At 70.2% G+C, this 57,259-nt stretch carries 48 protein-coding genes and 6 pseudogenes (2 of these 54 running past the window's edge); 30 read left to right on the top strand and 24 right to left on the bottom strand.

What is annotated here, in order from left to right; all coding sequences use genetic code 11:
- Both CES90_RS28295 and CES90_RS28290 read right to left on the bottom strand, forming a co-directional pair.
- A protein-coding gene (locus CES90_RS28295; protein WP_189786582.1) for a sulfite exporter TauE/SafE family protein crosses the window boundary here: on the bottom strand, positions 1 to 605 show its 5' portion. It extends 166 nt beyond the left edge of the window; only the first 605 of its 771 coding nucleotides appear in the window; it begins with the start codon at positions 603 to 605; the stop codon falls past the left edge of the window.
- 142 nt (positions 606 to 747) lie between these two features.
- Positions 748 to 1,785 (bottom strand): ABC transporter substrate-binding protein, encoded by a 1,038-nt coding sequence (locus CES90_RS28290; protein WP_408646661.1) that lies wholly within the window; start codon positions 1,783 to 1,785, stop codon positions 748 to 750.
- A gap of 205 nt (positions 1,786 to 1,990) precedes the next feature.
- On the opposite strand from CES90_RS28290, the gene CES90_RS28285 reads away from it, so the two are divergent.
- The 7 genes from CES90_RS28285 (at position 1,991) to CES90_RS28260 (ending at position 7,587) form a co-directional block, all read left to right on the top strand.
- Positions 1,991 to 2,947, top strand: coding sequence for a LysR family transcriptional regulator (locus tag CES90_RS28285; RefSeq protein WP_189786584.1), 957 nt, complete (start codon positions 1,991 to 1,993; stop codon positions 2,945 to 2,947).
- A 70-nt stretch (positions 2,948 to 3,017) separates the two neighbouring features.
- Complete coding sequence (locus CES90_RS28280) at positions 3,018 to 3,959, top strand: LLM class F420-dependent oxidoreductase (protein WP_189786585.1); 942 nt, start codon at positions 3,018 to 3,020, stop codon at positions 3,957 to 3,959.
- Positions 3,960 to 4,040: 81 nt separating this feature from the next.
- A complete protein-coding gene (locus tag CES90_RS28275) occupies positions 4,041 to 5,222 on the top strand; it encodes a YihY/virulence factor BrkB family protein (RefSeq protein ID WP_189786586.1) in 1,182 nt (393 codons plus the stop codon).
- Between the two features lie 411 nt (positions 5,223 to 5,633).
- Positions 5,634 to 5,756, top strand: a complete 123-nt coding sequence (locus tag CES90_RS51345) for a hypothetical protein (protein ID WP_268257048.1) — start codon at positions 5,634 to 5,636, stop codon at positions 5,754 to 5,756.
- 280 nt (positions 5,757 to 6,036) lie between these two features.
- Positions 6,037 to 6,498 (top strand): DUF3618 domain-containing protein, encoded by a 462-nt coding sequence (locus tag CES90_RS28270; protein WP_189786587.1) that lies wholly within the window; start codon positions 6,037 to 6,039, stop codon positions 6,496 to 6,498.
- Positions 6,495 to 6,761, top strand: coding sequence for a DUF4235 domain-containing protein (locus tag CES90_RS28265; RefSeq protein WP_189786588.1), 267 nt, complete (start codon positions 6,495 to 6,497; stop codon positions 6,759 to 6,761). Before CES90_RS28270 ends, CES90_RS28265 begins: the two co-directional genes overlap by 4 nt.
- Positions 6,762 to 6,858: 97 nt before the next feature.
- Positions 6,859 to 7,587, top strand: coding sequence for a response regulator transcription factor (locus CES90_RS28260; RefSeq protein ID WP_189786589.1), 729 nt, complete (start codon positions 6,859 to 6,861; stop codon positions 7,585 to 7,587).
- Positions 7,588 to 7,736: 149 nt separating this feature from the next.
- Here the strand turns inward: CES90_RS28260 and CES90_RS28255 are convergent, their stop codons facing one another.
- Together CES90_RS28255 and CES90_RS28250 are read right to left on the bottom strand one after the other, a co-directional pair.
- Positions 7,737 to 8,528, bottom strand: a complete 792-nt coding sequence (locus CES90_RS28255) for a hypothetical protein (RefSeq protein ID WP_189786590.1) — start codon at positions 8,526 to 8,528, stop codon at positions 7,737 to 7,739.
- Positions 8,529 to 8,621: 93 nt separating this feature from the next.
- Positions 8,622 to 9,359: a hypothetical protein gene (locus CES90_RS28250; protein ID WP_189786591.1), complete on the bottom strand. Its 738-nt coding sequence runs from the start codon at positions 9,357 to 9,359 to the stop codon at positions 8,622 to 8,624.
- Between the two features lie 209 nt (positions 9,360 to 9,568).
- On the opposite strand from CES90_RS28250, the gene CES90_RS28245 reads away from it, so the two are divergent.
- The 7 genes and pseudogenes from CES90_RS28245 to CES90_RS28220 form a co-directional block, all read left to right on the top strand.
- Positions 9,569 to 10,324 (top strand): SDR family NAD(P)-dependent oxidoreductase, encoded by a 756-nt coding sequence (locus CES90_RS28245; protein WP_189786592.1) that lies wholly within the window; start codon positions 9,569 to 9,571, stop codon positions 10,322 to 10,324.
- A 176-nt stretch (positions 10,325 to 10,500) separates the two neighbouring features.
- Positions 10,501 to 11,589 (top strand): LLM class flavin-dependent oxidoreductase, encoded by a 1,089-nt coding sequence (locus CES90_RS28240; protein WP_189786593.1) that lies wholly within the window; start codon positions 10,501 to 10,503, stop codon positions 11,587 to 11,589.
- Positions 11,590 to 11,727: 138 nt separating this feature from the next.
- Entirely contained in the window at positions 11,728 to 13,461 is a 1,734-nt protein-coding gene (locus CES90_RS28235) for an N-acyl-D-amino-acid deacylase family protein (RefSeq protein ID WP_189786594.1), read from the top strand.
- On the top strand, positions 13,458 to 14,918 hold the full coding sequence (locus CES90_RS28230; RefSeq protein WP_189786595.1) for an aldehyde dehydrogenase family protein: 1,461 nt from the start codon (positions 13,458 to 13,460) through the stop codon (positions 14,916 to 14,918). Before CES90_RS28235 ends, CES90_RS28230 begins: the two co-directional genes overlap by 4 nt.
- Before the next feature lie 39 nt (positions 14,919 to 14,957).
- Positions 14,958 to 15,163 (top strand): annotated as a pseudogene (locus CES90_RS49955) (hypothetical protein); the annotation flags it as partial.
- Positions 15,161 to 15,359: pseudogene (locus CES90_RS28225) on the top strand (integrase core domain-containing protein); the annotation flags it as partial. The pseudogenes CES90_RS49955 and CES90_RS28225, both read left to right, overlap by 3 nt.
- A gap of 13 nt (positions 15,360 to 15,372) precedes the next feature.
- Positions 15,373 to 15,618, top strand: a pseudogene (locus CES90_RS28220) (SAM-dependent methyltransferase); the annotation flags it as partial.
- A gap of 35 nt (positions 15,619 to 15,653) precedes the next feature.
- Here CES90_RS28220 and CES90_RS28215 read toward each other — a convergent pair.
- The 3 genes from CES90_RS28215 to CES90_RS28205 form a co-directional block, all read right to left on the bottom strand.
- On the bottom strand, positions 15,654 to 16,070 hold the full coding sequence (locus CES90_RS28215; protein WP_189786596.1) for a nitroreductase/quinone reductase family protein: 417 nt from the start codon (positions 16,068 to 16,070) through the stop codon (positions 15,654 to 15,656).
- A 90-nt stretch (positions 16,071 to 16,160) separates the two neighbouring features.
- Positions 16,161 to 16,979, bottom strand: coding sequence for an SAM-dependent methyltransferase (locus CES90_RS28210; RefSeq protein WP_189786597.1), 819 nt, complete (start codon positions 16,977 to 16,979; stop codon positions 16,161 to 16,163).
- Between the two features lie 155 nt (positions 16,980 to 17,134).
- Positions 17,135 to 18,682 carry a CehA/McbA family metallohydrolase gene (locus tag CES90_RS28205; RefSeq protein WP_189786598.1) on the bottom strand — a complete coding sequence of 516 codons (1,548 nt, stop codon included), beginning with the start codon at positions 18,680 to 18,682 and terminating at the stop codon, positions 17,135 to 17,137.
- Between the two features lie 238 nt (positions 18,683 to 18,920).
- Here CES90_RS28205 and CES90_RS28200 point away from each other — a divergent pair, with 238 nt between their 5' ends.
- Positions 18,921 to 19,130 carry a hypothetical protein gene (locus tag CES90_RS28200; protein ID WP_189786599.1) on the top strand — a complete coding sequence of 70 codons (210 nt, stop codon included), beginning with the start codon at positions 18,921 to 18,923 and terminating at the stop codon, positions 19,128 to 19,130.
- A gap of 53 nt (positions 19,131 to 19,183) precedes the next feature.
- Entirely contained in the window at positions 19,184 to 20,032 is an 849-nt protein-coding gene (locus CES90_RS28195) for an LLM class F420-dependent oxidoreductase (protein ID WP_189786600.1), read from the top strand.
- Between the two features lie 101 nt (positions 20,033 to 20,133).
- Here CES90_RS28195 and CES90_RS28190 read toward each other — a convergent pair whose 3' ends face one another.
- On the bottom strand, positions 20,134 to 22,488 hold the full coding sequence (locus tag CES90_RS28190) for an immune inhibitor A domain-containing protein (RefSeq protein WP_189786601.1): 2,355 nt from the start codon (positions 22,486 to 22,488) through the stop codon (positions 20,134 to 20,136).
- A gap of 567 nt (positions 22,489 to 23,055) precedes the next feature.
- On the opposite strand from CES90_RS28190, the gene CES90_RS28185 reads away from it, so the two are divergent.
- The 3 genes and pseudogenes from CES90_RS28185 (at position 23,056) to CES90_RS28175 (ending at position 28,065) form a co-directional block, all read left to right on the top strand.
- Entirely contained in the window at positions 23,056 to 25,668 is a 2,613-nt protein-coding gene (locus tag CES90_RS28185; protein ID WP_189786602.1) for a bifunctional FO biosynthesis protein CofGH, read from the top strand.
- Between the two features lie 102 nt (positions 25,669 to 25,770).
- Positions 25,771 to 26,127, top strand: a pseudogene (locus CES90_RS28180) (ATP-binding protein); the annotation flags it as partial.
- 711 nt (positions 26,128 to 26,838) lie between these two features.
- Entirely contained in the window at positions 26,839 to 28,065 is a 1,227-nt protein-coding gene (locus CES90_RS28175; RefSeq protein WP_189786603.1) for a PQQ-binding-like beta-propeller repeat protein, read from the top strand.
- A 100-nt stretch (positions 28,066 to 28,165) separates the two neighbouring features.
- Here CES90_RS28175 and CES90_RS28170 read toward each other — a convergent pair whose 3' ends face one another.
- Both CES90_RS28170 and CES90_RS28165 read right to left on the bottom strand, forming a co-directional pair.
- Entirely contained in the window at positions 28,166 to 28,684 is a 519-nt protein-coding gene (locus CES90_RS28170; protein ID WP_189786604.1) for a DUF2165 domain-containing protein, read from the bottom strand.
- A 188-nt stretch (positions 28,685 to 28,872) separates the two neighbouring features.
- The gene (locus CES90_RS28165) at positions 28,873 to 30,318 is read right to left on the bottom strand and encodes an FG-GAP-like repeat-containing protein (protein WP_189786605.1); all 1,446 of its coding nucleotides are present in this window, start codon (positions 30,316 to 30,318) and stop codon (positions 28,873 to 28,875) included.
- Positions 30,319 to 30,664: 346 nt separating this feature from the next.
- On the opposite strand from CES90_RS28165, the gene CES90_RS28160 reads away from it, so the two are divergent.
- Entirely contained in the window at positions 30,665 to 31,780 is a 1,116-nt protein-coding gene (locus tag CES90_RS28160; protein ID WP_189786606.1) for an ADP-ribosylglycohydrolase family protein, read from the top strand.
- Between the two features lie 76 nt (positions 31,781 to 31,856).
- Positions 31,857 to 32,315, top strand: a complete 459-nt coding sequence (locus CES90_RS28155; protein ID WP_189786607.1) for a GNAT family N-acetyltransferase — start codon at positions 31,857 to 31,859, stop codon at positions 32,313 to 32,315.
- 144 nt (positions 32,316 to 32,459) lie between these two features.
- Here the strand turns inward: CES90_RS28155 and CES90_RS28150 are convergent, their stop codons facing one another.
- Positions 32,460 to 34,040 carry a sodium:solute symporter family protein gene (locus CES90_RS28150; RefSeq protein WP_189786608.1) on the bottom strand — a complete coding sequence of 527 codons (1,581 nt, stop codon included), beginning with the start codon at positions 34,038 to 34,040 and terminating at the stop codon, positions 32,460 to 32,462.
- Positions 34,041 to 34,205: 165 nt separating this feature from the next.
- Between CES90_RS28150 and CES90_RS28145 the strand changes: the two genes are divergently transcribed.
- Together CES90_RS28145 and CES90_RS28140 are read left to right on the top strand one after the other, a co-directional pair.
- Positions 34,206 to 35,396 (top strand): AAA family ATPase, encoded by a 1,191-nt coding sequence (locus tag CES90_RS28145; RefSeq protein ID WP_189786609.1) that lies wholly within the window; start codon positions 34,206 to 34,208, stop codon positions 35,394 to 35,396.
- Positions 35,397 to 35,596: 200 nt separating this feature from the next.
- Positions 35,597 to 37,204 (top strand): vWA domain-containing protein, encoded by a 1,608-nt coding sequence (locus tag CES90_RS28140; RefSeq protein ID WP_229914247.1) that lies wholly within the window; start codon positions 35,597 to 35,599, stop codon positions 37,202 to 37,204.
- Positions 37,205 to 37,240: 36 nt separating this feature from the next.
- On the opposite strand, the gene CES90_RS28135 is transcribed toward CES90_RS28140, so the two are convergent.
- Positions 37,241 to 38,029 carry an SDR family oxidoreductase gene (locus CES90_RS28135; protein WP_189786647.1) on the bottom strand — a complete coding sequence of 263 codons (789 nt, stop codon included), beginning with the start codon at positions 38,027 to 38,029 and terminating at the stop codon, positions 37,241 to 37,243.
- A 90-nt stretch (positions 38,030 to 38,119) separates the two neighbouring features.
- On the opposite strand from CES90_RS28135, the gene CES90_RS28130 reads away from it, so the two are divergent.
- Entirely contained in the window at positions 38,120 to 38,983 is an 864-nt protein-coding gene (locus CES90_RS28130; protein ID WP_189786610.1) for a hypothetical protein, read from the top strand.
- A gap of 140 nt (positions 38,984 to 39,123) precedes the next feature.
- On the opposite strand, the gene CES90_RS28125 is transcribed toward CES90_RS28130, so the two are convergent.
- The 3 genes from CES90_RS28125 to CES90_RS28115 all read right to left on the bottom strand — a co-directional run bounded on the left by CES90_RS28125 (position 39,124) and on the right by CES90_RS28115 (position 41,644).
- Entirely contained in the window at positions 39,124 to 39,333 is a 210-nt protein-coding gene (locus CES90_RS28125; protein ID WP_189786649.1) for a DUF397 domain-containing protein, read from the bottom strand.
- 229 nt (positions 39,334 to 39,562) lie between these two features.
- Entirely contained in the window at positions 39,563 to 40,420 is an 858-nt protein-coding gene (locus CES90_RS28120) for a helix-turn-helix domain-containing protein (protein ID WP_208921459.1), read from the bottom strand.
- Positions 40,421 to 40,885: 465 nt separating this feature from the next.
- Entirely contained in the window at positions 40,886 to 41,644 is a 759-nt protein-coding gene (locus CES90_RS28115; protein WP_189786611.1) for a GOLPH3/VPS74 family protein, read from the bottom strand.
- Between the two features lie 262 nt (positions 41,645 to 41,906).
- Between CES90_RS28115 and CES90_RS28110 the strand changes: the two genes are divergently transcribed.
- Entirely contained in the window at positions 41,907 to 45,038 is a 3,132-nt protein-coding gene (locus tag CES90_RS28110; protein ID WP_189786612.1) for a D-alanyl-D-alanine carboxypeptidase, read from the top strand.
- A 66-nt stretch (positions 45,039 to 45,104) separates the two neighbouring features.
- Here the strand turns inward: CES90_RS28110 and CES90_RS28105 are convergent, their stop codons facing one another.
- The 4 genes and pseudogenes from CES90_RS28105 to CES90_RS28090 form a co-directional block, all read right to left on the bottom strand.
- Positions 45,105 to 46,769: a hypothetical protein gene (locus tag CES90_RS28105; RefSeq protein WP_189786650.1), complete on the bottom strand. Its 1,665-nt coding sequence runs from the start codon at positions 46,767 to 46,769 to the stop codon at positions 45,105 to 45,107.
- Positions 46,770 to 47,028: 259 nt separating this feature from the next.
- The gene (locus CES90_RS28100; protein ID WP_189786613.1) at positions 47,029 to 47,928 is read right to left on the bottom strand and encodes a MerR family transcriptional regulator; all 900 of its coding nucleotides are present in this window, start codon (positions 47,926 to 47,928) and stop codon (positions 47,029 to 47,031) included.
- A 76-nt stretch (positions 47,929 to 48,004) separates the two neighbouring features.
- The gene (locus CES90_RS28095; RefSeq protein WP_229914249.1) at positions 48,005 to 48,511 is read right to left on the bottom strand and encodes a glutathione peroxidase; all 507 of its coding nucleotides are present in this window, start codon (positions 48,509 to 48,511) and stop codon (positions 48,005 to 48,007) included.
- 254 nt (positions 48,512 to 48,765) lie between these two features.
- Positions 48,766 to 49,726 (bottom strand): annotated as a pseudogene (locus CES90_RS28090) (helix-turn-helix domain-containing protein).
- Positions 49,727 to 49,796: 70 nt separating this feature from the next.
- Here CES90_RS28090 and CES90_RS28085 point away from each other — a divergent pair.
- Positions 49,797 to 51,011, top strand: coding sequence for an MFS transporter (locus tag CES90_RS28085; protein WP_189786614.1), 1,215 nt, complete (start codon positions 49,797 to 49,799; stop codon positions 51,009 to 51,011).
- Here CES90_RS28085 and CES90_RS28080 read toward each other — a convergent pair.
- The gene (locus CES90_RS28080) at positions 50,989 to 52,515 is read right to left on the bottom strand and encodes a serine/threonine-protein kinase (protein ID WP_229914250.1); all 1,527 of its coding nucleotides are present in this window, start codon (positions 52,513 to 52,515) and stop codon (positions 50,989 to 50,991) included. The genes CES90_RS28085 and CES90_RS28080 overlap by 23 nt on opposite strands.
- A gap of 439 nt (positions 52,516 to 52,954) precedes the next feature.
- Here CES90_RS28080 and CES90_RS28075 point away from each other — a divergent pair, with 439 nt between their 5' ends.
- From CES90_RS28075 to CES90_RS28065, 3 genes are read left to right on the top strand one after another with little or no spacing between them, the layout of a single operon-like run.
- A complete protein-coding gene (locus CES90_RS28075; RefSeq protein ID WP_189786616.1) occupies positions 52,955 to 53,200 on the top strand; it encodes a hypothetical protein in 246 nt (81 codons plus the stop codon).
- A complete protein-coding gene (locus CES90_RS28070; protein WP_189786617.1) occupies positions 53,197 to 54,123 on the top strand; it encodes a sigma factor-like helix-turn-helix DNA-binding protein in 927 nt (308 codons plus the stop codon). The genes CES90_RS28075 and CES90_RS28070 overlap by 4 nt, the downstream gene beginning before the upstream one ends.
- 38 nt (positions 54,124 to 54,161) lie before the next feature.
- Complete coding sequence (locus tag CES90_RS28065; protein WP_189786618.1) at positions 54,162 to 54,923, top strand: hypothetical protein; 762 nt, start codon at positions 54,162 to 54,164, stop codon at positions 54,921 to 54,923.
- Between the two features lie 349 nt (positions 54,924 to 55,272).
- Here CES90_RS28065 and CES90_RS28060 read toward each other — a convergent pair whose 3' ends face one another.
- From CES90_RS28060 to CES90_RS51340, 3 genes are read right to left on the bottom strand one after another with little or no spacing between them, the layout of a single operon-like run.
- On the bottom strand, positions 55,273 to 55,560 hold the full coding sequence (locus CES90_RS28060; protein WP_189786619.1) for a zinc-ribbon domain-containing protein: 288 nt from the start codon (positions 55,558 to 55,560) through the stop codon (positions 55,273 to 55,275).
- A gap of 60 nt (positions 55,561 to 55,620) precedes the next feature.
- Entirely contained in the window at positions 55,621 to 56,841 is a 1,221-nt protein-coding gene (locus CES90_RS28055; RefSeq protein ID WP_189786620.1) for a tetratricopeptide repeat protein, read from the bottom strand.
- A complete protein-coding gene (locus CES90_RS51340) occupies positions 56,838 to 56,972 on the bottom strand; it encodes a hypothetical protein (protein ID WP_268257049.1) in 135 nt (44 codons plus the stop codon). The genes CES90_RS28055 and CES90_RS51340 overlap by 4 nt, the downstream gene beginning before the upstream one ends.
- On the opposite strand from CES90_RS51340, the pseudogene CES90_RS52455 reads away from it, so the two are divergent.
- Positions 56,957 to 57,106, top strand: a pseudogene (locus tag CES90_RS52455) (IS630 family transposase); the annotation flags it as partial. The gene CES90_RS51340 and the pseudogene CES90_RS52455 overlap by 16 nt on opposite strands.
- 37 nt (positions 57,107 to 57,143) lie before the next feature.
- Here CES90_RS52455 and CES90_RS28050 read toward each other — a convergent pair.
- Positions 57,144 to 57,259: the final stretch of a hypothetical protein gene (locus tag CES90_RS28050; RefSeq protein WP_189786621.1), read on the bottom strand. It continues 703 nt past the right edge of the window; the window shows 116 of its 819 coding nt (coding positions 704-819); the start codon falls outside the window, past its right edge; the stop codon is at positions 57,144 to 57,146.

Raw genomic sequence — 57,259 nt, 5'->3', positions numbered from 1 at the left:
AGGGCGTCCGAGGCGAGGAGTAAGAGGGCGCTCGCGCTGAGGTAGGCCGCCGCGACCTGGACGATGCGCATCGGGTTGGCGGTCGCGGGGTCGAGGCCGAGGGTGAGGCCCCACAGGGCGAGCATCAGGATGCCTACGGCTCCGCCGAAGTATCCGCCGTAGACGGAGAGCAGGAATTGGCTGAGCAGGAGGGCTTTCGGACCGAGGGCGTGCTGTCGGTTCGCTTGCCGGGCGAGCGTGGCCGAGGCCCGGCGCCCGAAGGCGAGGACGAGCGTGGCGAAGGCCAGGAGCCAGGGTACGGCGGCGTCGAAGGTGGTCGAGGGAAGGGCGAGCAGGAGGCCGGCGCCCAGTGCGCCGCCGAGCGCGCTGGTGGTGCTCAACGCCGTCGCGGAGACCGTTCCGACCTGCGGGATCTCGCGTCGGCAGACCCAGGCGCCGACCACCGAGCTGGGTACGAGGGCGATGGTCGAGGCCGCGTTCGCCGTCACCGGGGGCAGGCCCACCGCGACGAGGGCGGGCAGTGCCACGAACGTGCCGCCACCGCCGGCGGCGTTCAACACCCCGGCACCGACCCCGGCCAGCAGAACGAGCAGCAACTCGGACACCGGTCGAGCATCGCCTCGCGGGTGCGGGCTCCACAATGCGCGATTCACGTACCGAGCCTGAGGCTGTGCCTAAGGCTGTGCCTAAGGCTGGGGCTGGGGCTGGGGCCGGGGGTGCCGCAGGTGGTCGGGTCTCCGTGCTCTCTCAGCCGGCGTGAAGGATCCGGAAGCGGTCGGGTTCCGCCGGATCTCGATCAACGACCTGGATGGGTGGCCAGACCCATTGCCAGACGCTGATGCCCGGCGTGCGGGAGAAGTGGATCCGGCCGCGGGTGCCTTCGACTGCGACGCGCGGCCAGGATTCGGCGATGCGTGCCCGGTCCGTGCCGTGAGAACGCAGCACATCGGCGAGGACGGCGACCGTGTCGTAGCCCTCGAAGGCGACGAAGGAGGGCGCTTCGGCCAGCCGCTCGCGCAGGGCCGTCTCGACTCGTGCACCGAGGGGGCTGAGGCGCTCGGGCAGGTAGCGCAGGAACGGGATCGCGGTGCCGTCGTCGCCCAGCAGCGTCCCCCATTCGGCGAACTCCGGTTGCCCGGCCGGAGCACCGATCATGATCGCGGCGAGGCGCCGATCGCGGCGGACGGCCTTGACGATCGACACCGCCGGCTCCGGGTGGCCGACCAGGAGAAGGAGGGCTGTCGCACGGTTGTCGACGAGTTCGTCGCAGACGGCGGTGGGGGTGAGCGCGCGCGTGTCGAGTTCGATGACGGTGCCGCCGCGTGGAGCGAGGTGGTCCCGAAGGACGCGGACCCCTGACGCCCAGTAGACACTCGGCTGGGCTGCTATGGCGATTCGGCTGTGGCCCGCGCCGAGGAGGAAGTCCGCGTAGAGCTGCCAGCCGCGGGACTGCGGCGGGGAGAGGCGCGCGACCCATTCCGTCGGCTCCTCGGTGAGCGTGTCGAGAACCGCCGACGAGCAGAGGAACGGCAGGCCGAGGGCGTCGGCCCGGACAGCGGCGGCGCGAGCGACGACGCTGTGATACTCCCCCGTCAAGGCGGCCACGCCCAGGCGAGCCAGTTCATCCACGGCCGCCGCGGCCCGCTGCGGATCAGCCGCGGTGTCCCGGACCACCAGCTCGAGCGGTCTTCCGCCGATCCCGCCGGCCTCATTGACTTCCCTGACGGCCAGTTCGAGTCCAGCGAGCAGGTGGTGGCCCGCCTCGGCCCAGCCGGGCCGAGTCAGCGGAACGAGGACGCCGATCCGGACGGATGATCCGTCAGTCCGCTCCGCTCCAGGTGGCGATGAGGACGGTGAGGACAGTGAGGGCGATGAGGGCGATGAGGGCGTATTCATGCGTGCAGTCACCTCGGCAAGCCAAGATCATCCGGATGTGCAGCCTACCCAACGGCACTGGGCCGGGCCCGGGCCCGGTTCTAGAGTGGCGCGGGTGCGCTACGACCTCGACGATCTGCGGCTCTTCCTCGGCATCGTGACCGAGGGGTCGATCACGGCGGGCGCCCGCCGGATGCATCTGAGCCTGCCCTCGGCCAGCGCCAGGGTGCGCGCGCTCGAACATCACGCCGGAGTGGCTCTGTTGATCCGGGGCCGGCGGGGAGTGCGCCCCACACCGGCGGGGACCGCGCTGGCCCGGCACGCGCGCGAGGTGCTCGACCGGACGGCCCGCCTCGAAAGCGCCGTCGCGAGCTACGCCCGGCCCCGGACCGCCCCCCTCACCCTGCTGGGCGGCGGCTCCGCCATGCACCGGCTGGTGCCGAGAGCTCTGCTCTCGTTCCTGCGGGCCCACCCGGACGTCGATGTCACCGTCGCCGAGAGCCGCACCCCGCGGACGGTGCGGATGCTCGTGGCGGGCGAGGCGGATCTCGGGGTCGTCGTCGACAACGAGGCCCGCGACCGGGGCCTCGTCATGGAACCCCTCGGCGACGACTCCCTCGTCGTCATCGGCCAGGTCGGCGGGATTCTCGCCGGGCGCACGGCGCTGACGTACGGCGAGGCCGCCGAGCATCCCCTCGTCGGACTCGACGCCGCGTCGTCGCTGCGCCGCTGGATCGAGAAGCACATCGAGAAGCACATCGGGCCGCACGCCCCGGCGCCGCGCTACCGCACCACCGTCGCCGACCTCGGCACCCTCGTCGCCCTCGCGGCCGCCGGCGTCGGGCTCGCCGTCGTTCCGCGCCGCGCCCTCGACCCCGGCCCCGACCGGCAGACCCTCGACATATGCGCCCTGCAGGACTCCTGGGCCCGCCGGCACCACCTGCTGGCCTGGGGCACGAACGCCCGCACCTCCCCCTCGGCACCGGCCGTCGAGGCACTCGCCGAACATCTGCGGAGGGCGGCCCGTTCGCTGCCGGAGTCCGGGCCGGAGCCTCACCAACCCCTTGTCTGACGGACCGTCAGCTACGACCATGGGGGCGGTCGGTGGTCGGCCTGCTGAGCCGTCAGTCAAGGGGTGCCTCATGCGAGTTCCGTCCGGCGGTCGACTGGTCTACGGGATGCAGCTGCCCGTCCAGTCCCAGAGCACCCTGTACGCCGAGCCCTGGGAGGCGGACGCCGGGGTCGGGGATCTGGTCGAGATCGCGCGGGCCGCCGACCGGGCCGGCTTCGCGTACCTCGCGAGCTGCGACCACGTCGCCATCCCTCGCCGTCTCGCCCCCGCGATGGGGACGGTCTGGTACGACCCGGTCGCCACCCTCGCCTTTCTTGCGGGGGTCACCGAGCGGGTGCGGCTGCTGAGCCATGTCGCGGTGGTGGGGCTGCGGCATCCGCTGCTGACGGCCAAGCAGTACGCGACCCTCGACCACCTCTCGGGCGGGCGGCTGATCCTCGGGGCCGGGGCCGGGCATGTGCGGGAGGAGTTCGAGGCGCTGGGGGTGGACTTCGAACGGCGGGGAGCGGTGCTGGACGAGTCACTCGACGCGCTGCGGGCGGCGCTGGGGCCGGAGGAGTTCCCCTCGTACCAGGGGAAGCTGTACGACTTCGAAGGTCTGGGACAGCGGCCCCGGCCCGCGCAGGAGCGGGTACCGATGTGGGTGGGCGGCTCGTCGCCGGCCGCCGTCCGCCGGGCGGCCGTACGCGGGGACGGCTGGCTGCCGCAGGGAGACCCGCGCGACCGCCTCCCGGCGCAGATCGCCCGGCTGCGGCGCCTGCGGGAGGAAGCGGGGACGGCCGGCCGGCCCTTCGTGGTGGGTGCCATCACCGAGCCCCTGTACGTCGGTGAGCCGAGCTGGGACGTCGGCCGCCGCACGCTCACCGGTCCACCTCAAGCCCTCGCCGACTCGCTGCGCGCGTACGCGGAGATGGGCGTGGACCAGATCCAGGTGCGCTTCCGCAGCCGTGGCCGGGGCGAGCTCGTCGATCAGATGGCGGCGTTCGGGGCCGAGGTCGGGCCGCTGTTGTAGTCCCATGCCCTCTGCTCCCCGCCAGGGCTCGTCACCTGGGTTCGCAGGCGTGGAACCCCGGACAGGGGTACTGGTCAATCCATGACGCGAATCATAAAACTGGGGCATAAAGGGCAAGCGTCCGGTGACGGTGGTACTCACCGGCGAGGACACGCGAAAGTCGGGCGGCGGCCGCCTGCCACCCCACGTGAGAGCCGGGAGCCGGATGCGAAGTACGGCTCCGAGCCGGAACCGGACACGAAGCCGAAGTACGGCCCGGAGCCGGAAGTGGAGCAACGGGCTCCGGACGCTCCGACGGAGCTGGGCAAGAAGTCGTGGTGGGCGGTGCTGCGCCGGACGAGGAGCGAGTTCAAGAAGGACGAGCTCACCGACCGGGCGGCGGCCCTGACCTACTACGGAATCCTGTCGCTCTTCCCGGCACTGCTCGTGCTGGTCTCGCTGCTCGGCATCACCGGCGCGTCGACCACGGACAGGGTACTGAGCAACCTCACCGAGTTCACCCCGGGCGCCGCACGCGAGGTGATCACCAACGCGGTGCGGCAACTGCAGGGCAACGCCGGGCTCGGCTCGGTGATGGCGATCGTCGGCCTGGTGCTGGCGGTGTGGTCGGCCTCCGGTTATGTCGCGGCGTTCATCCGTACGGCCAACGCCGTCTACGACGTCCCCGAGGGCCGGCCGGTGTGGAAGGTGCTGCCGGTCCGTGTGGCTGTCACCGTGGTACTCATGGTCCTGGCGGTCATCAGCGCGCTGATCGTGGTCTTCACCGGCCCTCTGGCCCGTCAGGCCGGCACCACGCTGGGTATGGGGGACACCGCGCTGACGGTGTGGTCGATCGCCAAGTGGCCGGTGCTGGTGCTGCTGGTCACCATCATGATCGCGATCCTGTACTGGGCGACGCCGAACGCGCGGGTGAGGGGCTTTCGCTGGGTCACGCCGGGCAGCTTCCTGGCGCTGCTGATCTGGATGATCGCCTCGGCCGGGTTCGCGTTCTACGTGGCGAATTTCGCCTCCTACAACAAGACCTACGGGACGTTCGCCGGGATCATCGTCTTCCTGGTGTGGCTGTGGATCACCAATCTGGCGATCCTCCTCGGCCTGGAATTCGACGCCGAAACCTCCCGCCAGCGGGCCATCGCCGGCGGCCATCCCGAGCGGGAGGAGCCGTACGTCGAACCGCGCGACACCCGTAAGTGGGACGAGGAGGACGAGCAGCGCCTCATGGACCAGGGCGGAAATGACCAGGGCGGAAAGGACCAGGGCTGACCGCTGCGGCCGTCGGCTTCACCGCCGCGATCATGCCCATCTGGCCCGCCGTGGGCGGGTACCGTCTGCGCCATGCCCGCGGTGACGGTCGCCGCCGAGCGGGTGCACAGCGGTGCCCCCTGCCGTTCCTCTTGACTGAGCAGGAGCGAGTCCGCTCGTCCGATCCCAGGAGGCCCCCGCGGCCGGAGGCCGCTATGGACACTGCCCTGTACGACCTGCCTGTACGACCTGGCCAAATGGGTACGGCCAGAGGCGACGGGGAGGCCCTGAACCATCACTCCGGCGGATCGGGGGCCCCGCCTGCTGGCGCCGTACCCGGCGTCCCAGATCGCACGATCACGTTGACCCGGACGGCCCAGGACGCCGCAAACCCGGATGCCGACCATCACACGGTCGAGTTAAGCCGCCCTCGTGCACGCTCCCCCGCAAGCAGCTGACAACCCCGCGGATGTCGTCACCGGGGTCGTGATCGGGCTCGCCGCGGCAGGGCTCGTCCGGGCCGCGCCCCGGTTGCTGCTGCGCCACCTGGGGTGAAGAGGGCGGCGCCGGGCGGGATGGACCGGCTGAGGCCGGGTACCCGGGCGACATTGACGGATGACCGCAAAGCAAGGGCGAGCGATACGGGCGCGGCGGCGGGCTCCTCGGCGGCGCCGGCCCCTTCGGGGCGCTGACCCCGCAGGCCCTGGTGGCCACCACGATCACCATCCCCATCGACCGGCAAGAAGGAGATCGACAAGGCCGGCTCTCCCGCACCACAGGAAACCGTGGACAGAGTGAAGGCCGACATGAAGGAGATCAAGGAGAGGACGCAGCAATGACCCGGCACCAGGACAAGCCACAGGACACCAACGCCCAGACCCCCGAGGAACTGCGCGAACAGGTGGAACAGACCCGCCAGGAGCTCGGAGAGACCGTCGAGGCGCTGGCCACGAAGAGCGATTTCAAGGCCAGGGCGCAACACAGGGCCGCCGCCGTGAAAGGGCAGGCGGGCCATGTGGCGACCCAGGTACGGGACAGGGCCGCCCACACCGCCCACACGGTGCGGGAGCGGACCCCCGAGCCCGTACGGCAGAAGGCCGGCCAGACGGTCGTCCAGGTCCGCGACAAGGCCGCCCACGCCGCGCGGACCGTGCAGGACAAGGCCCCCGAACCCCTGAGGCAGCGGGCCGACCAAGGCGCCCGCATGGCGCGCGAGAACCGCACCGCGCTGCTCGCCGTCACGGCCGGGCTGCTGGCCCTGGCGCTGATGCGCCGTCGCAGGAAGGCACGTCGATGAAAGTCTCCAAACTCGCCTACAAGCCGGTCGGCCTGGGCCTCGGCGCGGTCAGCGGCATGCTCTCCGGCGCCTTGTTCAAGCAGGCGTGGAAGAAGCTCGGCCACGAAGAGGACGCACCCGACGCCACCGACGAGGAACGCACCTGGCGCGAGGTCCTGCTCGCCGCCACCCTGCAGGGCGCCATCTTTGCGGCCGTCAAAGCCGCCGTCGACCGCTCCGGGGCCACCGCCACCCGCCGCCTGACCGGAACCTGGCCCGGCTGACCCGATCCGGCCACCTCAGACCTCATTGAACTTTTGAACATGTCCACGCCGGGATGCGTATCCATGGACGTCACGACTTCGGCGGAAGGACCCGCGAGTGCGATCCCCCCGGCACGTCCGAACGTCCCAGCACAGCCCGTCCTCGCACCATGCGGCGCTCGGCTCGTCGGTTCGCCCCCAGGGCCTGTCCGTCGCGCTCGCATGTGCCCAGCGTGACTGGCCGCACCGTGACTGGCCCGCCCGCGACGACCCGTACGTGCGCCGCGCGCTGCACATGGCGCCGCCCTACCGGGGGCTCCATGAGGCCGACGTCGATGTCGTGATCCTGCGCTGCGAGGATCCGGCGGTCTCCTTCGCGGGGCTGCTGAAGGCCATGGGGGCCATGAGCGCGCCGGTGATCGTCATCAGCCCACGCAGGGACAGCGAGACGGTCGTCGAGGCTTTCCGGGGCGGGGCGGGCTATCTGGTCGAGGGCGACTACTGCACCTGCATGCTCTCCTCGGCGGTCATGGCCGCCACGGTCGGCCACACCTACCTCTCGCCGAGCGCCTGCGCCGCCCTCCGGGACGCGGCCCACGGGATGCCGGACGAGTCGGCCGCCGAGGAGGCGGTGGAACGGCTGCGCTCGCTGCTCTCCCCCCGGGAACGGCAGATCATGGAACTCCTCTCCACCGGCCTCGGCGCCCAGGAGATCGGTCTGCGGTTACGGCTCAGTGAGAAGACCGTCCGCAACAACCTCAGCAACATCTACGCCAAGTTGGACGTCCGGGGGAGTACGGAGGCGGTACTGAGGTGGCTGGGAGCCGCCTCCGTGGTTCGTGTGTGACTCCCCGGGTTCGCGTATGAGAACGCACGGATGAGAACGCACGGATGGGATCGAGCCCCCGCGTCCCCGCGAGGGCTCGATCCCATTCACACCAGTCGGCTGCCGCTCTTGCGCCGACTGTTTGTCTCCTCTTCCGGGCTGGGTTTCTCCTATTCCGGAGATATCTCCGACAGCGGGATTTCCACGTCGTTCACATTCGCGCCGCCCTCGCCGAACCCCGGTTCGGCACGGACGCTGTTCTGGTTCTTGAGGATTCCGTCGGCCTGGGGCGTACCGCACTGCACGTTCCGCAGCCAGAGGCGGCCGTCCGGAGTTCCGCTCTTCAGGAGCTGCGGATAGAAGACGTGAACGTTCGTGGCTCCCTCACTGGGAGAGAAGAAGACCTTCTGGCCGTCCTGTGCCTCCTTGTACGTCGCCCGCAGGAATCCGCTCACGTCGGTGCGCTTGTGAGACCACATGAAGAAGGCGATGTGGTCCGCCTTGACGGTGTCGCTCCTGGTGAAGGAGAACGAGGACGTGGTGTCGTCGCGCTTGATGTTGATTTCCGACGTGCTGAACTGGAGGCCGACCTCGAAGAACGAGTTCCCCAGCTTTGTGCTGCCGTCCACGCTGAAGCCGTTCTCCAGCTGAATGGTGCGGGTCACGGAGGCGGTGCCGCTGAAGGACTTGGTCGCCGGCGTGCTGACACCGCAGTTGTCGGTCACGGACGTGACCCGCTCGTTGGGACCGAGACTGTTGGCCTTGTTCTGAACGGGGACGAACTCGCAGTTCTCCAGCTTGTCCGAGTCCGTACGGCAGTCCGTGGCCACCTCGTCGGGGGTGGCGGCACCCGCGCTGTACATCAGCGGGACGGCCAGCCCGAGGGCGGCGACCGGCGCCAGGGCGAGGGTGATGCGCTTCTTCTTGCTGCGGTGGCTGCCGCTGCGCCCGGTGCGTGACATGCGTGTCTCCTACTGGGGGAGGGGAGGGGAGGGGAGGGGAGGTGGGGGGAGGGGAGGTGGGGGAGATGGGGGAGAGGAAGAGCGGGGGGAGCGTCAGCAGTCCTCCAGTACGACCTTGGAGGTGCCGTCCGCGAGCGCGGGCGTGCCTGCGGCACTCTCCAGGATGACCGGACCTTCGACCACTTCCGGGGCCACGAAGTTCTGCTCGGGTGTGGCGTTGGTGGTGGTCGTCGCCTCGCGGGCGTTGATACGCACGCGCCATTCGCCGGTCATGCGCTGCATCTTCGGTGTGAACGTCACGTGCATGATCTTGCCGACGGGGACTTCCCGTTGTTCCGACTCGCTGGCGGTGGCCGACTTGACGGTCATGTCCAGCGTGCCCTTGTGCTTCACCCAGGATCCGCTCAGGGCACCGAAGAGACCGCCGGCGGCGCCCTGCCTGGTCACTCGGCTTATGCCCTGTCCCTGAGCCACCGCCTTCGAGAACTCGGTGGTCACCTTCGACGGTTCGGTGGCGTTGGGCTCGCAGTTCGGGAAGTCGACGGTGACCTTCTCCGTGGGACCGTCGAAGACCTCGAACTTCGTCTCGACGAAATCACAGGTGTCGGACTGGAAACCATCACCCAGGCCGCCTCCGAAATCAGCTGTTGTCTGCTTCTTTCCGTTGAGGACCGCGGTCCTTTCGCACATCCCCATGATCTCGTCGGGTGTCTTCTCCCCGGCCGCGTTGGCCGACGGGAGCAGCACCGCGACGGCAGCCGCACCGGTAGCCAGTGAAGCGCCGATGGCGATGTACCGGACCTTCTTGTTCCTGAACCGCCTCTTGGCCATGTGGGAATCGCTCCTTGGTGGTGGCTTTACCTTCCGTCTGAGGATTATTGGGCTCCGGTGGAAACCCCAGACAGAGTCAAATGTCCCTACTGGTGAGTCACTTGGGGTTGCGAGCGCAATCATCGAGCCGTCATCCGCCCACCATCTGACGCATCATCAGATATCTCGGTACGCTGACCTCGGCCAACGCACCCGCGAAGGGAGTCCGCATGGGCAAGCTCGACGGACGTGTAGTCCTCGTCACAGGCGCCGCGCGCGGCCAGGGCGAGCAGGAGGCCCGGCTGTTCCGGGCGGAGGGGGCCGAGGTCGTGGTCGCCGACGTCCTCGACGACCAGGGCGAGGCCCTCGCCAAGGAGATCGGCGCGCACTACGTCCACCTGGACGTGAGCCGCGAGGACGACTGGTCGGCCGCCGTGGCCGCGGCGAAGGAGGCGTACGGCCGCGTCGACGGCCTTGTCAACAACGCAGGCGTCCTGCGCTTCAACGCCCTCGTCGACACCCCCCTCGACGAGTTCATGCAGGTCGTCCATGTCAACCAGGTCGGCGTCTTCCTCGGCGTCAAGACCCTCGCCCCCGAGATCGAGGCGGCCGGCGGCGGCACCATCGTCAACACCGCCTCGTACACCGGGATGACGGGCATGGCGTACGTCGGCGCGTACGCCGCCACCAAGCACGCGATCGTCGGCCTGACCCGGGTGGCCGCGCTGGAGCTGGCCCGCAAGGGGATACGCGTCAACGCGGTCTGCCCCGGCGCCATCGACACCGCGATGTCCGACCCCGGTGACGGTGCCTCCGCCGAGTCCATCGACCGGCTGTACCGCAAGCGCGTGCCGCTCGGCCGGATCGGCAAACCCGAGGAGGTCGCCCGGCTGGCGCTGTTCCTGTCCTGTGCGGACTCGTCGTACATCACCGGGCAGCCGTTCGTGATCGACGGGGGGTGGCTGGCCGGGGTGAGTCTTGGCTGACGTCTTGGCCGATGATCTTGGCCGATGGTCTTGGCTGACGGTACGTCAGCTATTGACCCTCCAGGGACTCGATGGAACAGTCGGCTCATAGATCTGACGACCTGTCAGATATGGCCGTGGGGATGACCTGGGGACGGTGAACCTCCTTGGAAATCGGGCTCTTTGTACAGGGATACGTGGGAAAGCGGGCCGAGACCGACCCGCTCGCGGAGCACAAGGCGCTGATGGAGGAGACCGAGTACGTCATCCAGGCGGACAAGTCCGGCTTCAAGTACGCGTGGGCCTCCGAGCACCACTTCCTGGAGGAGTACTCGCACCTGTCGGCCAATGATGTGTTCCTGGGGTACCTGGCCCACGCGACCGAGCGGATCCATCTGGGGTCGGGGATCTTCAATCCTCTCGCCCAGGTCAACCACCCCGTCAAGGTCGCCGAGAAGGTCGCCATGCTCGACCATCTCAGCGAGGGCCGCTTCGAGTTCGGCAGCGGGCGCGGGGCCGGCTCCCACGAGATCCTCGGCTTCATCCCTGGTGTGACCGACATGAACTACACCAAGGAGATCTGGGAAGAGACCATCGCCGAGTTCCCCAAGATGTGGCTCCAGGACGAGTACGTCGGCTTCCAGGGCAAGCACTGGTCCCTGCCGCCGCGGAAGATCCTGCCGAAGCCGTACGGGAAGTCCCACCCCGCGATGTGGTACGCCGCCGGCTCGCCGCCGTCGTACGCCATGGCCGCGAAGAAGGGGCTCGGCGTGCTCGGCTTCAGCGTGCAGAAGGTCTCCGACATGGAGTGGGTGCTGGAGCAGTACAAGACCGCGATCGTCGACGCCGAACCGATCGGGGACTTCGTCAACGACAACGTGATGGTGACGACGACGGCGATCTGCGCGCCCACGCATGACGAGGCGGTGCGGATCGCCGTGAACGGCGGGCTGCACTATCTGCCGTCACTCGTGTTCAGGTATCACGACACGTTCCCCCGGCCGGAGGGGTTCCCCGTCTGGCCGGAGACGTTGCCTCCGTATGACGAGGAGTTCATCGAGCTGCTCATCTCCGAGGAGTTGTTGATCTGCGGGGATCCGGACGAGGTGCTCACGCAGTGCAAGCGGTGGGAGCAGGCCGGGGCGGATCAGCTGAGCTTCGGGTTGCCGGTGGGGGTGCCGAAGGAGGAGACGTTGCAGACGATTCGGTTGGTGGGGGAGCACGTGATTCCGAAGATCGACACGGATCCTGTGCACAGGACGTCCCGTTTCCGGCAGTCCGCCTGATCGCCGTAGGGGCTGCTGCCCGTCTGGTGGCTGCGGGTTCGTTGTGGCTGGTCGTGCCCACGGGGCGGAGCCGCAAACCGACACAGCCCCGCGCCCCTGAGGGAGTGTCCCGCACCCGAAACCTGAGGAGGAACCGTCATGCTCGATCACGTCATCAAAGGCGCGACCGTCGTCGACGGGACCGGCGCCCCCGCGTACATCGCCGACGTCGGCATACGGGACGGACGTATCGCTGTCATCGGAAGCGATGTCACCGAAGAGGCACGTACGTCCGAGGACGCCGCCGGACTCGTCCTCGCCCCCGGCTTCGTCGACCCCCACACCCACTACGACGCCCAGCTCTTCTGGGACCCGTATGCCACCCCCTCCCTCAACCACGGGGTGACGACGGTCGCCGGCGGGAACTGCGGGTTCACCCTCGCGCCCCTCAACCCCTCCCGCCCCGAGGACGCCGACTACACGCGGCGGATGATGTCCAAGGTGGAGGGGATGTCGCTGGTCGCCCTGGAGGAGGGGGCGCCGTGGAGCTGGCACGGCTTCGGGGAGTATCTGGACGCCCTTGAAGGCCGTATCGCCGTCAATGCCGGGTTCATGGTGGGGCATTGCGCGCTGCGGCGGTACGTCATGGGGCCGGACGCGATCGGTGGGCAGCCGAGCGAGGGGCAGTTGAGGGACATGCTCCGGCTGTTCCATGAGGCGATGGAGGCGGGGGCGTGGGGGCTGTCGACGACCCAGTCCTCGACCCACTCCGACGGCGACGGGAAGCCGGTCGCCTCGCGTCACGCCAAGGCCGACGAGTTGATCGCGCTCGCCCGGGCCGTGGGTGAGCACGAGGGGACGCAGATCGAGGCGATCGTCGCGGGGTGTCTGGATCAGTTCAGCGACGAGGAGATCGACCTCTTCGTGGAGATGAGCGCGGTGGCGGGGCGGCCGCTCAACTGGAACGTACTGACCATCGACTCGGCGGTCCCCGAGCGCGTGCCCCGGCAGCTGGAGGCGAGCGAGCGGGCGCGGAAGGCCGGGGGCCGGGTGGTGGCCCTGACCATGCCGATCCTCACCCCCATGAACATGTCGCTCGGTACCTTCTGCGCGCTGAATCTCATCCCCGGGTGGGGGCCGGTCCTGGGGCTGCCGGTGCCCGAGCGGATCGAGCGGCTGCGGGATCCGGAGGTCCGTGCCGAGATGCTGCGCAGGGCCGACTCCAAGGAGGCCGGTGTCTTCCGCCGCCTCGCCAACTTCGGGCGGTACGTCATCGGGGACACGTACAGCGAGGCGAACGAGGGCCTGACCGGGCGGGTCGTGCAGGACATCGCGGCGGAGCGGGGGCAGGACCCGTTCGAGTGCCTGGTGGAGATCTGCGCGGCCGACAACCTCCGTACGGTCCTGTGGCCCATGCCGACGGACAACGACCCGGCGAGCTGGGCGCTGCGCGCCGAGACCTGGCAGCACGAGGACGTCATGCTGGGCGGCTCCGACGCGGGCGCCCATCTGGACCGTATGTGCGGAGCCCCGTACACGACCCGGTTCATCGGCGACTGTCTGCGCGGCCGGGGGCTCGTCGGGCTCGAACAGGCGGTGAAGATGCTGACCGACGACCCGGCACGGCTGTTCGGCCTGCGCGAGAGGGGGCAGGTGCGGGAGGGCTGGCACGCGGACCTCGTCCTCTTCGACCCGGAGCGCGTCGACGCCGGCAAGGCCACCCTGGTGCACGACCTGCCGGGTGACAGCCCGCGGCTGGACTCCAAGGCCATCGGCGTACGGGCGGTGTGGGTCAACGGCGTCGAGGCGATACGGGACGACGTGGTGACCGGGGCGGTACCCGGGAAGGTGCTGCGGTCGGGGCGGGACACGCGGACGGTGAGTACGAGGTGAGTGGGGCGGCGCGGGCGCAGCGGCTGTTCATCGGCGGCTCCTGGGTGGAGCCCGACGGTGGGTACTACGAGGTGACCGATCCGGCGACCGAGACGGTCGTCGGACTGGCCCCGGAGGCCTCGCGGGAGCAGGTGCACGCGGCCGCCGCCGCGGCCCGCGAGGCCTTCGGGCCGTGGTCACGGACCCGACCGGAGGAACGGGCGGCCGTACTGGCGAAGGCCGCCGACCTGATACGACGCCACCTCGTCCCGTACGCCGAACTCGCCCAGGCCGAGACCGGGGCCACGACCGGGACGGCGCGCGGGATGCAGGTGGGGATCGGCGCGGCCCGTTTCCAGCGGTACGCGCGCGTGGAGCCGACGGAGGAGCCGATCGCTCCCCAGATCAACGAGGCGGGCCCGTTCGGCAGGGCGGCGGTGATGGGCGCCCTGGCCATCCGCCAGCCGGTGGGCGTGGTCACCTGCATCACCTCCTACAACAACCCCTGGGCCAACCCGGCCGGCAAGATCGCCCCCGCCCTCGCCATGGGCAACACGGTCGTGGTGAAACCCGCCCCCCAGGACCCCCTCTCCGTCTACCGCATGGCCGAGGCCCTGGAGGCGGCGGGCGTACCGCCGGGCGTGGTGAACGTGGTGAGCGGCTCGGGGGTGGAGGCCGGCGAGGCGGCGGTGGACTCGGCCGACGTGGACATGGTGAGCTTCACGGGCTCCACGGCGGTCGGGCGACGCATCGCGGAGGTCTGCGGCCGCGGCATGAAGCGCCAGCTGATGGAACTGGGCGGAAAAGGCGCGGCGATCGTCTTCGACGACGCGGACCTGACGTCCGCGGTGGCCGCTATCGGCACCACCTTCTCCTTCTACAGCGGCCAGATCTGCACGGCCCCGACACGGGTGATCGCGCAGCGGGGCGTGTACGACGAACTGGTGACCCAACTGGCGGAGTACGCGAGGCGATTGCCGGTGGGCGACCCGCGGGAGCGGGGCACCGTGGTGGGCCCGGTGATCTCGTCGGCCCACCGGGACCGCGTCGAGTCGTACGTCGAACTCGGCCGCAAGGAGGGCGCCCGGCTGGTGACCGGCGGCGAACGCCCGCCGCTGGACCATGGCTTCTACGTGACCCCCACCCTCCTCGCCGACTGCACCCCCGACATGAGGGTGGTCCGGGAGGAGATCTTCGGCCCGGTGGTCGTCGCCCTCCCCTTCGACGACGAGGACGAGGCGGTGACCCTGGCCAACGCCACCGACTACGGCCTCATCGACTACGTCTGGTCGGGAGACGTGTCCCGAGCCTTCCGCGTCGCCCGCCGCCTGCGAACGGGCGGGGTGGGGGTGAACACCGTCGGCCGCAACATGGAGGCCCCCTTCGGTGGTTTCAAGAAGAGCGGAGTGGGCCGAGACGTGGGCTCGTACGCGCTGCACGCGTACAGCGAGGTACAGGCGATCGTCTGGCCGGGGTGAGCGGGGAGCGGTCCGGGTCGGACGCGGTACTCGTCGGCCATGCCCCGGAGGACGTGCCGTGGGTGGCCACGCCGCCTTCAGGCCGCGGCCCACGTCGCGCGCAGGCGCTGCCGGGGCGACAACCACACCATGGCAGCAGCGGCCCGCGCCCAGGACGGCCGGATCGTCACCGCGGTGAACGCCTACCAGCCGTGGGCGACCGCGACCGCGGGGTTGTTCCCCCGTGCGGCCGGTGCCGCCAGGTCCCGCACAAACGAACCCGCGCCTACCGGCCGCAGACGAACGGCAAGGTCGAACGCTTCACCGCACCCTGCTCGACGAGTGGGCGTACGCCCGCCCGGTGGCTGGCTGCACACCTACAATCACCACCGCGGACACACCGCGCTCAAGGGCCAACCACCAGCCAGCCGCGTCCCTAACCTCTCAGGGCAATACAACTAGGGCGTGTTGCGCGGGAGTCGGCGCGGTCGAGAGGTGGGTGGAGTTGATCGAGGTCGACGGTCCACTCGTCACGTTCCGCTGGCATTACGTCTTCGCCGACGGCGAGTTGACGTCCGACTCCACGCTCAGGTTCCGCGAGCGGGGTGAGATCGAGGTGGATCTGGCCGCCGCGGGGTATGCGCTGGAGGAGGTGTGTGACGCTCCTGACCGGGGCGGCAAGGAGTTCGTGTTCGTCGCCCGTCGGCCGCTTCCGGCTTGAGACCCTCCTTGACCCTCCTTGACCCTCCTTGACCCTCAGTCCCTTGTCCGTAGGTCCACCCGGATCGTCAGCAACCCCGACCTCGACCCCAGCGCCCGTACCCCCGCGCTGTTCATCCTGGGCAGGGTGCGCAGGCGGGCGATCGGGTCGTCGTCCGGCAGTACATGTGCCGTTCCCTCGTGCCAGCGGCCCCGGATACGGACGCGGACTCTCGGGTCGGCCCGGATGTTCCGTACGTACTGGGACTTCTCGCCGAACTCCGAGACCAGCCAGAAGGAGTCACCGACCCGGCGCCCGCCCAGCGGGGTCCGGCGCGGCAGGCCGGACTTGCGGCCCGTGGTCTCCAGGAGCGTGTGGAGCGGTACGCGGCGGAGCACCGGGTTCGCGACGCAGCGTTGGAAGGTGGTGACGAGACGCTGTTTGAGGTCCGGACCGTCTGCGGCGCGGGGCATCGGGTTTCGTTCTCCTCGGGGCGTGGGGGAGCAGGGCAGGCCGGGCGAGGCGGGGCGGGGCGGCGGAACGGAGCCCGCCCCGCCCGGTGGTCACGGCTTGCGGCCCAGGCCGCCGTGTTGGCCGATCGGCTTCGGTTCGGTCTCCTCCGTGCCGTCCGGGCGCCAGAGCGGGACGGACACGACGCCCGGGTCGATCAGGTCCAGGCCGTCGAAGTAGCCGGTGATCTGGTCGACGGGGCGGAGGAAGTAGGGGACGGCGCCGGTCTCGTTGTAGGCGTCCTGGGCGCGCTCGTAGTCGGGGTCGGTGCCCCGGGAGCCCTCGTTGATCGAGAGGTAGCTGCCCGAGGGGAGGCCGGACATCAGGTGCTGGACGATCGAGCGGGCCTCGTCGTAGTCGGCGACGTGGCCGAGGATGCCGCTGAGGATGAGAGCCGTGGGCCGGGTCAGGTCCAGGGTTCTGGCCGCGGCCTCCAGGATGTTCTCCGGGTCGTAGAGGCTCGCGTCGACGTACGCGGTGGCGCCCTCGGCGGAGGAGTAGAGCAGGGCGCGGGCGTGGGCGAGGACCATCGGGTCGTTGTCGACGTAGACGATCCTGGCGTCCGGGGCGCTGCGCTGGGCGACCTGGTGGGTGTTGTCGGCGGTGGGCAGCCCGGTGCCGACGTCCAGGAACTGCCGTACGCCCTCCACCTCCACCAGATGCCGGATGCTGCGCCGCAGGAACGCGCGGCTGCCGCGGGCGATGGTCACGATGCCGGGGAAGGCACCGGCGTACGCGTCGCCGGCCGCCTCGTCCACCGGGTAGTTGTCCTTGCCGCCCAGCCAGTAGTTCCAGATGCGGGCGGAGGCGGGCACCGAAGTGTCGACCTTCTCCTTCGCCGCGGGTTCGGGCGTGGTCGCGTGATCGGTCATGGGGCCGTTCTCCTCCGACGAGCATACGAGCGTACAGACGTGCGTGCGTCACACGTACGGATGTGCGCCCGCACGTGTCGAGCCAAATTTAAGCCTCAACGAGTCGTTTTCGTACGCGAGTTCCTGGACGGCAGTCCCGGCCCATGGCCCACGCCCTAGCTGCGCCCCAGGAAGATCGGGTTCGTGAAGGCCGCCATCGGGCCCGGGAAGCCCGTGATGACCGGTGGATGGCGGACCTCGGCGCGGACGTACGCCGCGTACGAGGCCGTCGTACGCCACTGAGCCGAGCCGGTGCCCGAGGCCGGGAGCGCGGGCGAGGTGAACAGGACGCCCTGGTCGGTGACGAAGCGGATCGTGCAGTCGGGGGCGCCCGTCGCCTCCAGGCGGACCGTGACCGGGGTGTCGGGGGCCACCTTCAACCGCTCGCCGATGCCCGCGTGTTCGCCGCGCGTGCCGGAGGCGGTGAAGGTGACGGACACGTCCTTCGACTCGGCGACGTACGAGCGGCCGGTCCGCAGTCCCTCCTGGATGGCGTCCCTCGTCAGGTCGTCGGCCAGGACGACCGTCTGGGGGCGGCCCACGGGGTCGGGGTCACGGTGGGCGTCGCTGTTGCCCATCGCCGGTATCCAGTCCCGGCGGCCCTCGCGCACGGCCGCGACCAGCATGCCGTCCCAGTCGGCGAGAGCCACCTCGTCCTCGGGCGAGTACGCGCCGTTCCAGACCTCCACCGCGTCCGCCTCGCCGAAGCCGAACTTCCAGTTGCAGCCGATGCAGGTGGCGTGCGGGTGGGCGGGGACCACCAGGCCCCCGGCGCGGCGGATCTCCCGGGCGTACTTGCCGAACCGGTTGTCCCGGGCCCGGTAGCGCCAGTCGACGAAGGTGCCGGGGTCGGTGCCGAGGGCCACCACATGGCCGTTCCTCGTGGTCACCTCCTCGCCCAGCAGGATGAGGAGGTCGTCGCCCGCGTGCTCGGCCCAATGGGCGTGCGCCGACTGGGTGTTGTGCTCGGAGGAGTTGATGAAGTCGAGGCCTGCGGCCCGCGCGAGCGCCGCGATCTCGGCGGTGGTGCGGCGGCCGTCGGAGTACCAGGTGTGCAGATGGCAGTCGCCCCGGTACCAGGCCCGGCCCCGGCCCTTCGCCCGCTCCGGCGGGTAGACGGGCTTCACCTGCTTGCCGGGTTGGCCGTACGTGAGCATGATCGTGATCTCGTACGGCAGTCCCCGCGGCGCCACCGTGTACGGGCCCAGCGCGATGTGCCACGTGCCGGGGCGGACGGGGCCCGGGATGTAGCCCGGGGTGGCGTCGTCCGCCCGGATGAAGAACTCCGTGCGCGCGCCGCCCGACCAGCCCCGGAAGCCCTTGCCGCCGAGGTCGGTGCCGCGTTCGTCGAAGATGCCGATGTCCAGCGCGTTGCCGGCGGTGCCGGCGGGGACGGTCGGTCTCTCATAGGTGTACGAGACCTTCAACTCCCTTACCCCGCCAGGCACTTCGACGGGCAGATAGACGAAGTCGGGGGAGCCCGTGGGGAGCGTGCCCCGGATGGTCTTCGTCTCCTGGTTGCCGTCCGCGGCCTCGACGCCGCTCGTACCGAAGGTCACGCTCCCCAACGTAAGCGCGGCCGCCGCCGACGTCACGAACAGCGCGCGCCTTCCGAGTGTGTTTCCGTCACGTCCGTCGCTGCCGTCGCTGTGCTCGTCGCACATGCTGCTGCTCCCCAGGTCGTCGCGTGTGACATGGCGTGGGCGGTGCGGGGTGGTGAGTGCCACCTTCGTATGCGGTGGTGAACTGTGGGGCAAGGGAAGGGAATCGCCAGATTTCGAGGTGTGACCCCTGTGGGTAATGTGCGACGAAGATCGAGCGGGGCGATCACCGGACCGGCGTCCGACCAGCGCCGAATCGAGAGGTGCCGCCCCGTTCATCGGTTCGACGAAGGGGAGCGTCATGAGGTTCTACTGGCTGATATGGCTCGCGAGGCACATCGGCGAATACGGTTACAGTCACGGCCCGTTGCGCGGCGCGATCGGTACGGTCGCCGTGCTCCTCGCCGCCCTGCTGATCGGGGTTGTGCTGTGGCGCCGGACGCGGGCCGCCGCCGTGACCGCAGCGGGGCTCACCTGCGTCGTCGGCGTGGGGTGGCTGGCGCTCCATTGAGGTGCCGACCGGTCGGTATGGACACGGGGGTTGCATCCCGGTAGAGATGACGTATGCGCATCTCCGTGACCGTCTTCCTCACCGACGAGACCATCACCCCCACCCGGCTCGCCCGTGAGCTGGAGCAGCGGGGCTTCGCCGGGCTCTACGTCCCCGAGCACACGCACATCCCTGTCGAGCGGACGACGCCGTACCCGGCCGGGGGTGAGCTGCCGCGCGAGTACGGCCGTACCCTCGACCCCTTCGTCGCGCTCGGCCAGGCCGCCGCCGTCACCGAGCGGCTGGGGCTCGGCACCGGCATCACGCTCGTCGCCCAGCACGACCCGATCGACCTCGCGAAGCAGATCGCGACCGTGGACCACCTCTCCGGGGGCCGCCTCACCCTCGGCCTCGGCTACGGCTGGAACGTGGAGGAGGCCGTCGACCACGGGGTCGACTGGCGTACCCGGCGTGAGCTGGTGCGGGACCGGATGGCGTTGATGCGGGCGCTGTGGGCGGAGGAGCCGACGGCGTACGAGGGGGAGTTCGGGAGTGTGCGGGCGAGTTTCGCGTACCCCAAGCCGGTGCGGAAGCCGCGAGGGCCGGTGGTGGGACCGCGCACGCTGATCGGTGGGGCGGCCGGGCCGAAGCTGTTCGCGCACATCTGCGAGTACGCGGACGGGTGGCTGCCGATCGGGGGGCGGGGGTTGTCCGAGTCGCTGCCGGTGCTGCGGGCGGCGTGGGCCGAGGCGGGCCGGCCCCCAGAGGCACTTCAGGTCGTTCCGTACGCGGTGCATCCGAGTGCGGGCAAGCTGGCGTACTACGCGGAACTGGGGATCGAGGAGGTGGTGGTGCAGCTGCCTCCGGCGGGGGAGGCCGAGATCCTGGGGGTGTTGGACTCCTACGGTGCGTTCTTGGGGTGACGACACAGCCCCGCGCCCCGTTCGGGACTCCGCACCCGGACGTGATCGGCCGCGACCTCCCGGGAGGTCGCGGCCGATTCGGGGTTGTCAGGCGTTCTCGGTTACTTCCCCGCGGGGCCCACCCGGATCGTGACCGTGGAGCCGTCCTTGGCCTCCTCGATGATCTGGATCTTGGTGTTGGTGTTGGTGATCTTGACGCCGCCCGTGGGGTTCTTCTCGTCGTAGTAGGTGTGGGTGCGGTCGTTGAAGGTCGACACGCCCTTCTGCGACGTGACCTTCAGCGTGTCCTTCTTTTCCCAGCGCAGCGTGAAAGCGTCCGTGCGGCCGAGGGTGAAGGTCGAGTCGTGCGTCTGGTAGTCGTTCGACGCCAGCTTGCCGTTGGACCACTTCAGGGGCTTCGGGTGGGCGTCGACCGGCAGCAGCCGGCCGACACCGGGGTGCTGGCTGGTGTTGTTGTCCTGCTGCGAGGTGTCCCACTTCCAGATCAGCAGGCCGTTCTGGTAGGGGTAGCGCTCCACCCAGCTCGGGCCCGTGAAGCTGATCGCGAGCTTGAGGGCCTTGTCGTACGACACGTACTGGCGGTTCTCGGCGATGTAGTACTGCTCGTGCTCCGTGGTGTAGGAGCCGCCGAAGCGGGAGAAGCCGGCTGCCGTCCAGGCGGGGTCGGCGGTCTCGGCGTTGTCCGAGAAGAGGGGCGAGCCGTCGGCCGTGACCGTGATCCGGTCGGCCACGAAACCCTTCTGGGCCACGAACTGGTCGGTCTGGTAGCGGAAGCGCAGGTCGATCTTCCGGCCCGCGTAGGCGTCCAGGGTGTACGACAGCTTCTTGAAGCCGTCCGTCGTGCCGTCCAGGGCCGGCTTGCCGTCGCCGTCACGGCTGATCGGCTGGCCGTCGGCGGTGCCGTCGACCGCGGTCCAGGTGGCGCCACCGTCGGTCGAGACCTCGGTGTAGAGGTAGTCGAAACCCTTCTCGATGTCCCACCAGCCGTCGAGCGTCAGCGCCGCGGAGGTCTTGCCGGTCAGGTCCACGGAACGGGTCAGCGTGTTGGACAGCTTGTCGGCGCTGCCGCTCCACCACTGCTGCGAACCCTCCGAGGGCTTCACGACCTCGACCTTTACCCGCTTCTTGGGCAGCTCGACCACGAGGGCCTGCTTGTCCCAGGTGTTGTACTCGGCGACACCCAGCTTGTGTGTGGACTGCTTGCCGGCCTTCGCCTTGTCGTAGTTCAGCCAGCCGAGCTGCAGCTTGTCCCAGGCGGTCATGTCGCCGGGCAGGTCACCGATCTCGGTCTTGCTCTGGCCGAGCCAGGAGCCGCCCGACATCAGGGTCCAGGCTCCGGTGGAGTTGTTGCCCTTGCCGCTGGTGTCGTAGTGGTCCGGCAGGCCGAGGTCGTGGCCGTACTCGTGGGCGAAGACACCGAGGCCGCCGTTCTCCGGCATGACCGTGTAGTCGCCGACCCAGATGCCGGTGTCGCCGATCGGGGCGCCACCGCGCTTGTTGCCCTCGGGGCCGGTCTTGTCCCAGTCGTCGTTGAACGCGTACCAGCGGTGGGACCAGATGGCGTCCTCGCCCTGCGCTCCCCCGTCGGCCTCCTCGCCCTCACCAGCGTGCACGATCTGGAAGTGGTCGATGTAGCCGTCGGGCTCGTTGAAGTCGCCGTCGCCGTCGAAGTCGCCGCGGTCCCAGGTGTCGAACTTCGCCAGGCCCGTCTTGATCTCGGCGTCCGTGCGCCCGGCAGCCTTCTGCTGCGCCACCCAGGCGGTGACGCCGTCCGCGACGAACTGCCAGATACAGGTGTTGGGCACGCACTTGTTGGAGCCGTAACGGGCCTCGTTGTAGGGGACCTTGACCCAGCCCCCGACCTCGCCCTCGACCGAGTAGCGGCCCGAGGACTGCTTCTCGTAGTACTTCTTCATCGACTCGGTCTTCTTGCCCGTGCCGAAGAGCAGCTGCTCGTAGTGCTTCCGGTTGTAGTCGGCCTTCCAGGCCTTCGTGTTGTCCTTCTTGCGGTCCGGCTTGGCTATCTGGTTGTGCAGGGGGCCGGGCGTTCCGCCGTAGGTGCTGTCCGTTCGGTCGCCGAACTCGGCCAGGATCGTGAAGATCCTGTCGGTCTTCTCGCGGCCCAGCTCGACGTACTTGGGGTCGCCCTTCTTGCTCTTCAGCTGTACGACCTTGGAGCCCTCACGGTCCTTGACCGTGGTGTCGCCGGATATGACCTGCTTCAGGGCTTCCTCGCGCTGGGCGGCCTGCGTCCTGCTCAGCGGGCTTTCGAGGTCGTGGTCGTGTGCGGTGTGGGCGTGGGCGTGGGCCGGGTCGCGGTGATCCGTGGACGCGGCCGGAGTGTGTGCTTCGGCGACCTGTGTGGTGGTGACGGTGACGGTCGTGAACGTCGCCGCGGCGGTGGCGAGGGCCACACCGGTCGCCGCGGCCCTGAACGTCCAGGGTTTGCTGGTCACTTGTGGGGGGTCCTTCCTGGACGCGGTCGGCCATGGGCGCGCAGCGGACCGTCCTGTTCCCTGACGCCCGTGGCTTGTGACACGCGTGGTGGATCAAGTGAACGTATTTGACAGGAGGTTGAGGGGAAAAGAAAGTTCGCGATCGCCGGTGGCACGAGTAACTTCATTACCAGCCACGCACTGTTCGGCTTGTGCACGATGTGTTCACCGATCCATCAGAGAAGGCGCACGGATGGACCGGGTCAGTCGCGTGAACCGGGGGCGGGTAAACCGGGAGGGCGGGTAAACCGGGAGGGCGGGACAATGGCACCCGGGTGAATGGAAGTTATTACCGGCCAGTTCATACTGACCGAGGGATTCGGCGGTTGCCGCTGGGCAGTTGTCCCTGCGCGGTTATCGCCGCGTGTTCGGCGGTCGGCCACAGGACGCCCGAGGCGAACGCCGGGGTCCTGGGCGCTGATGGGGTCGCCCGTCGCGAGGCCGCCGATTACACCATGTAATGCAACGCGCCCCCTCCCGCACGCCCGTGGCTGCCTGGGCTGATCCTGTCGCTCGTATGCTCGAAGAATGACGACTTCCGCGACCTCCGGCACCGGCCCCACCGACCGCCCCGGCGGCACCGGCCCGACGGAGAACGCCATGCGCCGCGCCCTCAAACGCGCCCGGGACGGCGTCGCCATCGACGTCACCGAGGCGGCCGTGCTGCTTCAGGCGCGCGGCGAGGCCCTGGACGACCTCGTCGCGTCCGCCGGCCGGGTGCGGGACGCGGGCCTTGAAGAGGCCGGCCGGCCCGGTGTCATCACGTACTCCAAGAGCGTGTTCATCCCGCTCACCCGGCTCTGTCGCGACAAGTGTCACTACTGCACGTTCGTCACCGTGCCGGGGAAGCTGCGGCGGGCCGGGCACGGGATGTTCATGTCGCCGGACGAGGTGCTCGATGTGGCCCGCAAGGGGGCCGCCCTCGGCTGCAAGGAGGCGCTGATCACCCTCGGCGACAAGCCCGAGGAACGCTGGCCGGAGGCGCGCGAGTGGCTCGACGCGCACGGATACGACGACACGATCGCGTATGTCCGGGCGATCTCGATCCGGATCCTGGAGGAGACGGGGCTGCTGCCTCATCTCAACCCGGGCGTGATGAGCTGGACGGACTTCCAGCGGCTCAAGCCCGTCGCGCCGAGCATGGGCATGATGCTGGAGACGACCGCGACGCGGTTGTGGTCCGAGCCCGGCGGTCCGCACTACGGCTCCCCGGACAAGGAGCCGGCCGTACGACTGCGGGTCCTGGAGGACGCGGGGCGGTCGTCCGTGCCGTTCACGTCCGGCATTCTCATCGGCATCGGAGAGACGTACGAGGAGCGCGCCGAGTCCCTCTTCGCCCTCCGGAAGGTCTCCCGCGCCTACCACGGCATCCAGGAGCTGATCATCCAGAACTTCCGCGCCAAGCCGGACACCGCGATGCGCGGTATGCCGGACGCGGAACTGGACGAACTGGTCGCGGCGGTGGCCGTCGCCCGGCACATCATGGGCCCGGCCGGCTGCATCCAGGCCCCGCCCAACCTCGTGGACAGCGAGTACGAACGCCTGATCGGCGCCGGGATCGACGACTGGGGCGGGGTGTCCCCGCTGACCATCGACCATGTGAACCCCGAGCGCCCCTGGCCGCAGATCGAGGAGCTGACGGAGCGGTCCGCGGCGGCCGGGTTCGAGCTGCGGGAACGGCTGTGCGTGTACCCGGAGTTCGTGACGCGCGGCGAGCCGTGGCTGGACCCGCGTCTGCTGCCGCATGTCCGGGCACTCGCCGACCCGGAGACGGGGCTGGCCCTGCCGGACGCGGTCGTCGAGGGGCACCCGTGGCAGGAGCCCGAGGAGGTGTTCGTCGCCGCCGGCCGTACGGATCTCCACTCCTCGATCGACACCGAGGGCCGTACGTCCGACCGCCGCGACGACTTCGACGAGGTCTACGGCGACTGGGGCGCCCTGCGTGAGGCGGCCGCCCCCGGCATGGCGCCGGAGCGCATCGACACCGATGTGCGGCAGGCGCTGCGGGTCGCCGCCGACGACCCGACCCGGCTGAGCGACGCCGAGGCGCTGGCGCTCCTGCACGCGGACGGGCCGGCGCTGGACACGCTGTGCGAGGTCGCGGACGACGTCCGCCGCTCGGCGGTCGGCGACGACGTCACGTACATCGTCACGCGGAACATCAACTTCACGAACGTCTGCTACACCGGATGCCGTTTCTGCGCCTTCGCCCAGCGGAGGACGGACGCGGACGCGTACACGCTCTCGCTGGGCCAGGTCGCCGACCGGGCGCAACAGGCCTGGGATGTCGGTGCTGTGGAGGTGTGTATGCAGGGGGGTATCCACCCCGACCTGCCCGGCACGGCGTACTTCGACATCGCGAAGGCGGTCAAGTCCCGCGTCCCCGGTATGCACGTGCACGCTTTCTCCCCGATGGAGGTGGTGAACGGCGCGACGAGGACCGGGATGTCCATCCGGGAGTGGCTGGGCGCGGCGAAGGAAGCGGGCCTCGACACCATCCCCGGCACGGCCGCCGAGATCCTCGACGACGAGGTGCGCTGGGTTCTGACGAAGGGCAAGCTCCCGACGGCGACGTGGATCGAGGTGGTGACCACGGCCCACGAGCTGGGCATCCGCTCGTCCTCCACCATGATGTACGGCCACGTGGACCAGCCCCGCCACTGGCTCGGCCACCTGCGCACGCTCGCCGGGATCCAGCAACGGACCGGCGGCTTCACGGAGTTCGTGACCCTGCCCTTCATCCACACCAACGCGCCCGTGTACCTGGCCGGCATCTCCCGCCCGGGCCCCACCATGCGCGACAACCGCGCGGTCACCGCCATGGCCCGACTCCTCCTGCACCCCTGGATCCCCAACATCCAGACCAGCTGGGTGAAGCTCGGCGCGGAGGGCGCGGCGGAGATGCTCCGGTCGGGTGCGAACGACCTCGGCGGCACGCTGATGGAAGAGACCATCTCCCGTATGGCGGGCTCGTCGTACGGCTCCTACAAGTCGGTGAAGGACCTGATCGCCGTCGCGGACGCGGCCGGGCGCCCGGCCAGGCCCCGCACGACCCTGTACGGCGAGGTTTCGGAGGAACGACAGAAGGCGGCACGGCTCTCCGACGGACATCTGCCGGAGCTGTTGCCCGTGTTGGAGTAGCCGTCGCGACCGGGACCTGTCCGGGCCCCCGGGACTATTCGGTGTCCTTCGGATGGTGGGTGGACGCGAACACGAGGTGCACGGTGCGGCGTTCTTCACCCTCGACTTGCTCGTCTCCTCACGGAACGGCAACTCGACGACTGCGGCGTGCCCTTGGAGGACGCGGCACAGGTCGTGGCCGAGTTGGCGTCGAACGCCGTGCTCCACGGCCGCGTACCGGAACGGGACTTCCGACTGAGGCTCAGGCTCGACCCCGGCGATCAGCTGCGCGTCGAAGTGACCGACGCCCGAGGTGACCGAATCCCCCGTATCCCCAACCCGGCCGCGACGGACGCGGAGTCGGGCCGGGGGCTGTTGCTCGTCGCGGCCTACGCCGACCGCTGGGGCGTCGACGAGGCGCCCGCGGGCTGCAAAACGGTGTGGGCCGAGTTGACGGTGCCGGGTCGCGGGGCTCCGTGATGCGGCAGGTCACGGCGCCAAAGACCAAAGGAACTTGGGAAAGAAGCCGGCCCGGCCCAGCCCCGCCATCCCCGCTCGACCACCCTCACGAGTGATCGTTGCCGGTCTGGCCGGCGCGCGGGGCCGTCGATGGTGCAGCGTCTGCCGCGAGCAACACACTCAGCGACGCGAGCGACACGCGCAGCGACACAACCCCACGCATGCTTCGGCCCCCGCAGGGGCTGGCATCCCGGACGAGGGCCTGACCAATCAGTGCGAGGGCCCGGCGCCTGCGTGAGCTGGAGCGGATCGTCGACGACGGCGAGCAGGACCCGTCCGAGGCCATCGCCGAGAGCCGCGCCATCCGGGAAGCGGCCGAAGCCGAGGCAGGCCTGTGGCGGACTGGTCCTGGGACTACAACCGAGCGCCGCATACGTCACCGACGGGCTCCCGCCGGGCGTCGTGGCGTAGGTGGAACGGCTCGCCACCGAGTTGGCCGCTCTCGGGCATGGCTCCGTCACGGTCGGCCACTACTCCAGCCGTAGAACGTGATCTCGCGTTGCCTTCGGACCGCTGGGGACCCGTACCGGACCGCCGTTGACGGAGTGACAGGAGTTTCACGACTCTGTGCCGATTACGATCCGTCAGGCGTTCGGCCGAAAATCGACGGCTAGCCTGACGGCGCTCAACACGTCCCAAGGGGCGGCCGAACAGTTACGAGGGGGAAATGACGTGGACAGTCGTGCCGGGCACGCGGTGTCGCGGAGACAGGTATTCAGGCTGGCCGGAACAGGGCTGGGACTGGCCGTCTTCGGAGCCGGGCTCGTGGGGTGCGGTCCCGAGGACGAAGTGGCGGTGCCGGGCGACAGCCCGACGCCGGGCGGGGACAAGAACGGTGACAGCTTCACCACTCCGCCGCCGGGCACCGCACCCAAGCCACTGTGGCAGGCGGCTGCCGCGAACAAGGACGCGGCCGGTACCGAGGCGCTGGCGGTGATCGGGGACCTGGTCCTGGTCGCGGGCGACCCGCTGGTGGGACGCGACATCGCGAGCGGCAAGGCGAGGTGGACTCGAACCGGCGTCACCACGCCCGGCGCCAAACTCATCGTCGGCGGCGGGACGCTCTACCTCGCCAGCGCCGAGTACGACGGTGACGTGGTGGGTCTGGATCCGGCCACGGGCAAGGAGACCTGGCGCAGTCGCCTGGGCAAGGAGTACGAGCAGCCGCGCCCGATCGCGGCCGACGACCGTCACGTCTACGTCCTCGCCGGCAAGCTGGAGAAGGGCTTTCCGACGCCCGACAACGTGATCGCCGCCATCGACACCACCTCCGGCAAGATCGCCTGGCGTGAGCAGCGCGACACGGGGACCGAGGAGTACGGCATCACCGCATCGGTCATCGGTGAACGCCTCGTCTACACGGACTTCCGGAAGAACCTGACCGTCCGCGACACGGCGACGGGCCGACAGCTGTGGACCAAGAAGCTCAGCAAGTCCAACTACCGTCATGTCGCTCTGCACAAGGATCTGGTGATACTGGCGGAAGGCCGGCAGCTGCGAGCGCTCGAACTGGCCGGGGGCAAGGAACGCTGGTCGCTCGCCACGGAGGAGTTCAGCACGTTCAGAGACCCGTACGTCCTGGACGGCGTTCTCTACGCGTCCGACACCGCACGCGGCATGTGGGCGGTGGACCCCGGTACGGGCAAGCAGATCTGGCACAACGAGGATCTGCAGGAGTCGACTCAGGCTTGGCAGTTCGCCAAGGTGGGCGACACCGTTTACGGCGCGACCGAGTTCGACAAGGACGGCGGCGTGCACGCCTTCGACGCGAAGAGCGGAAAGCTGCGCTGGACCTACAACGACAACACGGGCAACCTCCAGCAGTGGTACGTGGTGGCGGCGGGCAACCGGCTGGCCGTGATGCACGGGAAGCGGATCTACGCGCTGCCCGCCGTGTGATCCGGCCGCCCGACTGCGGGGCGGGGTGGGATGAGCCTGTCCCGCTGACCTGCAACGGCCTGCCACTACCAGTGGCAGGCCGCCCAACCACCATGAATCATCACCCCGTTGAATCATTCGCCGGCAAATACGTCACCAGCAGCACCACGCCGCTCAGCGTGAACACGCGCAGGGCGGCGTCCAGGCCGTTCCAGTCGCCCGACTGCCACATGACGAACCACTCGCCGCCGATGGCGATGAAGCCGGCGCCGAAGAGGAGCAGGACCATGAGGAGGCCGAGGGTGCTGTAGCGGCGGGCGGTGTGGAAGGTGCGGTGGCGGAGGGCGGTGGTCCAGGAGTAGGTGGCGGCGAGGAGGAGCAGGGCCGCGATCGTCTCCCAGATGATGATGAGGACGTAGACCGCGTCCTGGATGCCCTTCGACTCGATGGCCCGCCACATGAGGTCCTCGTCCTTGAACGTGGTGTCCATGGCGAGGACGTGCTGCACGAACGCCTGGTTCGTGCCGAAGTCGGTGATGTTGCTGAACGCTACGAGCGCCATGTAGAGGGCCACTGTGCCGACGAGCAGTGTGGAGGCCAGGGGGAGGAGGGATACGCGGGGGGTCTGCTTTTCAGCCATGGATCAACTATGTGCGTGACCGAGGATCAACCCCAGTGGTTTTTCGGCGAGTTGGATCACGACAAGGGGCGTTCGATGGCGAAAAAACGCGGATGCCCTCCCGATCCGGGAGGTGCACGGCCGGGCCACCGGAGCGGTGGTGGCCCGACCGGGCTGTACGGAGGAGGGGGAGGGCATCCGCGGGGCCTCTACTGCGCGAACCCCGTCCCGAAGTACGCCCCCTTCTCCGGTGCCTTGAACACGGCCGGGCCGAAGGACGTGATGTTCGTCGTGACCAGTCCGGACTTCGAGCCCCGGAAGAGCCAGACCGCGCCGGAGTCCGCGTACGTGCCGTCCTCGGCCGGGGCGCCGACGGCGAGGTCGGCGCGGTTGTTGGCGTTGACGTCGAGGAGGGAGACGGACCGGCCGAAGGAGTCGCCGGTCTCGGAGGCGCCGGGGACGCCGGAGCTCGACTGGCTGAAGGCCTGGGCGCCGGTGCCGGTGAGGCCGGCGGCGCCGCCCTTGAGCAGGACGACGGCACCGGCGTCCTTGATGGAGCCGATGTCCTCGCCGGGGACGCCGACCGCGATGTCCGGGTAGCCGTCGCCGGTCACGTCACCGGCGGCCACGGAGTGGCCGAACTGGTCGCCGCCGTACTGGTCGTCGGGGTTCGCGGCCTCGGAGGCGCCAGGGACGCCCTTGGTGTTCTGGGTGATCTTCGTCGTACGGGTGGAGGGGCCGGTCGTGGAGCCGTAGACGACGCGGACGTTGCCGGCCTCGCTGTCCCTCACCTCCGAGACCTGGCCGACGTCACGGGCGACGTAGTCCCCGTAGCCGTCCAGGTTCACGTCGGCGACGACACCGCCGAGGGTGAAGTGGCCGGTGGACCTGGCGGTCGAGCTGACGCCGGTCGACGTGCCCTTCCACCACTGGGCCTGGTACGACATCTCCTCGAAGCCGCCCGTGGTGATGAGGTCGTCCTTGCCGTCGCCGTTCATGTCGCCGACGGTCAGGTCCCAGACCTCGTCCTCCTCGCCGACCGGGAGGGAGGAGGTCCTGGCCGCGACACCGGCGCGGGTGAACGGGCCGAGCTTGATCTGGAGGCCCCCGTCGCCGGTGGTGACGAGGTCGCCCTTGCCGTCGCCGTTGAAGTCGCCGTCGGCCACCCGGTTGACCTTGCCGGGGAGCACGGAGGCCGAGGTGAGCCCGCTCGCCGAACCCCACAGGACCACGTCGCTGTCGTTGAAGCCACCGACGGCGAGGTCGGCGAAGCCGTCGCCGTCGAGGTCGCGCGCGGCCGTGGCCTGGCCGAAGGAGATGCCCGCCTTGGCGGTCCCCGGCAGCCATGCCGTGGTCCGCGAGATCACCTGGGGGTGCGCGGTGTCGGCGCCCGCCGTGGAGCCGTACACGACGGAGACGTAGCCGGCGCCCTCGGTGCCCGCGACGGTGGCGCGGGGCGCGTTGGTCACGAGGTCGGCGAAGCCGTCGCCGTTGAAGTCGACGACCGGCGCCTTCGGAGCCGCGCCGGCCGGCCCGGCGGTGACGAGCGGCGTGACCAGCAGCGCGGCGGCGACGGCGGCACATCCCGCGACCGTACGGGCGGTCGTACGAGGGGCCGTACGGGCAGTCGCGCGGCGGGCGTTGCGAAGGTGCACGGATTCTCCAGGAGTTGGGCTCGGATGCGTCTGCTGTTCACATCCGCACGCTTTGACGGCCGGGAGGGCGAAACGGTTGTGTTCCCCATGCCGATCCGGGGTGATCCCGGGGTCGAGCCCGGGGTCGAGCCCGGGGTCGAGCCCGGCGTCGATTCCGGCGTCGATTCCGGCGTCGATTCCGGCGTCGGTCCCGGGCGATCGGGCTCGCGGAAAGTCCCTGGAGAGCCTCTGGAGAGCCCCGAACGGGCCGTTCCCATTCGATTACAGTGCTGGACTGTTGGGGGGTAGGGGCGTACGTATGTACTGACGTACTGACGTGCGGGGGTGGGGTCATGAGGAGGCCGCGGTGGGCGCGACAGCCGGTGCCGTCTGGGGGCGGGTCGAGCAGCAGGATTTCCGCAGCAGGGTGCGCGGAACACTGCTGGGCGCCGCAGTCGGTGACGCCCTCGGTTCGCCGGTTGCCGGGCTCACCATGGAGCAACTGGGCGAGACGTACGGCCCCGACGGGCTGACCGATCTGCCGCCCGCGTACGGCAGACGCGGCGCGGTGACCGACCTGACCCAGCTCACCCTGTTCACCGTCGACGGGCTGATACGCGCCCAGGTCCGCCGCGACACCGGCGCCTGGCACCCGCCGACGGACCTGCACCGGGCGTATCTGCGCTGGGCGGCCACCCAGCGCGACTGGGGCCCCGACGAACGCCGCAAGGACGACGGCTGGCTCGCCCGCGAGGAGTGGCTCTACGCCCGCCGTGACCCGTCCCGCGCCTGCCTCCTGGGCTTCGCCGACGAGACGATGGGCACCCTCGACGCCCCCAAGAACCCCGGTGAACCCGGCGCGGAGGCGGCGGCCCGCTCGGCCCCCTTCGGCCTCCTGGTCGGCTGGGAACCGCAGTTGGTCTTCCAACTGGCCGTCGAGTGCGCGGCCCAGACCCACGGCCACCCGACCGCCTACCTCACGGCCGGCTCGTACGCCGTCATCGTCCACGCCCTCGCCCGCGGCGAGAGCCTCGACGCCGCCGTCGAGAAGGCCCTCGTCCTCCTCGCCGCCCGCCCCGGACACCAGCCCGTCACCGATGCCCTCCAGCAGGCCATGAACGCCGTACGCCAGAGCGCGCCCGCCCCGGCCCTCGTCGAGGCCCTCGTCGGCAACGGCACGGCCGAGGGCCTCCTCGCGGTCGCCGTCTACTGCACCCTGGTCGGCGAGGACGTACGCCAGGGCCTCTGCCTCGCCGTCAACCACAGCGGCCACTCCGGCGCGGCGGGCGCCCTGACCGGCGGCCTCCTGGGCGCCCTCCACGGCGAGACGGCCCTCCCCCCGGCCTGGCTGGCGGAGTTGGAGGGACGGCCGACGCTCCTGGTCCTCGCGGACGACTTCGCCCTGGAAATGACCCAGGGCCCGGCCCTGCACGGCCCGGGGGGAGCGTCGTCGGGCTGGCTGACGCGGTATCCACGGGGCTGACGGGCACGGTATCCACGGGGCTGAGCGGCCGCCCCTCACGTCCTCCCGCTCCCGACGCCGCGATAGCGTGCCGATCATGGCGGACTGGACCCTACGACAAGCGACGGCCGCGGACCTCGAACCCCTGGCCGACCTGCGCGCCGTCGTCATGCGCCCCGACCTCGAACGCCTGGGCCGCTACGACCCCCACCGCGTCCGCCAACGCCTCCGCGACGCCTACGACCCGACCCATACGTGGATCATCGAGGTGAGCGGCGAGTTCGCGGGCGGCGTGGCCCTGCGCCCGTCACCGGACGCCCACTGGCTGGAGCACTTCTACCTCGCCCCCCACCTCCAGGGCACCGGCATCGGCACGGCCGTACTGCGCGAGCTCCTGTCCCGCTGCGACCGCGACGGCACGGTCGTCCGCCTGAACGTGCTGCGGGGGAGTCCGGCCAGGCGGCTGTACGAACGCCATGGGTTCACCCTCGAATCGGAGGACCCGGTGGACGTTTTCATGGCGCGCGAGCCCGGGGCCGGGCGCGTTTGTCCGTGACCGTTGTGTTGGGTTGATCGCGCAGGTTCCCGCGCCCCTGGCCCGCAGGGCCGTGCATTCAGGGGCGCGGGGAACTGCGTGAACAACCCCCACCCACCCGCACCCGCCCCACACACCGCACCCCCGAGCTCCGCCCTCAAGCCCTCAAACCCCCGTAGGACTCGATGCGTCCTTCCCCGGCGCCGGCGCCGGAACCGCCGCGGCCCCCGCACCCCCGTATCCGTCCCCGTCCCCATCGGTGTTGATCTTCTCGATGATCGCGAGCCGCTCGGGTGTGTCCTCCGGCTTGATGAAGCCGATGACGATGTACAGCACGAGCGAGACGGCCAGCGGGATGGACACCTGGTACTGGAGCGGGACGCCGCCCTCGACGTTCCAGTGGATCGGGTAGTTCACCAGCCAGAAGGCGAACAGGCCGCACGCCCAGCTGGTGAGCGCCGCCGTCGGGCCGGAGCGGCGGAACGGGCGCAGCAGGCCGAGCATCATCGGGATGGCCATGGGGCCCATCAGGCCGGCCACCCACTTGATGACGACGGTGATGATGTCCTTGAAGGCGGGTGAGTTCACCTGCGTGGCCGCTGCCATGGACAGGCCCAGGAAGACGACGGTCGTGACGCGGGCGACCCGCAGCCCCTGCCCCTCGGTCCACGTCCGCGCCCGGCGCCAGATCACCGGCGCGCAGTCGCGGGTGAAGACTGCCGCGATGGCGTTCGCGTCGGAGGAGCACATCGCCATCGTGTGGGAGAAGAAGCCGACGATGACGAGGCCCAACAGGCCGTGCGGCAGCAGCTGTTCGGTCATCAGGGCGTATGTGTCGGAGCCGTCGCCCTTCTCCGACTTCACCAGCAGCGGCGACATCCACATCGGGAAGAACAGCACCAGCGGCCAGACCAGCCACAGGACCGCCGACAGCCGGGCCGAGCGCTCGGCCTCGTAGGGGGTGGCCGTGGCCATGTAGCGCTGGGCCTGGTTGAGCATGCCGCCGTTGTACTCGAAGAGTTTGATGAAGAGGAACGCGAGCAGGAAGATCGTGCCGTACGGGCCGACGAGGGGCTCTCCGTGGCCCTTCAGCTCCGGGCGGTCCCAGACGCCGAAGAAGCCGCCGAAGTCGTCGAGTTTGACGAACACGGCGATGAACATCGCGATTCCGGCCAGGAACTGGATGACGAACTGGCCGAGTTCCGTCAGGGCGTCCGCCCAGAGGCCGCCGATCGTGCAGTAGACGGCGGTGATGGTGCCGGTGATGAGGATGCCCTGGTTCAGGGAGACGCCCGTGAAGACCGACAGCAGCGTGGCGATGGCCGCCCACTTCGCGCCCACGTCCACGATCTTCAGCAGCATCCCGGACCAGGCGAGCGCCTGCTGGGTACCCAGGTTGTAACGGTTCTTCAGATACTCGAGAGGGGATGCCACATGCAGTCGCGACCGCAGCCGGTTGATGCGCGGCGCGAACAGCTTCGAACCGATGGCGATGCCGAGGGCGATGGGGAAGGACCACGTCACGAAGGACGTCACACCCCAGGTGTACGCGATACCGGCGTACCCGGTGAACATCACCGCGCTGTAGCCCGACATGTGGTGCGAGATGCCGGACAGCCACCACGGCATCTTGCCGCCCGCGGTGAAGAAGTCACTGACGTTGTCCACGCGTTTGTGCGACCAGACGCCGATCGCGACCATCACACCGAAGTAGCCGATGAGCACGGCCCAGTCGAGACTGTTCATGGGCCCCCTTCCAGGGTCCGCCGCCAGGGTCAGGCATGTGAACTCTGAGTTCGGTGGCATACCCACGGCAAGGAAGTGGAAGGTCAAGAGGGGGTAAAAAAGTTCGGTGCGGTGACTTCAGTTTACATATATGAACGGCGAGTTGGCTGAAAAGAGGAGTCGAAGGTGGACGCGCAGGACACGGCCGAGCGGCTGCGTGCGATATGCGGCGAGCTGTCGGACCGTTTCTACGAACGGGCCGACGTGGTACGGACGCTGGTGGTGACGCTGCTGGCCGGGCAGCACTCGCTGGTGCTCGGCCCGCCCGGAACGGCGAAGTCCGAGCTGGCCCGGGAGCTCACGGGCCGGATCGAGGGGGCCGCCTACTGGGAGATCCTCCTGTCGAAGTTCACCGCGCCGACGAGGATGTTCGGCCCCATCGACGTCGCCGCGCTCGCCCGGGGCGAGTACCGCCAGGTCTACGACGGTCGCGCCACGACCGCGCATGTCGCGTTCATCGACGAGATCTTCAAGTGCTCCACGGCCGCGCTGAACGAGACGCTGGGCTACCTCAACGAGCGGATCTACCACCCCGAGAACGGCGGAGAGCCGATCCACTGCCCCCTGATCGGGGCCATCACGGCGAGCAACGAACTGCCCAGCGGGGAGGATTCGGCCGCGATCTACGACCGGCTGCTCGTACGGATCGAGGTCGGCTACCTCGAAGACCCCTCGAACTTCGCCGCCCTGGTCCGCTCTGCTGTCAGCCGCCCGGCGGCACCGACACGGACCACCATCGAACTGGCCGCGTTGCGGCACGCCGTGACCGAAGCCGTCCCGGCCGTGGACGTCCCCGACGCGATCGTGGACGCGGTGTGCACGCTGCGGGCCGCCCTGCGCCGCAAGGAACTCATCGCCTCCGACCGCCGCTGGCGACAGGCGGTGGGCCTGCTCCAGGCGTCCGCGTACCTCGACGGCCGCCCGGCGGTCACCGAGACCGACCTGTCGGTACTGACTCACGTGCTGTGGGACTCCCCCTCCCAGCGCCCGACCGTCGAGCGTGAAGTGCTGCACCTGGTCAACCCCGACGCCAAGGAGGCGCTCGACCTGGCCGACACCATCGACGAGTTGGAGGCCCAGCTCGACGCCATGACCGGGCAGTCCCGCGAGGCGCTGAGCGAGTGGGTCATCAAGAAGGCCCACAACCAGCTCGCCATGGCGGGGAAGCGCCTTGAGAAGCTGCGCGCGGAGGCGGCGGGCGCCGGCCGCTCCACCGCCGCCATCGACCGCGTCACCGGCCGCCAGCGCGCCGTCCGCGCCCGCGTCCTCACCGAGGCGCTCGGCGTGGACGCGAGCACGGTGCGGGCCGAGTTCTGAACAGGGGGGAGGGGATTGTGTGTGAGGCGCCGAGCGGCAGGCTGGACGAGTTGGAGAGCTGGGCCGGGATGTGGCCGGGCCCGGCCGCAGCTGCTCGGGAGCGGCTGGGGAAGGCTGTTCGTGCCCGTTTTCTCAGCGAGGTTCTCGGTGTGGACGTTGAGTGCGGTGCGGGCCGAGTTCTGAACAGGGGGGAGGGGATTGTGTGTGAGGCGCCGAGCGACGGACTCGACGAGGCGGCGAGCCGGGCAGGCACATGGCCGGGCCCGGCCGCAGCCGCTCTCGGGCGGCACACCGCGGCCGTGGTCGCGGACCGGTTCGATCGGATCACCTGGCGCGACACCTACGAGCAGTCGGCCGGGCTGCGTGATCTGGCCGAGGAGTTGAACGAGCGCTACGGCTACGCCACTTGTCCGACCTACCCCACCGACCTCCTGGCCGACCTGTTCCTGGCCGCCTACAAGGTCCGCCCGCGGGTGCGTGAGCGCGTGGAGATGGACCCCTCCCGGCTGGTCCACCACCAGGTCATCACCTCGCTGATGGAGTCACCCGACTTCGCCGAGCTGCACCGGGAGACGGCCGGCGACCCCTACGCCGCCGCCATGGCCGTACTCGCCCAGGCCGCCGCGCTGCGCGGGCTGCTCGAGCGCTCCAGGGATGCCCAAGAACAGGCCGAGCAGGCGAAGAAGGCCCGGCAGGACGCCGACAAGGCCGCACAACAGGCGATTGGGGACGGCCAGGACGGCTCCGTCCTGGCCCCAGCCGCCGACGAAGCCGCCCAGGCCGCCGAGGCCGCCGAGGCCGCCGCACGCCAGGCCGCCCACGCCGCCGCGCAGGCCCTCACGGCGGCGGCCCTCGGTATCCGTGCCGCTGCCCGGAGCGCGGCGGCGCGGGCCGCCGCGGCCGTACGGCAGGAGGCCGCGCTGATGCGGGCCTGGGGTGTGGGCTCCGGGCGGCTGGAGCGGATGCCGTTCGCCGAGCGGGCCCGGCTCGCGGAGCGGCTGCGCGGCGGCCGTCTTGCCCAGTGGGCCGAACTGATCGGCCGCTTCCGGCAGATGGCCGGCGGTGAGCGCGCCCGCAAGGTGGAGAACGCCACCGGGGAACTGGTCGGCGTCACGCTCGGCGACGACCTCTCCCGCGTCATCCCGTCCGAGCTGACCCACCTCGGCCTGCCCGAGCTGCGCGCGGTGTTCGCCGCGCGCTACGCCGCCGGGGAGCTGATGCTCTACGACAGCCAGGGCGAGCAGAGCACCGGCCAGGGCGCCGTCATCGCGTGCGTGGACACTTCGCACTCCATGTACGAGGCGGGGCCCGGCGGAGTCACCCGGGAGGTGTGGGCCAAGGCGTGCGCCCTGGCGCTGCTGGACCAGGCCCGCCACGCGGGGCGGGACTTCGTCGGCATCCTGTTCTCCGCCGCCGACAAGCTCCAGGTCTTCCGCTTCCCGGCCGACGAGCCCGCCGACCTCGACCGGGTCCTCGACTTCGCGGAGACCTTCCTCGGCGGCGGCACCAGCTACCAGCGGCCGTTGTCGGCGGCCGGCGAACTGCTGGCGGAGGAGTTCGATGACGCCGCCCGCAGACGCGGCGACATCGTGATGCTCACCGACGACGACTGCGGAGTCACCGAGGAATGGATGCGCGGCTGGAACCAGGCCAAGCACCGATTGGGGTTCCGGGTCTTCGGCGTGGCCGTCGGCGCACCGCGCGTCGCCGAGTCCGACTCGGTCCTGGACGCCCTGTGCGACAACCTCCGCTCCATCGAGGACCTCACCGACGTCCACGCCGCCGCCGACCTCTTCCGCGTGATCTGACCCCGCACCCAGCACCCCCCGCACCCAGGTCAGCGGTCAGCGCATCAGCTCCCCGGCATTCACCAGCAGCGACTGGCCGGTGATGGCCCGCGCCCGGTCCGACGCCAGGAAGACCGCCGCGTCCGCGACATCGCCGTCCGTGGCCAGTTCGGGCAGCGCCACGCGTTCGGTGAGCCGCGCCAGCACCTCCGCCTCGGACACACCCTCGCCGTGCGCCGTGAAACGGACGTACGCCTCCACCGGCGGCCCCCACATCCAGCCAGGCAGCACGGTGTTGACCCGGATCCGGTACGGCCCGAGCTCCCGGGCCAGCGAGTACATCGCGCTCGTCAGCGCGCCCTTCGACGCCGCGTACGCCGCCTGCCGCACCCGCGAGGGCGCGGCCACCGCCGACTGCGTCCCGATGATGACGACGGACCCGCCACCCGCCGCCTTCAGGGCGGGCAGACAGGCCCGCGTCATCCGCAGCGTGCCCAGCAGGTTCACATCGAGGACCGCCTGCCAGGTGGTGAAGTCGGCGTCCTCCAGACCCCCGAAATAGCTGTCCCAGGCCGCCACATGCACCACCGCGTCGACGCCCCCGAACCGCTCCGCCGCCAGCGCCGCCAGCGCCTCGCACTGCGCCTCGTCGGTGATGTCGGTCGCCCGGTACGCCGTGTGCGTGCCGTCCGGGTCCAGATCCGCGGCGGCCTTGGCGAGGTTCGCCTCCGTACGCGCCCCGAGCACGGCGTTGCCCCCGTCCCGTACGACGGCGGCGGCAACCCGTCCGCCGAGCCCGGCACCGACCCCCGAGACGACGACGGTCTTGCCCGCGAGCAGTGACATCGGTGGCATCGGTGGCCTCCCGGCTCTGGCGGATTATCTGACGGAGCGTCAGAGTATGGGCGACCGCAGGCGGACGGAAGGGGAAGACGCATGAGCGAGGAGACCCACAGCGAGACGTACGCCGAACTGGCCGCCGTCGGCCCGTACGGCGTCCACCCGGGCCACGCCCTGATCACGATGGTCGAGCCGCATCCGGGCCACGAGTACGCGTACAACCGCTGGTACGAGGACGACCACTACTACGCGGGCGCGATGGCGATGCCCTGGATGTACGCCGGCCGCCGTTGGGTGGCGACCAGGGATCTCCAACTCCTGCGTACGCCGGAGAAGTCGGCGATTGCTCAGCCGGTCACCGCCGGCTGCTACCTCTCCACGTACTGGATCACCGACGGCCGCTACGACGACCACATGCGCTGGACGGTCGCCATCAACAAACGGCTGAATCGCGACGCACGCGTCTACCAGGACCGTACGCATGTCTTTACGGCGTTCCAGGACCACGAGGCGACGGTGTACCGGGACGGGGCCGCCGGACCCCGTGACTTCCACGCTCTCGACCACCCTTACGCGGGCCTGGTGCTGGAGGTGATCGACACCGAAGGGCCGGACGAGCGCGCCGAGTTGCTGGAGTGGCTGCGGGCCCGGCATCTGCCCAAGCGGCTCGCCGGGTCGCCGGTCGCCATGGTCACGGTCTTCCGGCCCACGCCGCTGCCCCTCGACCGGATGTCGTACGTGAAGCTGGTCGAGGGCGTCGACACCCGCCTCACCCTGCTGTGGTTCCTGGAGACCGACCCGCGGGACTGCTGGGCGGAGCACTTCACGGGCCTGGCGGAGGCGGTGGACACCGCATCCATGAGCGGCTCCGGCGCGGGGGGCCTGGGGAGGCTGGAGTTGCTGGCGCCGTTCATCCCGACGGTGCCGGGGACGGACACGTACGTGGACCGCTTGCGGTAGCCGGTAGCCGGTAGCCGGTAGTCGGTAACCCGTAGTCGTACGGGCAAGGGCGGAGCCCCCTCGGCAGGGACGGCGGGCCGGTCGAGAGGGCTCTGGCGGTGTTGCGTATGGAGTTGTTGATCGGTTGTGCGGGCGACGTCTCAGCCGAGATCGAACGTTCCCCGGTTCACGCCTGCCACGAACGAGTTCCACGAGTCCGTGGGGAAGGTCAGCACGGGACCGTCGGGGGTCTTGGAGTCCCGAACGGAGAGTGCCGACAGGACGGGGGACTTGACCTCGATGCACGCGCCGTTTCCAGCCGAATACGAAGACTTTTTCCACGTATTCAGGGCGCCCTGACGAATTGCCATTTCTGCTCCGGTACACAGTTGTTGAGTTGCTGTCACCGCGCCGCCGGCCGGAACCAGCAACCAGGCGGCTCGGTTTGCGCCAACGTTGTTGCGTGTTGGCGTGATCGACGCTACTCGCCAACATCGGCGCGCGGTGCGACCATTCACTCGACCGGGTGGCATATACCGGGTGAGTCTTCCACTGGGAAGTGGTGAAGGTGTACCATCCGCCCCTCCACTCCCGACAGGCTCAACGCGCGTACTCCTTCGCGATGTCCGCGATGAACTGGCGCGACTGATCGACATTCAGGGCCTGGGCTCTGAGATGCTCGTACATCACGCTGTATTTCTGCACGTCGAGCGGTTTCTCCAGATAGAGATCGCTGGTGACGCCCTCGATATAGACGACGCTCGAATCCGAGGTGTCGGGGAATTCCAGGATCGCGTACTGGCCGTTGAGGCCCGGATGCGCCCCCACCTCGTACGGCAGCACCTGCACGGTGATGTGGGGGAGCCGGGACATCTCGGCGAGATGCTCCAACTGCTCGCGCATCACCGAACGGCTGCCGACGATCCGGCGCAGCGCGGCCTCGTCCAGTACCGTCCACAGGCGCAGCGGGTTCTCCTCGGCGGAGACACGTTCCTGCCGGCGCAGCCGCACCTGGACGCGCTTCTCGACATCGGCCGTCGACGTCTCGGGCAGCGCGCCCTGGATGAGCGCCTCGGCGTACGGGCGGGTCTGCAGCAGCCCGGGGACGATCTGCGGCTCGTAGGCCCTGAGTGAGGCGGCGTCCGTCTCCAGGCCGATGTAGACGCTGTACGGGACGTCGCCGAAGGCGTGCCACCAGCCCTGTTGGCGGGAGTCCTTGGCCATTTGCATCAGCGACTCGACGACCCGCTGGTCATCGACCTCGTAGACCCCGCACAGGTCACGGACGTCGCGCTGGCTGATGCTGCGGCGGCCGTTCTCCAAGCGGCTGATCTTCGACTGGGAGACCAGCAGCCGGTCCGCGACCTCCTCGGCGGTCATTCCCTTCTGTTCACGGAGCCTGCGCAACTCCATGCCCAGTCGGCGTCGCCTGACAGTGGGATTGACATTGGACGCCACGGGACGTGCACCTCCGGCTGCGGGCCTCTACCTTGTGTATCTGCTGTTGAGCAGATTGCCACCAAGGTGACGAGTACCGCTGGAAAACGGCGGATATGCGCTGCGCATGCGTGGTTTGCACCGTAGTTTTTCCGCCGTGGAGGGATCTCCGCCGGATTTCCGCCGGATTCCCGCCCGATGTGGCGCCCTGGCGCCGGGCATGCGGCCGCGCGGGGCGGTGGGCCGAGTCGTACGCCGTCGAACCGGTCGTACGTACGGCCGCACGCGCCCCGCGCGAGCCGGCGGCTCCCGAACCGGGTCCTGGGTCCCGTGCTGGCGGCTCGGTGCCGGCGGTGCAGACGGTGCAGACGGTGCTGTGCTACACGTCGAACGCGGAGTGCGTGTGGTGTCGTTGGGCCGCGGCTCCGGGCCCGGCACTGTACACCTCCGTGTCGTTGCGCGTTGTTCGTTCCGTGCTCGCGGTGCTCAGTGCGCCACGACGCGGGCCATGGAGCCTCGGCGTGGCTGCATCGGAACGCCGCGTGGGGGTTCCGGTGCGGACGGCCTGGTGCCGGGGGCGGCCTGACGGCCGGTCGGTGCCGGGCCGCGGCGCGGCTGGGCGGCCACGCCGTTCTGCACGTCCATGACGGCGTGGGCCACCAGGCCGCCCATGGGGTCGTGCCGGATCAGATCCCGGAGGCGGGAGCGGGAGGACCGCCCCTCGTTCCCGGGATACAAGTGCTTGCCGAGACCGACCGCGTGGGCCAGTGCGGCGAGCGCCGCGGTCCGTGGGTCCGGCGGGACGCCGGTCCGGATCGCGGAATCCAGCCGGGCTCTGATCTCCCGGCTGATCTCGGTCTGACTCGCCTGGTAGCGAGTCGTCGGCAGCACTCCGCACATCTGGCCCGCCACGGCATGCACCATGCCGCACCGCTCCAGATGCGAGAGGTAGGTCTGGCGGAGCCCGAGACGCGGCCCGCCTATCCAGTGGACGGCACGTACGGGAGCGCCACGCCTTCGCAGCAACTCCAACGCGCAGTCCAAAGTCGGATCTCCAGTCGGCCGTGGGGACACCACGGCGATACGATCCCCGTCTGGGGCTATCCGTCCGGCCAGCGCCAGCTCCACTAGCTGTGCTCCGGCCAGACCAAGGTCGAGCGACTGCGGCTGTGCGGTGGTACCCGTGGCCGGGTCCAGCGCCAGCAGCAGAAGCTCCTCCGGAAGTGTTCTGCGGCTCCTGCCCATCCATGCCTCCCCGCGTGGATGAATGACAGGGTGACCCCTCTCACATTGGTCTGTCGAGGGTGCGTGACCGGAATGTTGTGGAACCAGTAGGTATGTCGTTCTCGTCTACCGGAGGGGTTAAGCCCGCACACAGGACACTGGTACATGGTTCGGACAGCGGCGCGGCGCGGTGTGCGTGCGGTGGCTAGTGTCGGGCGGCGGGTTTCACAGTTCGGTTGGGCGCGCATCCTGAGGGCGGGTTGGCGCGCGGGAGGAGGCATCGGTGGCGGGCACGTCCCCCGACAGGTCGAAGAGGTACGAGTCGTCGACAGGGTCGACGTCGGGGAACGAGGCGGCGGTTCCGAAGCCAGGCCCTGTCCCCGACCCCCGAGTCGCGCTGACCCGCGACCCGTCCCCCAAGCCCGACCAGGCAACCGCGGTCTTCTCCCGCCGAGCCCTCCTGGAGGCGGCGGAAGCGGAGGGCCTGAACCTGGACGACGAGGCGCCCACGCCAAAGCCGGCCGGCTCGGGTGGCGGCTCAGCCGCCGACGAGGGCGAGGACGGGGCCGAGGGCGAGCGGGGCGCGGACGGCAGTGCCGGGGGCGCTGAGGACCGCGACGAGGACGCTACGACCGCTGCGGCGGAGGCGGACGGGGACGAGCACGGGGGCGCGACGGACGCCGGTGAACGCGCCGAGGACGAGCCCGGAGCCGAGTCGGGTGCCGGTGAGGCTGCCGGGGGTTCCGGGGCCGAGTTGGGCGACCGTGAGGCCACCGAGCGCTCCGAAGCCGAGGCTGCCGAGGAGCCCGCATCGGGCGCTGACCCGAAGGCCGACTCGGAGTCCGGACCGGCCGGCGTCTTTGCTGCCGACCTCGCTCGGGCGGACGACGCCTCGGCAGCCGATGAGCGCGAGGCCGACGCACCGGTAGGCGACGAGCGCGAGGCCGACACACCGGAAGCCGGCGGATCCGAAGCAGACGCTTCAGCGGGTCACGCGTCGAAGGCCGCCAAGCCCGCGACCGCCGCACCGTCAGCCGCCGCCCCGACAGACGAGGCGTTGGCTGTCGGCGACCCCGAATCCGACGCACCGGTGGACGACGAACGGGCGGGTGGCGCTCCGGCCGACGACGCGTCGACAGTCGCCGAGCCCGAGATCGACGGACCCGAAGCCGGCACGTCGGCAGCCGATGCTCCGGCAGGCGCCGCGTCGGCAGCCGACGAGCGCGAAGCCGGTGGTCCGGCGGGCGCCTCATCGAAGGCCGCCGAGCCTGAAGCCGACGGACCCCAAGCCGGTGCTCCGGCAGGCGCCGCGCCGAAGGCCGCCGAGCCCGAGGTCGACGGACCGGAAGCCGGCGGATCCGGAGCAGACGCTTCAGCGGGTGACGCGTCGAAGGCCGCCGAGCCTGAAGCCGACGGACCCCAAGCCGGTGCTCCGGCAGGCGCCGCGCCGAAGGCCGCCGAGCCTGAAGCCGACGGACCCCAAGCCGGTGCTCCGGCAGGCGCCGCGCCGAAGGCCGCCGAGCCCGAAGCCGACGGACCCCAAGCCGGTGCTCCGGCAGGCGCCGCGCCGAAGGCCGCCGAGCCCGAAGCCGACGGATCCGAACCCGACGTGTCCGCAGCCGAAGCCGGTGCCGTTGCGAAGGTCGCCGAGCCCGAGGGTGACGCTTCGACGGGCGCCGCGTCGGCTGCCGGCGCTTCCGAAGGCGATGACCCCGGGGCCGACGCTCCGGCAGGTCGTGGACCGGAGGCCGTCGACGGTGGGGACGCCCCGCAGGGGTCACCCACAGATGGCGACGGAAGTCGCACTGGGGGCGATGGCGGAGCCGAGGCGGGGCGGCCTGTGGATCAGGCGACCGCCATCTTCCGGACTCCCCGCCTGCCCGAGGTGGACCACCCCACCACCATGCTCAAGCTGGGCGGCGACACCACCAAGCCGTCCGCCGACACGACCGGGGACGACAAGGACACCACCCGGCCCTCAACCGAACGCACCAGCAAATTCGTCGCGCTGAAGCCCCTCGACGAACCCACCGCGCCCGGCGGCTCCGACTCCCCGGCCACCACCCCCGCCGAGCGCACCCGGGCCATCCCCCAGGTCGGCCCGGAGCTGACGGCGCAGCAGCCGCTGCCGCCGCGGCCGCCGCTGGATCTGCTGGCGGAGCTGACGAACACCCCGCCGCCCCCGCAGACCCCGGTACGGACGATCATCCGGCGGGTCAAGATCTGGACCCCGCTGGTGATCCTGCTGGCGATCGTGTTCGCGATCGTGCAGTCCGTCCGCCCGCTCCCGGCCTCGGCGCTCGCCCTGACCGCCGAGGAGTCGTACGCGTTCAAGGGCGACAAGGTCTCCCTGCCGTGGCCCGCGGAAGGCCAGGGCTGGATGGACGTCAACGGCATCGGCACGATGGACAGCTTCGGCGAGCAGAAGCCCGTCGCCATCGGGTCCGTCGCCAAGGCGATGACGGCGTACGTCATCCTCAAGGGCCACCCGCTGAAGTCGGGCGAGGAGGGGCCGAGCCTCACCGTCGACGCCCTCGCCGAGAAGGAGGGCGGCTACTACAAGGACGGTGAGTCCACGCTCGCCACCGTCAAGGAAGGCGACAAGCTCACCGAGCGGCAGGCGCTGTCGGCGATCATGGTCCCGTCGGCGAACAACATCGCGCGGCTGCTGGCGCGTTGGGACGCGGGCACCGAGGCGGCGTTCATCAAGAAGATGAACGACACCGCCAAGGAGCTCGGGATGACGAACACGACGTACACCGACGCCTCCGGGCTGAAGGAGACCACCGTCTCCACCGCCGCGGACCAGGTGAAGCTGGGCAACGAGCTGGTGAAGATCCCCGCGCTGGTGGAGATCACCAAGCTGCCCGAGTGGATCGACCCGTCCGGCCAGAAGCACCGCAACTGGAACACGCTCGTCCCCTTCGACGGCGCCATCGGCATCAAGACCGGCTCCACCACCAAGGCCGGCGGCAACCTGCTCTTCGCAGCCACCAAGGAGGTCGGCGGCGAGACCGTCACCCTCGTCGGAGCCGTCCTGGGCCAGCACAAGGGTCCCTCCATCATCGACACCGCCAACGCGGCCAGCAAGACGGCCCTGCTCGCCGCCCAGGACGCGCTGACCTCGGACACGATCCTGAAGAAGGGCGACGTCGTCGGCTACGTCGACGACCAACTCGGCGGCCGTACCCCGGTCGTGGCCACCAAGGACGTCTCGGCGGTCGGCTGGGCCGGCAAAACGGTCAAGCTGGAGCTGAACGCGGGTACCACGATCCCGCACGAGGCCAAGGCCGGCACCGAGGTCGGCTCCCTGATCATCGGCGACGGTACGGGCGACGGCGTCGAGGTCCCCGTAGCGCTCCAGAGCGACCTCACCGAACCGGGCTTCGGAGCGAAACTCACGCGGGTGAGCTGAGCCGGGAATCCGAGAAAGGGGTGGGGCGGGGTTCTTCCGGAACCCCGCCCCACCCCTTCTTTCCCCCTACGGCTCCTCTTCCTCTTCCTCTTCCTTCTCGCACTCCAACGCCGTACTCCGCGACGGCCCCCCGTACTGCGAACTGATCCGTACGTCCCCCGCCTCGTGGACCGTGAGACGGGTGAACTCCGTCAGCTCCCCGTCCGACTCGCGGTCGGCGGTGAGGCAGCCGTTGTCGGCCCAGAGCCAGGGGGAGTAGGCGACGCGGACGATGACCTCACCGGGCCTCGGCATGTGGACGACGAGGTTGGCGCCGTCGGCGGAGACGACGGAGGCGGGCGCGTCGACCAGCGGGGTCGCGTTCTTCACCCGGTAGATCTTCCAGTTGGCGTCCTCCCAGACGCGCTCCAGATACTCCGGTTCGCTGGTCACCAGGGCGTGTTCGAGCTTGGCGGGACCGTCCGGTTCGCCGTTGACGAGGACGACGAAACCGACCGCCCACTGGGAGAGCCAGGCCTTGTACGCGGTCGGGGTGAAGGCGCCCTCGGGTACCTCGGTGCCGCCGTGGCCCTCGTAGAAGAGGCGGCCGCGTTCGACGTCGGCCTGGCGGTTCCAGCCGCGCGCCATGTTGATGTACGGGGCGAGGATGGCGGCCTCGCGGTGGTCGCGGGCCGGTACCACCTCGACGCGGGTCTTCCAGGCGCCCAGCCGCTGGAGCTCCTTCACCACACCGTCGGTCTTCACGGCCCATTCGGGGACCTTGGTGTTGGTGACGATGTCGGCCGTCGTCTTGCTGGTCAGCCAGGTCAGGGAGAGCACCAGGGCCACCGCGCCGGCCACCTGCCGCCGCCCGGGAGTGAACCAGGACAGGGGGAGCCGGGAGTCCGCCTCGCGCCCCTCACACCGATACAGGGCGATGGCCAGCGCGGCCGCCGGTCCCGCCAGTTCCAGGAGCCGCTCGACGTTCGTGCCGATCGGGGTCGGGATCAGGTAACACAGCACCACGCCGAGCGCGTAGACCGCGGCGCCGAGGCGGAGCACCCGCCAGGCGCTCGGCGCGACCAGCACCACCACCGCGCAGATCACGACCGGCGGCCATATCCGGTTGAACGCCATGGGCTGCTCGCCCTCGAAGGGGAACAGCAGCGTGGTGACGGCGACGACGGTCACCGGCGGCACCAACAGCGCCGCCGCCCGGCCCCACTCACGGCACAGCAGATACGCGGCGCCGACCACGAGGAGGAAGAGCCCGGAGACGGGGCTCCCCATCGTGGACAGCGTCGCGCACACCGCCGCCACGGTGAGCTGCCGCCCGGTGCGCCCGCTCACCACCGCCAGCAGCGCCCCCATCGCGAAGGCCGTGCCCAGCATGAACGTGGAGCGCCCCGACACCACCTGGCACCACAGCGAGAACGTCACCGCCAGCGCGATCCACACCGGTCTGCGTACGCCTGTTCGGGTGACGGCCTCGCCGGCGAGCCAGGAGGCCGAGAGTCCCGACAGGAGCGTGACGGGGACGACGCCGAGCGCCGCCATCAGATACGGCGAGAGCACGCTGTAGTTCGCCGCGTGGAGTCCGCCGTACCAGAACAGGTTGACCGCGGAGTCCGGGTACGTCTTCGCGAACTCCGCCCACGCCACCTGGGCCGCCAGATCGCCGCCGCCGGTCGCGAAGACCGCCCACCACACGACGTACAGCGGAAGGGCGCACAAGGCGGCCGTGAGGGGCACTCGGTGGCGCTCCCGCCACGGCTCACGCGTCGGGGACGGCTTGTCCGCGCGCGAGACGGGGCGTTGCGGGGTCAGCTCGGCAAAGGCCACTGCGGCTCTTCCGTTCCGTTTCGGCTCGTGCGGGCGGGCGCTGGTCCTGCCTGGAGTTGGTCTTTTGTTGAGGTAGACGCTAATCACCCGCTGACAGTTGGCCGACAGGATGTGTGCGATCGGTTACGGCCGTAGGGAAAGCCCTACGGCCGTGACCGCGCAGCCAAGGTCAGGATGCGACCGGGAACGCCACGTCGCACACCGGGTCCTCGGGGCCGGCCGTGTCCCAGTCGGTGAAGTAGATCTCGCGGCAGGGGCCGGTGATCCTCAGGCCTCGCTCGGCGATCCACCGCTCGACCGCCTCGAAGGCCGCACCGATCTGCGGATACGCGACCTGGGCCTTGGTGATCCGGGTGTACGCGAGCCGTCCCGCGGGCTCCACGCGCACCTTCGTGTTCCAGGCAGGCCCCTGCTCGGCCGCCCACACCTTGGCGGCGTCCAGGTCGGCCACCGGCACACATGACTCGGCCGGGCCGTCGCTCTCCATCGACACCTCGGAGTGGTACACCACGAACGGCGCCCCGGTGATCCCGCCGCAGGCCTTCGCGCCCTCCTCCAGCCGCCCGAGCGACGCCCCGATCCACGCGGGCAACTCGTCGACCATCGTGTGCCGCGACTGGGTCAGCACCACCTGCGGTGCCGTATCAACCGTTTCCACCACGAAAGTTCCGTACGTACCATCCATGCCGCCCATCCCGGGCTCCCTTCCGGAGAGTCGTCCACGGAGGTAGGCGGCGAGGGTCCGCTGGGACGCGAACCGTTCCTCGGCCTCGGCCCAGTACGCGGCGAGCCGCTCGGCGGCCCGCTCGCCGTCCAGCTCGACGACGTCCACGATCTCGGCGATCCGCGCGAGAGGCATGTCGAGCTGGCGCAGCAGAGCCACGAGGCGGGCACGTTCGACCTGATCGGCGCGGTAGTACCGGTAGCCGTTCACCTCGTCGACGTACGCCGGCGGCAACAGCCCCATCCGGTCGTACAGCCGCAGTGCCTTCGCCGACAGCCGCGCGCGGGCGGCGAAGGCACCGATGGTGAGCAGGCCGTCCGTCTCCACTGGGTCATCCTCCGTCACCGGGCGCCCTCCGCCCGGCGGGGAAGACGGTGTTCCTTGCCCCTGGGGCAAGGTCAACGGGCGGCTCCGCCGGGCGTCAGCCGAGGGCCTTCTCCACGGCGGCGACGAGGTCCGCCGACTCGGGCTCGGTCTGCGGCGAGAAACGCCCGACGACGGAACCATCCCGTCCGATCAGGAACTTCTCGAAGTTCCAGCGGATGTCCCCGGTGTGACCCTCGGCGTCCGCGTGGCCGACCAGCCGCTCGTACAGGGCGTGCCGCCCCTCCCCGTTGACCTCGATCTTCTCGGTCATCGGAAAGGTCACGCCGTACGTCGCCGAGCAGAACTCCGCGATCTCCTCGGCCGACCCCGGCTCCTGCCCGAGGAACTGGTTGCACGGCACACCGAGCACGGTGAAGCCCCGCTCGGCATAGCGGGCCTGGAGCGCTTCGAGGCCCGTGTACTGGGGGGTGAGACCGCACTTGGAGGCCACGTTCACAACGAGCACGGCCTTCCCGGCGTACTGCGAGAGGTCCGCGGAACCGCCCTTCAGGGCATCGATCCGGACGTCGAGGACAGAGGTACCGGCGTTGTCTGTAGTCATGAGCGGATGCTATCTCCGCACCGGATGGGGTTCGCAGGAGGCGTGAGAGCTCGGGGGATGGGGTCGTGAGGCGGCTGCGGGTGGTGTGTGGTTGCTCGCGCAGTTCCCCGCGCCCCTTAAAAGCCTTAAAAGCCTTAAAAGCACGGGGTGCCCCCAGGTTTTCAGGGGCGCGGGGCTGTATCGATATGCGGCTCCGCCGCGTGGGCGCGACCAGCCCTTGGGGATGGGACGGGTAGGGGCGGCGGGGCGAGAAATCAACCGGCCCGCACCAGCACCTCCCCCGCCGCCGTCCGCGTATACAGAACCGACCGCCCCGCCCGCCCCCGCCGAACCAGCCCCGCGTCCAGCAGCACCCTCAGATGCCGGCCGACCGACCCGAGTCCCTGCCCGGTCACGGCGCACAACTGGGTCGTGCTCATGGGGGAGTCGAGGAGGGCCAGGACCCGGGCGCGGGCGTCGCCGAGGAGCGGGCCGAGGGCGGCGGGTACGGCCCTGGGGTCACTCCCGTCGGCGAGGACGCCCGAACACGGGTACACGACGGCGTACCGTTCCCGCTCCTCCCACGACACCCACCCAGCGCGCTGCGGGGTGACCGGCACGAAGACCAGTCGGGCGCCGGAGATCTCACGCGGCGGGTACTCGTGCAGATTGACCTGGAGCCGGTTCTCACCGAGCCACCGCATTCCCGGTCGCAACGCGTCCAGCGGCCGCCCAGCCGCCCTGCCCCAACTGTGCGGTACGGGCGAGGACATCGGCCTCCAGCACACGCCGCCGCCGCTCCCAGTACGGCCGTACGGTCTCCTCCCACACGTACGTGAGGAGGTCGGCCGCGCGGGCGGGCAGGTCGTCGCGGTGCAGGGCGGCGGGCAGCGGGCCGCGCAGGGAGACGGTGAGATGGGCGCGGGCGGCGGCGGGGTCGGCCGTACGTACCCGGGCGACCTCGTCGGCGAAGGCCGCGCCCTCGCGCGGGGTGGGCGTGAGGAAGTCGGCGATCCACTCCTTCCCGAGACCCGAGCGGACGAGCAGCGTGGTCAGGGGATCCCGGGCCAACTCGCCTCGGTACGCGGGCAGATGGTCCGCCAGCCAGGCCCGTTCACCGGGGTGCGAGCCCGTCCCCGCGTGCAGCAGCTTCAGGTTCGCGAACGTCTCGGCGAGCGGCGAGACGATGAACCGGCTCCCGGCGAGGGTGTCGGCGTTGACCTGCCACCAGCCCATGGGAGCCTCCAGCTTTCGCGTGTGCGCGAAACTCTAACGACCGCCCGGAGAGGGACGTGATCGTCTCCTCATGCGCTCCTACAAACTCCTCTTCCGCACAAGGGAGTTCACCCCTCTCTTCCTGTCCTCCTCCCTCCAGGTCGCCGCGTCCACGATCGGCGGCCTGGCCCTCGGCACCTCCGTCTACGAGGCGACCGGCTCCCCGTTCCTGTCGGCGCTCAGCATGTTCGGCCCGTCCCTCGCCCAGGTGGTCGGTGCGACGACCCTGCTGTCGGCCGCCGACCGGCTGCCGCCGAGGGCGACGACGGTCGGCCTGGCCGTCGTCTTCTCGGTGAGCACGGCGACGCTGGCATGGCCCGGCCTGCCGCTGTGGGCGGTCTTCGCGGTGATCGCGGCGCAGGGGCTGGTCGCCTCGCTGGGCGGGGGCGTCCGCTGGGGCCTGCTGAACGAGATCCTGCGGCGGGAGGGAGACGGGAGCGGCGACCGGCAGGACGGCTATCTGCTGGGCCGGTCGGTGTTCAACATGATGCACGGGGTCATGCAGATCGCCGGCTACGCGACCGGCGGCGCCCTGGTGGCGTTCCTGTCCCCGGCTGTCACCCTGGTCGTGTCGGCGACCCTGTACGCGACGGCCGCCCTCTGCTCGTACACAGGCCTGACCCGCCGCGCCCCGCGCGCCTCCGGCCGCCCGTCCGTCGCCGAGACCTGGCGCACGAACGCCCTCCTGTGGTCGTCCGTCCCACGCCGTCGCCTCTACCTCGGCCTGTGGATCCCCAACGGCCTGGTCGTCGGCTGCGAGTCCCTGTTCGTCGCGTACGTCCCCGACCGTGCGGGCCTGCTCTTCGCCTGCGCGGCACTCGGCATGCTGGCCGGCGACATCACGGTCGGTCGCCTCCTCCCACCCCGGGTACGGGACCGCCTCGCCACCCCTCTCCTCCTGCTCCTGGCAACCCCGTACCTCCTCTTCGCCCTCCCGTTGGCGATCCCGGTCGCGGCGGCCTGCGCGGCCCTCGCCTCGATCGGCTTCGGCGCGAGCCTGGTCCAGCAACAGCAACTGCTCACCCTGACCCCACCCGAACTCACCGGCCACGCCCTGGGGTTGCACTCCGCCGGGATGCTGACGCTTCAGGGGGTGAGCGCGGGGCTGGCGGGTTCGGTTGCTCAGCTGACCTCGCCGGGGGTGGCGATGACGGTGATGGCGGCGGGGTCGGTCGCGGTCACGGTGGCGCTGTGGGCAGGGCGGAGGGTCGAACCGGAAGGGGTCACTCGTCCGGTTCGTACGTGATGACGACCTGTTCGTAGATGCGGGACACCGTCTCCCGCTGGTCTTCGGGGCCGAGTACGGCGACGACGTGATAGCGGCCGTCGACCAGGAGAGCCATGTTCCGCACATACACCGCCCGCGCATCGGCGGTCTCCCAGGTGAACTGGCCCTCGGCAAAGGTGCGGCTCCGGGTTTCGATCAGACGAATCCCTGTGGATGTGGCCCACGCCGAATCCCGGAAGGGCTGCAACTCCGGCTCGTACTCCCTCATGTAGTCCACCGGGTTGTCGGAGGACGTTTCCGCGCGGTCCCTGCCGGGGACGACGATCAGCTCGTAGCCGTCCTCGTGGGTGTACCGGTACTGCCCGTCGGCGTTCTTGTCGTGCCGTGTCGAGCCGGTCGGCACCTGCACGCTGAACTCGCCCGTCCGCACCAGCTCGTAGCCCGTGGCGGCCGTCGGAAGCGGGGCCGGGGTCGGGGTCGGGCTGGGCGTCGACGTGGCGGTCGGCCGTGCGGACCGCCGGGACGAACCGCCGTCCGCCGAGGTGTCGTTGTCGTCCCTCAGGGCGACGATGCCCAGCGGTACGAGGGCCAGCAGGGCGGTGGCGACAACGACCGCGAGCCACACTCGCCGCCGCCCGAGGCGCGGCCTGTCCGGCTTGCCCGGCTCAGTCGTTTCCTCGGGCGCGGTCGCGGCCGTACGCAGCGCCGCGGCCACCCGTTCCGCCGTCGGCCGGTCTTCCGGCTCCTTGGACAGCAACTCCCCGATGACGGGCCCCAACCCGACCGCTCGCCTCGGCGTCGGTGCCTCCGTCGTGAGCACGGCCGCGACCGTTCCCTCCACCGACTCCCGCTGGAACGGCGACCAGCCCTCGACCATCTGGAAGAGGAGCACGCCGAGCGACCAGAGGTCCGCCGCCGGACCGGGCTTGCGGCCGCCCATGCGCTCGGGGGCCGTATAGGCGAGGGAACCGACGAACTCGCCCGCCCGGGTCAGGGATTCCTCGCCCTCGATGTACGCGATGCCGAAGTCGGTCAGGACGACGCGGCCGTCGGTGCCGAGGAGGACGTTCCCGGGCTTCACGTCTCGGTGCAGTACGCCGCGGTCGTGCGCGGCGGCCAGGGCTTCGACCACGGACAGCGCGATGCGGGCCGCCTCGCGCTCGGGGAGGATCGTCTCCCGTTCGAGGAGGGTGGCGAGGGACTCGCCGTGCACCCGCTCCATGACGATCCAGGGATGGCCGTCCTCCATCACCACGTCGTGGATGGTCACCACCGCCGGGTGGTTCACGCGGGCGGCGGCGCGGGCCTCGCGCAGGACGCGTTCGACGCGGGGCTGCCGGTCGGTGACGTAGGCCTCCTTCACGGCGACCTCGCGGTCGACGAGGAGATCGAGGCCGGCCCATACGGTGCCCATGCCGCCTTCGCCGAGTCGTTCGGCGAGTTCGTAGCGCCCGCCGATCAGCCGGACGCCGCCCTCGGCCGGCACCGCTTCCGGGTCTTCCCCGTCCACCCCCGTCGTCATGGAGGCATCATGCCCGAGGGGGTCCGGTGGTGCTGCAGTCAGGAACATACCCACCGCCCCCACCCGCCCGGCCGGGGCGGCCCGGCAGGGCGGGGGCGGTCTGCCCCCAATTGATCGGCACAAGGGGGCACAACCTCCCGGACAGGAAGGTTCCGGCGCTCAGGGCGCCCGCGGTTCCATGATGCGGGGCGTGAGGGTGGGCGCCCGGGGAACCGGGAACTTCGCCCCGAAAGCCTGCACTGCCAGACGTTTTACGGCTGATGTGCGCTAGGAGGCGGTACCGTGCGCGCTGTCGCGGGGCGGTCGCATTGTTCCGCGATTCCCGGATGCCATGGCGTGAGGGTGAGTGGGCCCAGCATGCTGACGTCCGGCTCCCCGACGACGCGTCGGCACCGCTGAGGGGTGCCTCTCGGACGTACGCATGTCTTGGAAGGTACCGATGTCCAGAAGGCAAGTCTTATCCGTCCTCGTGCTGTTGACGGTACTCGGGTGGAGTGTGGTGCTGGCCGCCGTCGGCGAGACGGCTGCGGCTGCCGCCGTGGTCCCCACACTCGTACTGAGCGCGGAACAGGTCGTGACGGCGTTGACCGGTACGACACGAGTGGGCGGGACGAACGATGGACGACTCCCCACGGCGGATGACGGACGACTCCGCGTGGCCGATGACCAGGAGGGCGTCGGGTGACCCCGCCGTCCCTGTCGCGGCGGCCCGGAGGGGGCGCGCCGGCGGGTAAGCCGGGCCGGAAGCTGGGGCCGATAGCGGAGGGCGTGGGTACGGCCCACCGTGCCTGGCTGGAGCCCCTGCGGATCCGGTTCCTGGCCAGCGGCCTGACGATCAGCGAGCTGAGCGACCGGTCGGGCTGGGCGAAGTCGAAGATCTCCGAACTGCTGCGCGGCACGGGCCGTTACCCGCGCTGGGAGATCACCTACGGCCTGCTGGACGTCCTCGACGTACCGACCTGGCCGATGCGGCGGCTGTGGATGGCCGCCGCGCTGGAGGCGCAGAAGAAGCCGGACTGGATAGACGGCTGTATCCAGAGCCGCCAGAACCAGCACCGGTGGGCGACCCTGTCGACCGGGCCCGCCGTACCTCCGCTGGAGCACCAGGCGTTCACCGAACTCAACCGCTGCGCCTATCTCGCCTACGCCCGGCTCTTCGTGAGCGAGGAGGAGGCGGGCGAGGTGGTCGCGGAAACGTTTGACGTGCTGTGGTTCCGGTGGGACGAGGCCCTGGCCAGTTCCGACGTGGTGCCGTTCGCGTGGTCGGTGCTGCGCAAGAGTGTGATGGCCCGAGCCTGCCACGTGGACGGCGGCCCCGAGCTGGCCCGTACCGCGTTCGACACGGTCGCCCTGAGCATGCTGTCGACCCCCACGGCGCGTTTCGCGCAGATCGAGGAGTCGATGGCCCTCTTCAAGGCCATCAGCCGACTGCCCGCCCACCAACTGGACGTCATGGTCCTGACCTATCTGCGCGGCATGGACCACGCCGCCGTGGCCGACGTCCTGGGCGTCCCGATCGCCTCGGTCCACACGGCCGACCGCTATGCCCGAAAGACCCTGACCGCCGCGCTCCACCCCCAGAACGACCTGGGAGAGACCCCAGAATGATCCCCACCCCGATAACTCCGAGGTCTCCGATGACTCCGATGGACGAACTCCTGGCCCGGGCACTCCTCCTGGACGAGCCGGTCGTCCCGCACGACATAGTCCCCGGCGCCCCCTGCCGGGCCCCCGGCGCCGGGCAGCGCGACGGCACGAGCGCCATGGCCGCCCGCGATCTGCGCACCCTGTGCGAGACGGTGCTGGCCCACACCACACCGGACTCCCTCCAGGACTTCGTCACCGAGCACCTGCCGGAACCGCCCGGCGCCCGCGTCCTCGGCTGCGTCCTCCAACTCGCCGACGCCGAGGACAGTGCCCGCTCCTGGTGGCAGTACGCGGCCGGCGCCGGCGACGACCTCGCCTCGTACTGCCTCTACCTCCAGCACCTGGTCCTGGGCGACGCGGAGGCGGCCGCCTGGTGGCGCGAACAGACGAAGATCGGCACCCGCCCGGCTCCCGAGTTCCTCCTGGCGGTCCCGGACCCGGGCGTCCCGACCGCGTACGACGCAAGCTTCCCCACGGTCCTGCGCGCCCTCACCCACCTCGACCGCACCACCCCACCCCGCCGCACGGAACTCGTCGACGCGGTCATGCACTACGTCCCGGGAGCCGTCGCCCTCGGCTACGTCGACAACCCGGACTTCGAACTTCCCCTGCCTGGCCCCGACTTCGCGGAAAATATGAGCGTTCTGCTGACCGCCGCCTCCGCCGCGGCAGCCTGGATGGAGGCGCCGCCCCGGCTTCGGCAGACGGTTCCTCGGCTGCCGCAGCGTGATGTGCGTGGAACGAAGGTCTCGGAAGGGTAGGAAGCGGTCAGTAGTCCTGGGGGTGGTGAGGGGTGTCCAAGGACGGGGGCTATGCCGGAATCGGAATACGGAACTCGGTCCAGCGCCGGTGTACTGATCCACCGGATTCCGGGGCGGCCACCGCGTGTGGACCGCGCCCAGTACGTCGTCTGGTCACCGGACGGAGGCCGGCTCGCCGTACCCGCCGACCAGAAACGTGTTGTGCGCTGCCGGACGCCTCCCGCGTTCATTTCGTTCATGGCGGCGACTGTCGAGGCCGCTTCGGGGGCGATGCTGAGCGGGCACTGAGGGAGGAACGAGAATCAGCGGACTCACAGCTTGCCCACAGCCAACAGGGTTGGCGGCGGGCTCAGGACTGGTACGGCTGCTGCTGGGGCTGTCCGTGCCGCTGACCGCCGCCCGCGGCCTGCGCCTGCAACCGCTCGGCCTGCTCCGCGTCCACCTTCTGCTCGGCGCCGCAGAACGTGCACTGCGTCTGGTACTTCGTCGAGACCGGGAACAGCGGCACGAAGAACAACGTGAACTTCGTGACCCGCTTACGGAGGGTGTGCGCGGCGGGGTTCCCGCACTGGCCGCACACCAGCGTCAGTATGGCGAGCTGGTACAGATAACCCTTGGTGCCGAAGATGATCAGCATCTCGATCCTTCCCTGGGGTGCCGACCGGCACAGTCCCACTGTCACCAGTGTGCCCGGCTCTCACCGCGGCCGTGCGGGGCGGGCATCGTACACGTCGAGCACGGCCTGGAACTGGGCCTGCGCCTCGCGTGCGCGGCCCGCCGCCAGGTAGGCGTGGCCCAGGCGGGTGCGGATGTCCATCTCCAGCCAGTGGTAGCCGGGCTGGGTGAGCGGGGACAGCAGCCGGTGCTGATGGAGGGCCTGGTGGTGAAGGGCGATGGCCGCGTTCGGGGCTCCCTCGTGCGTCCGCGCCGTACCCAGCCGGGTCAGGCTTCGCGCACAGAAGAAGACGTCGCCGACCTGCTCGACCAGGGGGACCGCCCGGCGGAGCAGGTCCTTGGCCTCGCCGTACCGGCCGAGACGCAACTGGATGTCGGCCGCGCAGCTCAGGACCCTGCCGAGCGCGCCCGGTCTGCCGCCGGCCTCGGCGTGGGTGAGGGCCTCGGTGAAGCAGGCCAATGCCTCCGCGTTCCGCCCCTCGAACTGGTGGGAGAGGCCCTGGGTGAGGCCGGACATCGCGGCGGCCCAGTGGTGACCCAGGCTCCGGGCCAGGTCCAGCCCGGCGGCGGCGTGCGCGATCGACTCCTCGCTCCGGCCCAGACTCAGATCGACGGTCGCCAGCCCGGTGAGGGCACAAGCCTCCTGACCCGGTTCGGCAAGGCGACGGCTGAGCTCCAACGCCTCGGTGAACACGGCGTACGACTGCTCGTACCGGCGCTGGTGCACGCCGGTGTAGCCCAGGCAGTTGCGCAGAGCGGGCGCCATCCGGGCGTCGGTCGCGGCGTCCGCGTGCCCGAGTGCGATCTCCAGAGCCGTCTGGCTCTCGTGGTAGCGGCCCTGTCGTACGAAGTAGTCGCACAGGGCCTCGGCGATCCAGCAGGCATGGTCGGCCTCGCCGTGGGCCGCCGCGTACGCGACGACGTCGACGAGCTCACCGCCGACCGCATCCAGCCATGCCTCCGCGTTCCGCCAGTCCATGAACCGTGCGCCGGACGGCCGGGGCCCGGTGGGGAAACCGGCGGCGCCCCAGTCGCCGGCGGTGCGGGCCGCTTCCAGGAACAGGCCGAGCGCGGCCGTACGCGAGGCGGCGGCCTCCCTCGGCTCCGCGGCCGCGACCCGCCGCGCGTGCACCCGTACCAGGTCGTGCAGCCGATACCGACCCGGCCGCGGCTCCTGCACCAGACTCGTGTCGACCAGACTCTCCAGGGCCTGTGTGGGCCGGCGCTGGTGCGGCGGTCTCATCGGTGAAGCGGGCGGAGCAGGCTGGGCCCTGCACGCAGGGTGGTGGCGTCCTGGACGGCGAGGAAGGCGGTGGCGAGCTGGGCCAGGCTCTGGTGGCGGTACCAGCAGTGGTGCCGAGGGTGTGTGGGCACATCTGAAGAAGAGCCTGGGCAACCTCGCCCCGTGCAGTGTCGATGACCTGGCCGGGCTGGTCCGCACACGCCTCAAACGGCTGCAGTACCGGCCCGGCCTGCTCGACGGGTTTGTCGCCGAGACCGGACTCGATAACGACACCGCCATGACGTCACCCCGAATCGGAAACCTCAGTGGCCCTTCCTTGCCGCGCAGATGGTGTCTTTGCGGGTCTCGCCCAGGACGGGCACGCTCACCAGGTCCTCGTCGGCCCCGCAATACAGGTTCTGGCTGCCGGTCTGCGCGG

The organism is Streptomyces capitiformicae, assembly GCF_002214185.1.
GTDB lineage: Bacteria > Actinomycetota > Actinomycetes > Streptomycetales > Streptomycetaceae > Streptomyces > Streptomyces capitiformicae.
This window is presented reverse-complemented; position numbering and strand designations above follow the sequence as displayed.

What these genes read in the sequence shown, in the direction of transcription:
- CES90_RS28065 (WP_189786618.1), top strand. Translation starts at nt 54,162, where the DNA reads ATGGACGAACTCCTGGCCCGGGCACTCCTCCTGGACGAGCCGGTCGTC.
- CES90_RS28135 (WP_189786647.1), bottom strand. Translation starts at nt 38,029, where the DNA reads ATGTCACTGCTCGCGGGCAAGACCGTCGTCGTCTCGGGGGTCGGTGCC.
- CES90_RS28150 (WP_189786608.1), bottom strand. Translation starts at nt 34,040, where the DNA reads ATGAACAGTCTCGACTGGGCCGTGCTCATCGGCTACTTCGGTGTGATG.
- CES90_RS28095 (WP_229914249.1), bottom strand. Translation starts at nt 48,511, where the DNA reads ATGACTACAGACAACGCCGGTACCTCTGTCCTCGACGTCCGGATCGAT.
- CES90_RS28085 (WP_189786614.1), top strand. Translation starts at nt 49,797, where the DNA reads ATGCGCTCCTACAAACTCCTCTTCCGCACAAGGGAGTTCACCCCTCTC.
- CES90_RS28080 (WP_229914250.1), bottom strand. Translation starts at nt 52,515, where the DNA reads ATGACGACGGGGGTGGACGGGGAAGACCCGGAAGCGGTGCCGGCCGAG.
- CES90_RS28250 (WP_189786591.1), bottom strand. Translation starts at nt 9,359, where the DNA reads ATGGCCAAGAGGCGGTTCAGGAACAAGAAGGTCCGGTACATCGCCATC.
- CES90_RS28210 (WP_189786597.1), bottom strand. Translation starts at nt 16,979, where the DNA reads ATGACCGATCACGCGACCACGCCCGAACCCGCGGCGAAGGAGAAGGTC.
- CES90_RS28270 (WP_189786587.1), top strand. Translation starts at nt 6,037, where the DNA reads ATGACCCGGCACCAGGACAAGCCACAGGACACCAACGCCCAGACCCCC.
- CES90_RS28060 (WP_189786619.1), bottom strand. Translation starts at nt 55,560, where the DNA reads ATGCTGATCATCTTCGGCACCAAGGGTTATCTGTACCAGCTCGCCATA.
- CES90_RS28275 (WP_189786586.1), top strand. Translation starts at nt 4,041, where the DNA reads ATGACGCGAATCATAAAACTGGGGCATAAAGGGCAAGCGTCCGGTGAC.
- CES90_RS28200 (WP_189786599.1), top strand. Translation starts at nt 18,921, where the DNA reads ATGAGGTTCTACTGGCTGATATGGCTCGCGAGGCACATCGGCGAATAC.
- CES90_RS28280 (WP_189786585.1), top strand. Translation starts at nt 3,018, where the DNA reads ATGCGAGTTCCGTCCGGCGGTCGACTGGTCTACGGGATGCAGCTGCCC.
- CES90_RS28245 (WP_189786592.1), top strand. Translation starts at nt 9,569, where the DNA reads ATGGGCAAGCTCGACGGACGTGTAGTCCTCGTCACAGGCGCCGCGCGC.
- CES90_RS28075 (WP_189786616.1), top strand. Translation starts at nt 52,955, where the DNA reads ATGTCCAGAAGGCAAGTCTTATCCGTCCTCGTGCTGTTGACGGTACTC.
- CES90_RS28265 (WP_189786588.1), top strand. Translation starts at nt 6,495, where the DNA reads ATGAAAGTCTCCAAACTCGCCTACAAGCCGGTCGGCCTGGGCCTCGGC.
- CES90_RS28215 (WP_189786596.1), bottom strand. Translation starts at nt 16,070, where the DNA reads ATGCCCCGCGCCGCAGACGGTCCGGACCTCAAACAGCGTCTCGTCACC.
- CES90_RS28125 (WP_189786649.1), bottom strand. Translation starts at nt 39,333, where the DNA reads ATGGCAATTCGTCAGGGCGCCCTGAATACGTGGAAAAAGTCTTCGTAT.
- CES90_RS28205 (WP_189786598.1), bottom strand. Translation starts at nt 18,682, where the DNA reads ATGTGCGACGAGCACAGCGACGGCAGCGACGGACGTGACGGAAACACA.
- CES90_RS28130 (WP_189786610.1), top strand. Translation starts at nt 38,120, where the DNA reads ATGAGCGAGGAGACCCACAGCGAGACGTACGCCGAACTGGCCGCCGTC.
- CES90_RS28185 (WP_189786602.1), top strand. Translation starts at nt 23,056, where the DNA reads ATGACGACTTCCGCGACCTCCGGCACCGGCCCCACCGACCGCCCCGGC.
- CES90_RS28235 (WP_189786594.1), top strand. Translation starts at nt 11,728, where the DNA reads ATGCTCGATCACGTCATCAAAGGCGCGACCGTCGTCGACGGGACCGGC.
- CES90_RS28155 (WP_189786607.1), top strand. Translation starts at nt 31,857, where the DNA reads ATGGCGGACTGGACCCTACGACAAGCGACGGCCGCGGACCTCGAACCC.
- CES90_RS28255 (WP_189786590.1), bottom strand. Translation starts at nt 8,528, where the DNA reads ATGTCACGCACCGGGCGCAGCGGCAGCCACCGCAGCAAGAAGAAGCGC.
- CES90_RS28115 (WP_189786611.1), bottom strand. Translation starts at nt 41,644, where the DNA reads ATGGGCAGGAGCCGCAGAACACTTCCGGAGGAGCTTCTGCTGCTGGCG.
- CES90_RS28055 (WP_189786620.1), bottom strand. Translation starts at nt 56,841, where the DNA reads ATGAGACCGCCGCACCAGCGCCGGCCCACACAGGCCCTGGAGAGTCTG.
- CES90_RS28195 (WP_189786600.1), top strand. Translation starts at nt 19,184, where the DNA reads ATGCGCATCTCCGTGACCGTCTTCCTCACCGACGAGACCATCACCCCC.
- CES90_RS28170 (WP_189786604.1), bottom strand. Translation starts at nt 28,684, where the DNA reads ATGGCTGAAAAGCAGACCCCCCGCGTATCCCTCCTCCCCCTGGCCTCC.